The sequence below is a fragment of the Dolosigranulum pigrum ATCC 51524 genome, assembly GCF_000245815.1.
GTDB classification, from domain to species: Bacteria; Bacillota; Bacilli; order Lactobacillales; family Carnobacteriaceae_A; genus Dolosigranulum; species Dolosigranulum pigrum.
Genome location: NZ_JH601103.1, coordinates 742,313 through 799,983, shown reverse-complemented (window position 1 = coordinate 799,983; position 57,671 = coordinate 742,313). Strand labels below are relative to the sequence as shown.

Annotated in this window: 54 protein-coding genes and 1 pseudogene (1 of these 55 cut by a window edge); 15 read left to right on the top strand and 40 right to left on the bottom strand. The window is 38.5% G+C overall.

The features are described 5' to 3' along the window. From HMPREF9703_RS03635 to pdhA, 8 genes are all read right to left on the bottom strand, one after another. Window positions 1-69, bottom strand: the start of a protein-coding gene (locus HMPREF9703_RS03635; RefSeq protein WP_244325310.1) for a YlbG family protein. 255 nt of this gene lie to the left of the window's left edge; 69 of the gene's 324 nt are visible here — the first part of the coding sequence; it begins with the start codon at window positions 67-69; the stop codon falls past the left edge of the window. 115 nt (window positions 70-184) lie between these two features. Then, window positions 185-472 carry a DUF1507 family protein gene (locus HMPREF9703_RS03630; protein WP_004635720.1) on the bottom strand — a complete coding sequence of 96 codons (288 nt, stop codon included), beginning with the start codon at window positions 470-472 and terminating at the stop codon, window positions 185-187. 107 nt (window positions 473-579) lie between these two features. Continuing rightward, on the bottom strand, window positions 580-2,412 hold the full coding sequence (gene typA / locus HMPREF9703_RS03625; protein WP_004635718.1) for a translational GTPase TypA: 1,833 nt from the start codon (window positions 2,410-2,412) through the stop codon (window positions 580-582). A 217-nt stretch (window positions 2,413-2,629) separates the two neighbouring features. Beyond that, a complete protein-coding gene (locus HMPREF9703_RS03620) occupies window positions 2,630-3,406 on the bottom strand; it encodes an inositol monophosphatase family protein (RefSeq protein ID WP_004635712.1) in 777 nt (258 codons plus the stop codon). A gap of 567 nt (window positions 3,407-3,973) precedes the next feature. Continuing rightward, window positions 3,974-5,386, bottom strand: a complete 1,413-nt coding sequence (gene lpdA, locus HMPREF9703_RS03615) for a dihydrolipoyl dehydrogenase (protein ID WP_004635711.1) — start codon at window positions 5,384-5,386, stop codon at window positions 3,974-3,976. A 13-nt stretch (window positions 5,387-5,399) separates the two neighbouring features. Continuing rightward, the gene (locus tag HMPREF9703_RS03610) at window positions 5,400-6,755 is read right to left on the bottom strand and encodes a dihydrolipoamide acetyltransferase family protein (protein WP_004635710.1); all 1,356 of its coding nucleotides are present in this window, start codon (window positions 6,753-6,755) and stop codon (window positions 5,400-5,402) included. Between the two features lie 101 nt (window positions 6,756-6,856). Beyond that, window positions 6,857-7,840 carry an alpha-ketoacid dehydrogenase subunit beta gene (locus HMPREF9703_RS03605; RefSeq protein ID WP_004635707.1) on the bottom strand — a complete coding sequence of 328 codons (984 nt, stop codon included), beginning with the start codon at window positions 7,838-7,840 and terminating at the stop codon, window positions 6,857-6,859. A 2-nt stretch (window positions 7,841-7,842) separates the two neighbouring features. Continuing rightward, entirely contained in the window at window positions 7,843-8,889 is a 1,047-nt protein-coding gene (gene pdhA / locus HMPREF9703_RS03600; protein WP_236654107.1) for a pyruvate dehydrogenase (acetyl-transferring) E1 component subunit alpha, read from the bottom strand. 513 nt (window positions 8,890-9,402) lie between these two features. Here pdhA and def point away from each other — a divergent pair. Then, window positions 9,403-9,975, top strand: coding sequence for a peptide deformylase (gene def / locus HMPREF9703_RS03595; RefSeq protein ID WP_004635704.1), 573 nt, complete (start codon window positions 9,403-9,405; stop codon window positions 9,973-9,975). Window positions 9,976-10,041: 66 nt separating this feature from the next. Here the strand turns inward: def and rbsK are convergent, their stop codons facing one another. Further along, complete coding sequence (gene rbsK / locus HMPREF9703_RS03590) at window positions 10,042-10,935, bottom strand: ribokinase (RefSeq protein ID WP_004635702.1); 894 nt, start codon at window positions 10,933-10,935, stop codon at window positions 10,042-10,044. Window positions 10,936-11,274: 339 nt separating this feature from the next. On the opposite strand from rbsK, the gene HMPREF9703_RS03585 reads away from it, so the two are divergent. The 3 genes from HMPREF9703_RS03585 (at window position 11,275) to brnQ (ending at window position 15,445) form a co-directional block, all read left to right on the top strand. Continuing rightward, entirely contained in the window at window positions 11,275-12,663 is a 1,389-nt protein-coding gene (locus tag HMPREF9703_RS03585) for an L-cystine transporter (protein WP_004635699.1), read from the top strand. Between the two features lie 204 nt (window positions 12,664-12,867). Next, complete coding sequence (locus tag HMPREF9703_RS03580) at window positions 12,868-14,058, top strand: aminotransferase class I/II-fold pyridoxal phosphate-dependent enzyme (protein ID WP_004635697.1); 1,191 nt, start codon at window positions 12,868-12,870, stop codon at window positions 14,056-14,058. Between the two features lie 55 nt (window positions 14,059-14,113). After that, window positions 14,114-15,445, top strand: a complete 1,332-nt coding sequence (gene brnQ / locus HMPREF9703_RS03575) for a branched-chain amino acid transport system II carrier protein (RefSeq protein ID WP_004635695.1) — start codon at window positions 14,114-14,116, stop codon at window positions 15,443-15,445. 74 nt (window positions 15,446-15,519) lie between these two features. Here brnQ and lacD read toward each other — a convergent pair whose 3' ends face one another. The 4 genes from lacD to HMPREF9703_RS03555 all read right to left on the bottom strand — a co-directional run bounded on the left by lacD (window position 15,520) and on the right by HMPREF9703_RS03555 (window position 18,906). Then, window positions 15,520-16,521, bottom strand: coding sequence for a tagatose-bisphosphate aldolase (lacD, locus tag HMPREF9703_RS03570; RefSeq protein ID WP_004635689.1), 1,002 nt, complete (start codon window positions 16,519-16,521; stop codon window positions 15,520-15,522). Window positions 16,522-16,614: 93 nt separating this feature from the next. After that, window positions 16,615-18,069 carry a PTS galactitol transporter subunit IIC gene (locus HMPREF9703_RS03565; RefSeq protein WP_004635688.1) on the bottom strand — a complete coding sequence of 485 codons (1,455 nt, stop codon included), beginning with the start codon at window positions 18,067-18,069 and terminating at the stop codon, window positions 16,615-16,617. 21 nt (window positions 18,070-18,090) lie between these two features. Next, a complete protein-coding gene (locus tag HMPREF9703_RS03560) occupies window positions 18,091-18,390 on the bottom strand; it encodes a PTS sugar transporter subunit IIB (protein WP_004635686.1) in 300 nt (99 codons plus the stop codon). Between the two features lie 36 nt (window positions 18,391-18,426). Beyond that, window positions 18,427-18,906, bottom strand: a complete 480-nt coding sequence (locus tag HMPREF9703_RS03555) for a PTS sugar transporter subunit IIA (protein ID WP_004635685.1) — start codon at window positions 18,904-18,906, stop codon at window positions 18,427-18,429. Between the two features lie 162 nt (window positions 18,907-19,068). On the opposite strand from HMPREF9703_RS03555, the gene HMPREF9703_RS03550 reads away from it, so the two are divergent. The 3 genes from HMPREF9703_RS03550 to lacB are packed head-to-tail and all read left to right on the top strand — an operon-like array spanning window position 19,069 to window position 20,800. Beyond that, window positions 19,069-19,818, top strand: coding sequence for a DeoR/GlpR family DNA-binding transcription regulator (locus HMPREF9703_RS03550; protein ID WP_004635684.1), 750 nt, complete (start codon window positions 19,069-19,071; stop codon window positions 19,816-19,818). Between the two features lie 14 nt (window positions 19,819-19,832). Continuing rightward, window positions 19,833-20,261 (top strand): galactose-6-phosphate isomerase subunit LacA, encoded by a 429-nt coding sequence (gene lacA, locus HMPREF9703_RS03545; protein ID WP_004635680.1) that lies wholly within the window; start codon window positions 19,833-19,835, stop codon window positions 20,259-20,261. Between the two features lie 23 nt (window positions 20,262-20,284). Continuing rightward, the gene (lacB, locus tag HMPREF9703_RS03540) at window positions 20,285-20,800 is read left to right on the top strand and encodes a galactose-6-phosphate isomerase subunit LacB (protein ID WP_004635674.1); all 516 of its coding nucleotides are present in this window, start codon (window positions 20,285-20,287) and stop codon (window positions 20,798-20,800) included. A 274-nt stretch (window positions 20,801-21,074) separates the two neighbouring features. Here the strand turns inward: lacB and HMPREF9703_RS03535 are convergent, their stop codons facing one another. Next, complete coding sequence (locus tag HMPREF9703_RS03535) at window positions 21,075-23,537, bottom strand: glycosyl hydrolase family 95 catalytic domain-containing protein (protein ID WP_004635672.1); 2,463 nt, start codon at window positions 23,535-23,537, stop codon at window positions 21,075-21,077. Between the two features lie 55 nt (window positions 23,538-23,592). Then, complete coding sequence (locus tag HMPREF9703_RS03530) at window positions 23,593-23,940, bottom strand: PfkB family carbohydrate kinase (protein WP_004635670.1); 348 nt, start codon at window positions 23,938-23,940, stop codon at window positions 23,593-23,595. A 104-nt stretch (window positions 23,941-24,044) separates the two neighbouring features. Between HMPREF9703_RS03530 and HMPREF9703_RS03525 the strand changes: the two genes are divergently transcribed. The 3 genes and pseudogenes from HMPREF9703_RS03525 to HMPREF9703_RS03520 all read left to right on the top strand — a co-directional run. Next, entirely contained in the window at window positions 24,045-24,533 is a 489-nt protein-coding gene (locus HMPREF9703_RS03525) for a helix-turn-helix domain-containing protein (RefSeq protein ID WP_004635668.1), read from the top strand. Between the two features lie 104 nt (window positions 24,534-24,637). Beyond that, the gene (locus HMPREF9703_RS09285; protein ID WP_081476620.1) at window positions 24,638-24,907 is read left to right on the top strand and encodes an IS3 family transposase; all 270 of its coding nucleotides are present in this window, start codon (window positions 24,638-24,640) and stop codon (window positions 24,905-24,907) included. Beyond that, a pseudogene (locus HMPREF9703_RS03520) lies at window positions 24,844-25,443 on the top strand (IS3 family transposase); the annotation flags it as partial. The gene HMPREF9703_RS09285 and the pseudogene HMPREF9703_RS03520, both read left to right, overlap by 64 nt. Window positions 25,444-25,679: 236 nt before the next feature. Here HMPREF9703_RS03520 and rhaD read toward each other — a convergent pair. From rhaD to HMPREF9703_RS03480, 8 genes are all read right to left on the bottom strand, one after another. Next, window positions 25,680-26,498 (bottom strand): rhamnulose-1-phosphate aldolase, encoded by an 819-nt coding sequence (gene rhaD, locus HMPREF9703_RS03515; RefSeq protein WP_004635666.1) that lies wholly within the window; start codon window positions 26,496-26,498, stop codon window positions 25,680-25,682. 14 nt (window positions 26,499-26,512) lie between these two features. Further along, entirely contained in the window at window positions 26,513-27,859 is a 1,347-nt protein-coding gene (locus HMPREF9703_RS03510) for a PTS galactitol transporter subunit IIC (RefSeq protein WP_004635665.1), read from the bottom strand. A gap of 26 nt (window positions 27,860-27,885) precedes the next feature. Then, window positions 27,886-28,164, bottom strand: coding sequence for a PTS sugar transporter subunit IIB (locus HMPREF9703_RS03505; protein WP_004635663.1), 279 nt, complete (start codon window positions 28,162-28,164; stop codon window positions 27,886-27,888). A 21-nt stretch (window positions 28,165-28,185) separates the two neighbouring features. Continuing rightward, window positions 28,186-28,644, bottom strand: a complete 459-nt coding sequence (locus HMPREF9703_RS03500; RefSeq protein WP_004635661.1) for a PTS sugar transporter subunit IIA — start codon at window positions 28,642-28,644, stop codon at window positions 28,186-28,188. Between the two features lie 65 nt (window positions 28,645-28,709). Continuing rightward, the gene (locus HMPREF9703_RS03495) at window positions 28,710-29,450 is read right to left on the bottom strand and encodes a DeoR/GlpR family DNA-binding transcription regulator (RefSeq protein WP_004635659.1); all 741 of its coding nucleotides are present in this window, start codon (window positions 29,448-29,450) and stop codon (window positions 28,710-28,712) included. A 631-nt stretch (window positions 29,451-30,081) separates the two neighbouring features. Beyond that, complete coding sequence (locus HMPREF9703_RS09130) at window positions 30,082-30,489, bottom strand: Na+/H+ antiporter NhaC family protein (protein ID WP_004635658.1); 408 nt, start codon at window positions 30,487-30,489, stop codon at window positions 30,082-30,084. Beyond that, window positions 30,452-30,805 (bottom strand): hypothetical protein, encoded by a 354-nt coding sequence (locus tag HMPREF9703_RS09125; RefSeq protein WP_218914818.1) that lies wholly within the window; start codon window positions 30,803-30,805, stop codon window positions 30,452-30,454. The genes HMPREF9703_RS09130 and HMPREF9703_RS09125 overlap by 38 nt, the downstream gene beginning before the upstream one ends. Before the next feature lie 192 nt (window positions 30,806-30,997). Next, window positions 30,998-31,207: a helix-turn-helix domain-containing protein gene (locus tag HMPREF9703_RS03480; RefSeq protein WP_004635654.1), complete on the bottom strand. Its 210-nt coding sequence runs from the start codon at window positions 31,205-31,207 to the stop codon at window positions 30,998-31,000. A 252-nt stretch (window positions 31,208-31,459) separates the two neighbouring features. On the opposite strand from HMPREF9703_RS03480, the gene HMPREF9703_RS03475 reads away from it, so the two are divergent. From HMPREF9703_RS03475 to HMPREF9703_RS03465, 3 genes are all read left to right on the top strand, one after another. Continuing rightward, entirely contained in the window at window positions 31,460-32,572 is a 1,113-nt protein-coding gene (locus tag HMPREF9703_RS03475; RefSeq protein ID WP_004635652.1) for a carbohydrate kinase, read from the top strand. A 1-nt stretch (window position 32,573) separates the two neighbouring features. After that, a complete protein-coding gene (locus HMPREF9703_RS03470) occupies window positions 32,574-33,491 on the top strand; it encodes a pseudouridine-5'-phosphate glycosidase (protein ID WP_004635649.1) in 918 nt (305 codons plus the stop codon). A gap of 188 nt (window positions 33,492-33,679) precedes the next feature. Further along, the gene (locus tag HMPREF9703_RS03465) at window positions 33,680-34,963 is read left to right on the top strand and encodes an LPXTG cell wall anchor domain-containing protein (RefSeq protein WP_004635647.1); all 1,284 of its coding nucleotides are present in this window, start codon (window positions 33,680-33,682) and stop codon (window positions 34,961-34,963) included. 76 nt (window positions 34,964-35,039) lie between these two features. Here HMPREF9703_RS03465 and HMPREF9703_RS03460 read toward each other — a convergent pair whose 3' ends face one another. From HMPREF9703_RS03460 to thiD, 7 genes are all read right to left on the bottom strand, one after another. Beyond that, entirely contained in the window at window positions 35,040-36,377 is a 1,338-nt protein-coding gene (locus HMPREF9703_RS03460) for a sensor histidine kinase (protein WP_004635645.1), read from the bottom strand. Further along, window positions 36,356-37,024 carry a response regulator transcription factor gene (locus HMPREF9703_RS03455; protein ID WP_004635643.1) on the bottom strand — a complete coding sequence of 223 codons (669 nt, stop codon included), beginning with the start codon at window positions 37,022-37,024 and terminating at the stop codon, window positions 36,356-36,358. The genes HMPREF9703_RS03460 and HMPREF9703_RS03455 overlap by 22 nt, the downstream gene beginning before the upstream one ends. A gap of 2 nt (window positions 37,025-37,026) precedes the next feature. After that, entirely contained in the window at window positions 37,027-37,740 is a 714-nt protein-coding gene (locus HMPREF9703_RS03450) for an ABC-2 family transporter permease (protein ID WP_004635641.1), read from the bottom strand. Next, window positions 37,733-38,485 carry a lantibiotic immunity ABC transporter MutE/EpiE family permease subunit gene (locus HMPREF9703_RS03445; protein ID WP_004635639.1) on the bottom strand — a complete coding sequence of 251 codons (753 nt, stop codon included), beginning with the start codon at window positions 38,483-38,485 and terminating at the stop codon, window positions 37,733-37,735. The genes HMPREF9703_RS03450 and HMPREF9703_RS03445 overlap by 8 nt, the downstream gene beginning before the upstream one ends. Continuing rightward, window positions 38,482-39,186: an ATP-binding cassette domain-containing protein gene (locus HMPREF9703_RS03440; protein WP_004635637.1), complete on the bottom strand. Its 705-nt coding sequence runs from the start codon at window positions 39,184-39,186 to the stop codon at window positions 38,482-38,484. Before HMPREF9703_RS03440 ends, HMPREF9703_RS03445 begins: the two co-directional genes overlap by 4 nt. Before the next feature lie 133 nt (window positions 39,187-39,319). Continuing rightward, on the bottom strand, window positions 39,320-40,909 hold the full coding sequence (gene abc-f, locus HMPREF9703_RS03435; RefSeq protein ID WP_004635635.1) for a ribosomal protection-like ABC-F family protein: 1,590 nt from the start codon (window positions 40,907-40,909) through the stop codon (window positions 39,320-39,322). A 648-nt stretch (window positions 40,910-41,557) separates the two neighbouring features. After that, complete coding sequence (gene thiD, locus HMPREF9703_RS03430; protein ID WP_004635631.1) at window positions 41,558-42,397, bottom strand: bifunctional hydroxymethylpyrimidine kinase/phosphomethylpyrimidine kinase; 840 nt, start codon at window positions 42,395-42,397, stop codon at window positions 41,558-41,560. A 345-nt stretch (window positions 42,398-42,742) separates the two neighbouring features. Between thiD and rnjA the strand changes: the two genes are divergently transcribed. After that, window positions 42,743-44,416: a ribonuclease J1 gene (gene rnjA, locus HMPREF9703_RS03425; protein ID WP_004635629.1), complete on the top strand. Its 1,674-nt coding sequence runs from the start codon at window positions 42,743-42,745 to the stop codon at window positions 44,414-44,416. 115 nt (window positions 44,417-44,531) lie between these two features. On the opposite strand, the gene HMPREF9703_RS03420 is transcribed toward rnjA, so the two are convergent. From HMPREF9703_RS03420 to HMPREF9703_RS03380, 9 genes are all read right to left on the bottom strand, one after another. Beyond that, on the bottom strand, window positions 44,532-45,167 hold the full coding sequence (locus HMPREF9703_RS03420; protein ID WP_004635628.1) for a response regulator transcription factor: 636 nt from the start codon (window positions 45,165-45,167) through the stop codon (window positions 44,532-44,534). A 4-nt stretch (window positions 45,168-45,171) separates the two neighbouring features. Continuing rightward, entirely contained in the window at window positions 45,172-46,230 is a 1,059-nt protein-coding gene (locus HMPREF9703_RS03415; RefSeq protein ID WP_004635626.1) for a sensor histidine kinase, read from the bottom strand. After that, on the bottom strand, window positions 46,227-46,979 hold the full coding sequence (liaF, locus tag HMPREF9703_RS03410) for a cell wall-active antibiotics response protein LiaF (protein WP_004635625.1): 753 nt from the start codon (window positions 46,977-46,979) through the stop codon (window positions 46,227-46,229). The genes HMPREF9703_RS03415 and liaF overlap by 4 nt, the downstream gene beginning before the upstream one ends. Before the next feature lie 164 nt (window positions 46,980-47,143). After that, window positions 47,144-47,653 carry an energy coupling factor transporter S component ThiW gene (thiW, locus tag HMPREF9703_RS03405; RefSeq protein ID WP_004635624.1) on the bottom strand — a complete coding sequence of 170 codons (510 nt, stop codon included), beginning with the start codon at window positions 47,651-47,653 and terminating at the stop codon, window positions 47,144-47,146. A 504-nt stretch (window positions 47,654-48,157) separates the two neighbouring features. After that, the gene (locus HMPREF9703_RS03400; RefSeq protein ID WP_004635623.1) at window positions 48,158-48,808 is read right to left on the bottom strand and encodes an HAD family hydrolase; all 651 of its coding nucleotides are present in this window, start codon (window positions 48,806-48,808) and stop codon (window positions 48,158-48,160) included. Further along, the gene (locus HMPREF9703_RS03395) at window positions 48,801-51,458 is read right to left on the bottom strand and encodes a valine--tRNA ligase (protein ID WP_004635622.1); all 2,658 of its coding nucleotides are present in this window, start codon (window positions 51,456-51,458) and stop codon (window positions 48,801-48,803) included. The genes HMPREF9703_RS03400 and HMPREF9703_RS03395 overlap by 8 nt, the downstream gene beginning before the upstream one ends. 335 nt (window positions 51,459-51,793) lie before the next feature. Next, window positions 51,794-53,017 carry a tRNA uracil 4-sulfurtransferase ThiI gene (gene thiI / locus HMPREF9703_RS03390; RefSeq protein WP_004635621.1) on the bottom strand — a complete coding sequence of 408 codons (1,224 nt, stop codon included), beginning with the start codon at window positions 53,015-53,017 and terminating at the stop codon, window positions 51,794-51,796. Window positions 53,018-53,028: 11 nt separating this feature from the next. Continuing rightward, window positions 53,029-54,177, bottom strand: a complete 1,149-nt coding sequence (locus HMPREF9703_RS03385; RefSeq protein WP_004635620.1) for a cysteine desulfurase family protein — start codon at window positions 54,175-54,177, stop codon at window positions 53,029-53,031. Window positions 54,178-54,229: 52 nt separating this feature from the next. Beyond that, window positions 54,230-55,933, bottom strand: coding sequence for a septation ring formation regulator EzrA (locus tag HMPREF9703_RS03380; RefSeq protein ID WP_004635619.1), 1,704 nt, complete (start codon window positions 55,931-55,933; stop codon window positions 54,230-54,232). A 115-nt stretch (window positions 55,934-56,048) separates the two neighbouring features. On the opposite strand from HMPREF9703_RS03380, the gene msrC reads away from it, so the two are divergent. Then, window positions 56,049-56,495 (top strand): free L-methionine (R)-S-oxide reductase MsrC, encoded by a 447-nt coding sequence (gene msrC / locus HMPREF9703_RS03375; protein ID WP_004635618.1) that lies wholly within the window; start codon window positions 56,049-56,051, stop codon window positions 56,493-56,495. A gap of 566 nt (window positions 56,496-57,061) precedes the next feature. Here msrC and HMPREF9703_RS03370 read toward each other — a convergent pair. Next, window positions 57,062-57,671: GA module-containing protein (locus HMPREF9703_RS03370; protein WP_004635617.1), on the bottom strand; the 610-nt coding region annotated here is incomplete at its 5' end.

The window sequence follows — 57,671 nt, the reverse complement described above, 5'->3', positions numbered from 1 at the left end:
GTTAACATACTTCGGTGTATATAACCAAATAACTAAACCAATACGATGTTGCACTAATGTTTGCATCATCTCCACAACAATCTCTCCTTTCACTTGTTTAATTACACTATTTGATTGATAACAAAAAACTCCCTTGTATAAAGAGAGTTTTTTGACTGAATGCAATAAGGTTCAGCCGGTATTATTAATCAAGTCCATCTGTTTGTTGGACTTGATCGATAGCGTGATCATATACATCACTCAAATGCTTCTCAAGATCACTCAGCATTAGCTGTCCCTCTTCTTCATCAATCATATCCATGCGTACAGCAAATTCAATTTTTTTCGAAAATCCAAATAATTGCGTATCAATAACTTCTTCGAAAGCCGGACAAGCAACACAAAGATGACGCTGATTTTCAATTAAATTTGATATTTTCTCAACATCTTCCAATAACACGTCCTTAGCATAGGCTGTTTTTAATTTATTCATGCTATGTTCCTCCAATATCGGTCATCTTCATTATATCATACATCATCCGCTTATTATAAACATAAGACCACTTGAACGCTCTATGCCGTATACAACTCACTCAATGATTATTTGTTTTTCTTTTTCTTCGCTTTTTCACGCTCATTTTTGTTCAAGATTTTCTTACGTAGACGTATGCTTTCTGGTGTAACCTCCACATATTCATCTTCAGTAATGAATTCTAACGACTCTTCCAATGACATAATTTTAGGTTTATTAATAACAACTGTTTGGTCTTTTGTCGCAGAACGAACATTAGTTTTCTGTTTTTCCTTCGTAATATTCACTGCCAAATCGTTATCGCGGTTATTCATTCCAATGATCATACCTTCGTATACTTCCGTTCCTGGCTCAACGAAGATTGTCCCGCGCTCACCCAAGTTCATAATACTGTAACTGGTCGCTTGCCCATTTTCCATAGAGACTAGCGCGCCGTTTTTACGTTGACCTGCATTACCATCTGTCATCGGTGCATATTCATCAAAGGTATGGTTCAAAATACCATAACCACGTGTCATTGATAAGAATTCATTTGTAAAGCCGATCAAACCACGTGCTGGCACTTGGAAAATCATACGAACTTGACCACTACCGGTATTGATCATATCTTTCATTTCACCTTTACGCTGGCCAAGTGCTTCAATAATCGACCCCATATATTCTTCTGGTGTGTCAATCTGGACACGTTCATAAGGTTCACATTTAACGCCGTCGATCTCGCGCACAATAACTTCTGGACGAGATACTTGTACCTCATATCCTTCACGACGCATATTTTCAATTAAGATAGACAAGTGAAGCTCACCACGTCCTGACACTTTCCATACATCTGGTGAATCCGTCTTTTCAACATTAAGTGAGACATCTGTTTGTAATTCTTGCATCAGGCGTTCTTCAATTTTAGAACTAGTGACCCATTTCCCTTCACGCCCTGAAAATGGTGAGTTATTTGCTAAGAATGTCATTTGTAGTGTCGGTTCATCAATATGGAGAATAGGTAGTGGATCCACATGATCAACAGGTGTTACAGTCTCACCTACGAAAATATCTTCAAATCCAGATACCGCAATTAAATCACCTGCTTTAGCCGATTTAATTTCTCGTCGCTCAAGGCCTAAGAATCCGAATAATTTAGTCACACGGAAATTCTTCGTTGAGCCGTCCAATTTACTCAATGTTACTTGATCTCCAACATTAATTTCCCCACGGAAGACTCGTCCAATCCCAATTCGACCAACATAATCGTTGTAGTCGAGTAAGGAGACTTGGAATTGTAGAGGCTCATCGCTATTATCGATCGGTGCTGGAATTTTTTCTAAAATCGTCTCAAAAATAGGGGCCATTGTCTCAGCTTGCTTCACTGGATCATCGCTGAAACTACTTGTTCCATTAAGTGCTGATGCATACACAACCGGAAACTCTAACTGTTCATCATCTGCATCTAGCTCAATTAATAAATCAAGCACCTCATCTACCACTTCAGTTGGACGCGCTGTTGGTTTATCAATTTTATTCACAACAACAATTGGCTGTAAATTTTGTTCTAATGCTTTTTTCAAGACAAATCGTGTCTGTGGCATAGTTCCTTCATAAGCATCCACCACTAGAATAACACCATCAACCATTTTCATAATACGCTCAACTTCACCACCAAAATCAGCGTGACCTGGCGTATCCAGAATATTAATCGTTGTATCATTGTATTTGACCGCTGTATTTTTTGCTAGAATCGTAATACCACGTTCTTTTTCAATATCATTATTATCCATTGCTCGTTCACTAAGCGTCATGTGATCGTCTAAGGTGTTGGATTGAGCTAACAACTCATCAACCAGTGTCGTTTTTCCATGGTCAACGTGTGCAATTATCGCTATATTTCTAATATCTTCTCGTTTATTCAATGTAAAAAATCCCCCATAACTTTAAGAAAAGAACGTGCATCCCTATGATACACGTTCCATCATCTTTTGTGCTCTAACATTATATCAGTAACTACTAGTGAGACGCAACACTGAATTGCAACTCTCTTAATAACTTCCTATATTTTTTTATAAAAAATATATAAGAGATTCTAAATGCTTTATACAGAGTTGTGTTAAGCTAGAGGGATATTTCGCCCTATTTTAACCGCTCAGCAATGGTTTCTGCTGCTTGTTCAGTTGCAAAAATCGCACCTGTTGGATTTAGTAGATCAATTGGTCCACCCGAGAAGTCTAACACACGACCTCCTAACAGCTCAACCATCAATTTACCTGGAGCAATATCCCATGGGTTTAAGGTTTTCGCAATATAAGCCACGGTTCGTCCCGCAGCCACTTCGACACTTTCAATCCCAGCCGAACCATACATCCGCACGCCTAGGCTGTCTTCCAATAAACTATCGACAGCTTCCACACGTGACTTCCCTAATAAAGTAGAATTCACCGCTACTAAACCGTCTGTAATTGCTAAATTCTCCGGTGCAGATAACCTTTCTCCGTTACAGTATACACCATCATCTTGCACGCCATAATAGAGGCGATCCCGCATAACATCATAAATATAACTTTGCTGACCGATACCATCTTCATATACCGCTAACATAATCGCAAAGTTCTCTTGCTGCTTCACAAAATTTAAGGTGCCATCAATCGGATCAACAAACCAAATCGTCCCTTCCATTGACTTAACCGTATCGCCAAATCCTTCTTCACTCACAATTTGATCATTTGGATAGAATTCACGAATTTTTCCTGTTAAATAATCTTCCGTTTCCTTATCCATATTGGTCACTAAATCGCGTGGACTTGTTTTTTGTGATACATCGAGTTCTGATTGTAAGGCCCGGCGAATATTTTCAGCCGCTTCGTTCAACCAAGACATAATCACTTCATGACGCTCCCTTATTATTGACATATCTTCTACTTCCTCTCAGCTTCTTTATCTCTAGTGTAATCCAACTTAAACAGAAACTCAACCAAAGCACTTTTATCCTTATGTACAAAAACGCCTGATAAAGATACATTACCAGACGATTCGGGGACTATTTACTAAATCTATTTACATAATTATTTTATTTAAGAACATCCTGAGAATTTATATTAATTAACTCTTCAAGCGATATATCTAACTGCTTCGCAATAAAAGATAGAGTCGTAATTCTAGCTGCAACTTTTCCGCATTCAATACGTTGCAACGTCTTTATACAGATAACCTTTTTTCTACAATAAAATCAACTAAATACAGGATTGAGACATAAACATATTTTCAACAAACTAATTTCTCTCATATTTTATCAAAAGTTATTTCACATGTACAGGACATTTATGTTCTAATTTCAATTAATTATTTAATTTTATGCTCTTAATTATGTGAAAAATCCATATTTTTCCCAATTTTATGTATATAAAAACAGACAGGTTCCTAAAAAGGAATACTGTCTGTTTTTTGATAATTCTATTATATGACTAGTAAGCGACTCTATTACATATGAATTGGCATGCCCAATGCAGCTTCGGCAGCATCCATAGTAACCTCGGCTAATGTTGGGTGGGCGTGAATAGTAAGCACGATATCTTCAGCGTTCATACCACTTTCGATAGCAAGCGCAATTTCAGCGATTGCGTTCGAAGCTCCGACTCCAACAACTTGTCCACCTAAGATCACATTATCTTCTTTACGTGTAATTAAGCGAACGAATCCTTCTGTCTTACCTAGTGATAGCGCACGACCATTCCCAGCTAGTGGGAATTTTGTTGCTTTCACATCAAAGCCAGCTTCTTTTGCTTCTTTTTCCGTGTAACCAACTGAAGCCATTTCAGGATCAGTGAAGGCTACCGCTGGAATTGCATTGTAGTCAACTTCGACTTTTTTACCACTAATTGCTTCTGCTGCAATTTTTGCTTCGTAAGATGCTTTGTGCGCAAGAGCAGCTCCTGGAACGATATCACCAATAGCCCAAATACTATCTACATTTGTACGTCCTTGGTTATCCACTTCAATTAAACCGCGGTCGTTAATATTAACGCCACATCCTTCAAGACCAAGTTCTTCTGTATTTGGACGACGACCAACTGTAACTAAAACATAATCAGCATCGATAGTTTTCTCTTCGCCACCAGCTTCATAAGTCACAGTAACACCGTTGTCTGTTTCTTCAGCTTTTTTCGCCATTGCATTGGTTACAATGGTCATGCCTTTGTTTTTCTTGAAGTCTTTTTCAACTAATTTAATCATATCATCATCGAAACCGCCCAAGATTTGGTCAGTTCCTTCTAGAATAGTGACTTCTGTTCCAAAGTTAGCATAGACTCCTGCTAATTCAGAACCGATATATCCTCCACCGACAACAACTAATTTTTTAGGAATTTCTTTCAAGTTAAGGGCACCGGTTGAGTCCAAGACGCGTTCAGATTTGTAACTGAAGCCTGGAATTTCAATTGGTGTTGAACCGGTTGCTAAGATAACATTATTGAATGAATAGGTTTGTCCGCCTTCTTCAGTCATAACACGCATCTTATTCGGGTTGTTGATGTATGCTTCTCCGCGAATAATTTCAACTTTATTTTTCTTAAGCAATCCTTCAACACCTTTAGTCAAGGTACCTACAACTTTAGTGTCTTTCCATTTTTGAGTTTCTTCAAAATCAATGGAAACATTCTCAGTTGTAATCCCAAAACCTTCAGAATGTTGTGCTTCGTGGTAACGGTGACCTGCCGCAATAAGTGCCTTAGATGGAATACATCCCACGTTCAAGCACACACCACCGATGAATTCTTTTTCAACAATGGCAACTTTTTGGCCCATTTGTGCGGCGCGGATGGCAGCTACATAGCCACCAGGTCCAGCACCAACAACAACCGTATCTAATTCAACTGTAAAATCTGCTACTACCATTTAGAGATTCACCTTAACCTTCCATTAAGAGTAATTCTGGATCTTCAATAACGCGTTTCAAGTGGTTGAGGGCACGTTGACCGTCTGCTCCGTCAATAACACGGTGGTCAATAACAAGCGATAATTCTTGAACAGGTGCTACAGCTAATTCGCCATTCTCATCCACAACTGGTTTTTTCTTAATACGGCCAATACCTAAGATAGCAGTCTCAGGGTGGTTAATAATTGGCGTGAAGAATCCACCATTCACTGATCCAATATTCGTAATGGACATAGATCCACCTGACATATCATCAGCTGACAACTTACCGTTTTGTGCTTTTTCAGCTTTCTCGGCAATTTCATCAGCGATTTCGTAAATAGATTTCTTGTCAGCATCTTTAATCACTGGTACGAATAAACCATTTGGCGTATCCGCTGCAATACCAATATTGTAGTAATGCTTGTGGACAATTTCATCGGTCGTGTCATCAAGCGATGTGTTCAATACTGGGTATTTCTTCAGTGTAGAAACAAGTGCTTTAACAATGTATGGTAAGAATGTTAATTTCGTACCTTGCTCAGCTGCTGCTTCTTTGTATTTCTTACGGTGTGCCATCAATTTCGTTGCATCTGCGTTGTCAAATAGTGCAAATGATGGAATAGTAATTGAGCTGTTAACCATTGCTTTAGAGATCGCTTTACGCGTACCGTTCATCTTCTCGCGAGTTTCCAAGTCAGATAATTTAGACTTGTAAGGTTTCGCCTCAATAGAAACACCTTCACCCGTTGCTGGTGCTGATTGACTTGCTTCGCTTGCTGATGATTCTTCTGTAGATGCTTGTGCATCTGTTGAAGCAGAGCCTTCACCACCGAAGTTATCGATATCTTCACGTGTAATACGTCCACCATTACCTGTTCCTTCAACTAACGTAATGTCAACATCATTCTCACGCGCGTACTGACGAACTGATGGCATTGCTAGAACAAGTTTGTTCGGGTCAGATTTTGCTACGACACCAGAAGATTCAGATGAAGTCGAAGCAGCTTTTTCTTGTGAGTCTTCTTCAGTTGAGCTAGACTCATCAGCTTTAGCCTCTTCTTTTCCTTCATCACTTGATCCAGCATCTGCAGCTCCTGCATCATCACCTGATCCATCGTCAATTTTAACAATTGGATCCCCAACATTCTTGACATCACCAGGTTCTGCTAAGAATTCTAAGATTTTACCATCAACTGGAGCAGCAATCTCGGTCACTGATTTATCATTTTGGATTTCAGCGATTGAATCGCCTTCCTCCACTTCATCGCCAACTTCTACAAGCCAGCTTGCAATTTCACCTTCAGCCATTCCTTCTCCGACATCTGGTAATTTAAAAATGAAAGCCATTAATTATTTCTCTCCTTTATATCAAAGTTGTCTGTATCTTATCAGTTAAGAGAAGGTTTTCTAGTAATTAGCACTAGAAAACCACTCCACTGATCTGTCCATTAAAAGTTAATTGTCTTGTTAACTGCTTCTTTAATATCTTCAGAATTAGGTAACCATTCATTCTCGATTTCACCAAACGGATAAATAGTATCCGGTGCTGAGATATACTCAATTGGTGATTCGAGGTGCAAGATCGCGCGGATTGATACCTCAGCAATGACTTGACCACCGACACCTGCTTGACGTTGTGCTTCTTGTACGAAGACGAAGCGGTTTGTCTTCTGGATTGATTCAACAATTGTATCGTAATCAACTGGTGAAACTGTACGCAAGTCAATAACTTCTGCTGAAATACCATCTGCTTCAAGTTCTTCGGCTGCTTTCAATGCCTCACGTACCATGTAACCGTAAGCAGCGATGGTAACGTCAGAACCTTCTTTAGCAACATTAGCTTTACCAATTTCAAGTTCATACTGTTCTTCTGGTACTTCTTGACGGAATGAACGGTAAAGTTTCATGTGCTCCAAGAATACTACTGGATCTGGGTCGCGAATAGCAGCTGTTAGTAACCCTTTTGCATCATATGGGTTTGATGGAATAACCACTTTTAATCCAGGAGATTGCGCCATAAGTCCTTCTAATGAGTCGGCGTGCATTTCTGGTGTGTGAACACCACCTCCGAATGGTGAACGAATGGTTACTGGGAAGTTACGGTCCCCACCACTACGGAAACGTTGACGAGCAATTTGTCCGACAATTTCATCCATCACTTCGAACACAAATCCGAAGAACTGGATTTCCATAACAGGACGGAAACCTTGAACTGCTAAACCGAATGCCATACCACCGATTGCAGATTCAGAAAGGGGAGTATCGTTTGATCGAATTTCACCAAACTTATCGTATAATCCTTCAGTTGCTCGGAAGACCCCGCCGTTTTTACCGACATCTTCACCGAACACCATAACCTTCTCGTCACGCTCCATCTCTTGCTCTAAAGCTTGAGTAATCGCGTGGATCATTGTTAAATTATTACTGGCCATGATTATTTACTCTCCTTTGCTTGATACTTTTCAATTTGCTCCTGAATATTCTTCGGAGCATTTTCGTACATGTATCCTAATAATTCTGGAATAGACATGTCTGCTGCTTGATCAGCTTTCTTCGCAGCTTGTTTCACTTCTTCTTTTACTTCTTCAATTAGTTTTTCTTCTTTTTCTTCAGACCATAAGCCTTTATCTGTTAAGAACTTACGGAATCGTTTCAACGGTTCACGTTCTTCCCAGTACTCGAATGATTCTTCAGAACGGTATTTTGTTGGGTCATCTCCTGATGTTGAGTGAGCCCCCATACGAGATGTAATAGTTTCGATAAGCACTGGTCCGTTACCGGCAGCTGCCCATTCACGTGCTTGCTTAGATACAGCATACACTGCAAGTGGGTCCATACCATCAACTTGAACACCTGGAATACCAACTGCTGCTGCTTTTTGTGCTAATGTTTCGGCAGCGGTTTGTTTTTCACGTGGTGTTGAGATAGCATACCCATTGTTTTGAATGAAGAAAACAATTGGTGCTTTGTAGCGAGAAGCAAAGTTCATACCTTCGTATGTGTCACCTTGAGATGAACCACCATCACCTGTGTAAGTGAATGTTACTTCATCTTCTGCTCCACGGCGTTTTTGACCAACTGCATTACCCATTGCTTGTACGTATTGTGCACCGATAATAATTTGTGGTGGAATTGCGTGCAAGTCTTCTGGGTACTCGTTCCCCTCAACGTGTCCACGTGACCATAAGAATCCCTTGTACACAGGAAGTCCGTGTTGGATTAATTGTGGAATATCACGGTATCCAGGGTATAACCAGTCTTGTTTCTTGAACGCGAAGTGAGAAGCAATTTGTGAAGCTTCTTGTCCTTTTGTTGGTGCGTAGAATCCTAGACGTCCTTGACGAGCTAATGCAATAGAGCGCTCGTGTAAGGTACGTGACCACACCATTCTTTCCATTAATTCAACTAATTGTTCATCAGATAAGTCAGGCATAATATCTTCATTTACGATATTACCATCTTTATCTAGAATTTGAACCATCGGAAACGTTTCGCGGTAATTGCTGAAAATCTTCTCATAATCAACGGGTTGAGTTGATTCTGGGAAAGATTGTTCAACAGTACTTTGTTTTGTTTCCTTCTCAGATTTCTTCTTTGCCATAAGATAACCCATTCCTCTCATAATGTTATTGAAATTATTGTAGTACAGACAGAGCAAACTGTGTCACTCCATCCACTCATCTCTAATGTAACACGAGAGGAAAACATTTGCAAGAAAAAAGTTTTAAAATACTATTTATTTCTCTTTTTGTCGGTATTTCATAAGGATATCCAATGTTACTAATTTCACAAAAATATCATTATCTTAACTGTTTTCATCTGTTTCATCTATAAATGAATCTGTATTAATATAGCAAGTACACCTAGATGGAATTTTACATCTCCTACTAAACTAAATAGATAGTTCCTTATTTTTCTGTTTTGAATTCATTTATTCGATATCTCAAGTATTTATGTTATAATAGATCAGACTTTATGCAAGGAGTGAACAGATATGTTAACGATGAATGATATCATTAGAGAAGGGCATCCTACATTGCGAAAAGTAGCTGAAGAAGTGGTTTTCCCGCTTGACGATGACACGAAAGAAACAGCACACAAGATGCTTCAATTTCTAAAAAACAGCCAAGATCCAGAATTGGCTGAAAAATATCAATTAAGACCCGGTGTCGGTATTGCTGCTCCACAAATCAATATTTCTAAACGCTACTTAGCCGTGCATTTACCTGGAGAAGATGGTGCTGATTTTAGCGAAGTCATCTTTAATCCTAAAATTATTAGCCATTCAGTCGGGCAATCTTGCTTGGCAGACGGTGAGGGGTGCTTGTCAGTGGACCGTCAAGTACCTGGAATTGTCCCGCGTCACGATAAAATTACGATTCAATATTACGATATTGACGGCAACAAACACGAAGAACGTTTACGAGCCTATCCTTCAATTGTTGTCCAACATGAAATCGATCACTTAAATGGCGTCATGTTCTATGACCGAATCGATGAGACTAACCCACTTGCCTTACCGGACGATATTAAAGTACTTGGTGCTGATGAAGAAACCGAGCCATAGTCCTCTATAAACAAAGACAAGGAACGGACTTTCAATTGAAGGTCCGTTCTTTGTCTTTGCCTTTGATTAATGATTTTGAGCTAATTGAACGTTAACTTCCTGCTCTGTTGGTGCTCCAGTCTGGGCACCACGTTTTGTCACTGACAAAGCTGCTGCCGCCGAAGCAAAGCGAATTGCTTCCTTCAGCGCCTTGCCTTTACTCAACTGAACAGCCAAAGCACCATTGAATGTATCACCCGCTCCAGTCGAATCAACTACTTTATCAACTGTTGGTGCTGGAACATGCACGATTTCAGTTCCATCATGATACTTAACGCCTTTATCTCCCAATGTGACAATCAGTTGATTTGGATAATTGGCCAATACATCTGAAATCGTCTGTCCTGGAAAGAGCACCAAAAATTCTGTTTCATTTGGTGTTAAGTAGTCTACTTTTTCCAACAAATCTATCGAAATCTCTCGAGCCGGAGCTGGATCATATAATAAAGTAATATTTCGTTGATGACAATAATCAATCACATACTCAACTACTTCAACTGGCAACTCATTTTGTAGAAGGATGCAAGTGACATCTGCTAGTAATTCATCCGCTTCAGCAATTAATTGAGGTTCAACATCCCCATTTGCGCCCAATACAATGACAATTGCATTATCTCCATCTACTACTGTTATGTGAGCCGAACCGGATGATTGATCTGGAATCACTTTTACACCAGATGTATCAACGCCACAGTCAGTTAAATTTGCTAGGATTTCTTCACCAAACGTGTCATCTCCAACTGCCCCAATCATTGACACCTCCGCACCCAATCTCGCAGCCACAACCGCTTGATTCGCTCCCTTCCCACCAAAGAATGTCTCGAATTGCTCGCCTTCAATTGTCTCTCCCATCTGAGGAGGACGTACCGTATTCACTACAAAATCCGTCGTCATACTTCCAATCACTACCAAACAACTCATTATCTATCGCCTCCATTTTTCTTTATTATAAGTGGAATAACTTGTAAATGGAATAATGACCTTTTCCTTCATAAAAACAAAACAGTATTTTAATCAGTCTCTATTAAATTCAATTTATTTATTAGTCATTTCTAATTTATGTTATTTGTAATAAATTATCAATAAAAATAATAATAAAACTAAAAAATAATTATTTCATACTAATTACTATACCAATAGTCTTCATAATGCTTGTTGCACAAAAAAATACATATTAATCAGTAAGATTAAGTTGTGATTTTGTCCAAGTGTGTTATAATTTATTCACTTTACAAAAAGTAAGTAGACAGGGGAGATTTTATGGAAATGATCGGTATTTTAATTGTATTTGTCGGATTATTGTACGGTTTAGTTCTCATGCAACAAAAACATATAAGTTACACCAAGCGAACATTTGCTGGTTTAGGCTTAGGTATTTTATTCGGGGGCTCACTACAACTTATATTCGGCACAGAGCACGAAGCATTAAAGGGTGCGATAGAATGGATTAATGTGGTCGGAGGTGGCTACGTTCGGTTCTTGCAATTATTAGTTGTTCCTTTGATTTTTATCTCATTGGTACAAGCTTTTACAAAAATTACAGAGAATGCTAATATTGCACGTATCGCAACAAATGTTTTAGGTACGCTTATGATTACAGTAATGATAGCATCAGCTATTGGTCTAGTTGTCGCACTTTTCTATAATTTGGACGGGGCACAATTTACACGCGGCGCTGAAGAATCAGCACGTATTCTTGACTTACAGGAACGACAAACTGAAGTGGCAAATCTGGCTATGTCCGAACAAGTACTAAACTTTATTCCTAGCAATATTTTTGAGGATTTTGCTAATTTAAGACCTACTAGTACGATTGCTGTTGTGATTTTCAGTTCATTAGTTGGTGTTGCCTACTTAGGTGTGGCACGCAAAGAACCCGAACAAGCTGAAACATTCAAACAAATAATTGATGCATTTCATGCAATTGTTATGCGTATCGTTACACTTGTTTTACGGATGGCGCCATTTGGTATCTTAGCTCTAATGACTCGAATGACAGCAACGTCTAGCTTGCAAGCACTGATTAATATGGGAACATTTTTGATTGCTAATTACACAGCCATTTTACTAATGTTTGCTGTTCATATGTTAATTTTAATACTACATGGCTTGAATCCACGACAGTATCTTCAAAAAGTTTGGACTGTGCTTAGTTTTGCTTTCACCTCACGATCAAGTGCTGGTTCACTCCCAATGAATGTATCAACTCAAACAGATGCACTAGGTGTTGATTCAACAACTGCAAACTTCTCTGGTACATTTGGTTTATCAATTGGTCAAAATGGTTGTGGTGGAATTTATCCAACTATGCTAGTGGCTATTGTGGCACCCGCAGTTGGAATGGATTTATCTAGTCCTGCAACATGGGCCACTATTATACTAACCGTCGCTATTTCATCATTCGGTGTTGCTGGTGTCGGTGGTGGTGCAACGTTTGCTTCACTTATCGTATTCAGTACATTAGGTTTACCTATTGAAATTATTGGATTAATGATTTCGATTGAACCTATTATTGATATGGGACGTACCGCACTAAATGTTAACGGAAGTATGATTGCCGGAGTGACTAGCTCCAAACGTCTAAATTTACTAGACCAATCAATCTATGAAGATAGTAATCAGCAATTCGTCTCAGAACCTACTAATTAATTAAATTTAATGTTTATTATCAAACTGTTTGTGCATCTCAATTTAGAGCGCAAACAGTTTGATTTTTATCTATGGGTATAGCTCTTAAATTTATTAAGATATAGAATGATATTAGCGCTTACACAACATATTTACTTTATTAGCTTTAAATATGATATAATAGAGGTCTACTATTAGATAACATTATTCCAAGGAGGAAATAAAATGGATTTTTCAGATAAAACAACCTTATTCAATCACTACTTAGATGACATTGAAGTGCCACTAATTCGTGCCTTCGACTTGAAATGTCAGTCAATTGAAGGGATTAATCGTTTAACATTAGGACAACCCGATTTTCCTACACCAGAACATATTAAAGATGCTGCTAAGAAAGCGTTAGATGATAACTTCACAGGTTACACTCACTCTGCCGGAGATATTCGCCTACGTGAGGCAGCCGCCAGCTTTGTGAAGAAAAAGTATAATCTGGACTATGATCCTGCTACAGAAGTTATTACAACTGTTGGTGCAACTGAAGCACTTACTACCGCTCTGCATACTATTATCAATAAAGGAGACAAAATTTTAATTGCTGCTCCATACTTTTCGATTTACAAAGAAATCGTACATTTGGGAGGTGGAATCCCCGTCTTTATTGATACTGCAAAAAATAATTTTGTCCTATCACCAGAAATGATTGAAGAAGCTATGGCTGAACATGGTGATCAGGTAAAAGGGGTTTTGCTCAACTACCCTACTAATCCGACTGGGGTAACTTGGACAGCGAAAGAATGTCAAGCTATTGCTGAGACAATGAAACAATATCCAGATGTTTTCGTTATTAGTGATGAGATTTACAGTGAATTAGTCTATGAAGGTCATCATGTCTCGATGGGCGAATACTTACGTGAACAGTCAATCATCATTAACGGACTATCGAAATCACATTCCATGACTGGCTGGCGAATTGGATTCACATTTGCACCAGCAGAGATCACAACAGAACTACAAAAAGTCCACCAATATATGGTGACGTCTACTACTTCCATTGCCCAAGCAGGAGCCATTGAAGCTTTAACAAACGGATTAGATGATGCTGAACCGATGAAAGTTAAATATAAAGAACGGCGTGATTATATTTTAGCCGAGATGGAAGATATGGGCTTCACAGTAGCAAAACCAAATGGGGCTTTTTACTTGTATGCCAAGATTCCAGCTGGCTATATTCAAGACAGTTATGAATTTGTTGTTGATCTGGCAGAAAAAGCAAAAGTAGCAGTTGTGCCTGGGATTGCCTTTGGTGACGCGGGTGAAGGCTATATTCGTATCAGCTATGCAGCTAGCTTAGAGCAACTAAAAGAAGCTATGGAACGTATTCGCACATATATGGATGCCGAACGCCCAACCAAATAGAAAAAGTGGGAGCAGGCTTCGTGCCTGCTCTTTATTGGCCTAGAAAGGAGCCCTAATGAAAGAAAAATTTAGAGATAGTCTAACAGTTGGTTTCGCCCTATTTGCTATTTTCTTCGGAGCTGGCAATCTCATTTTTCCACCCTATCTCGGATTCATTGCCGGACAACATTGGCTAAGCGCCACAACGGGATTTACTCTAACTGACCCCGTACTCGCCATTGTGACCGTAATTGTCACAACAAAATTAGGTGGACGAATTGATGATATTGGACGTCGAGTCAGCCCAAATTTCGCTAAAGGATTAGGCGTGATCACAATATTGTTGATCGCCACTTTAATCGCCGTCCCTCGAACTGCTGCCACCGTCCACGAAATTGCAATCGTACCGAACTTTCCTAATATTTCACCCGTTTGGACATCGCTTATATTTTTTGCTTTAACATTATATTTTGTCTTTAATGAAGGAAAAGTAATGAATATTATCGGCAATATTTTAACGCCAATATTACTCATAACGTTGACTATGTTTATCGTAGTCGTTGTCTTCAATCCCCCCGGTCCACTCTTAACTCCGACTATTCCAGAAAATTACTTTATGCGTGGGTTTACTGAAGGTTATCAAACAATGGATGCCCTAGGAGCACCTCTCATGGCTGGAATCGTTGTAGCAGACTTTATTCGTCGAGGCTACCAAGAAACGACCGAACGCTACGAAATGGTCAAAAAAGCTGGGTTAATTGCTTTAGGATTGCTTATCTTTATTTACGGTGGACTGGCTTACATTGGCGCTACAATGGGGAGTCATTTCCCTGAGAGTATTACACGAGTAGAAATTTTACTCGGAGCTTTCTCCCACGTATTTGGCAATATTGGTGCATTAATCATCGCCATTATTGTAACCTTAGCTTGTCTAACTACTTCAGTTGGTCTAACCGCAACCTGTGGCGATTTTTTCCACTCAATCTCAAATGGCCTTGTCCGCTACAAAGTCGTTGTTGTTATCTCTGTTGGTATCAGTATGCTGATTTCTCTCTTTACCGTTGATGAAATTATTATTTATGCGGGACCAATTTTAGAAGTTATTTACCCTGTTATGATTGCACTCGTCCTACTCTTGCTAGTTGATCGGTTCATATATTACGACTTAATCTTTCTAGGAGGCGTGTTGGGAGCTTTTCTAATTACTCTACTAGAAGTATTAGCACGTATCTTTGAGTGGACATCGATTACCTATGGCATAACTCAATTCATCCCTTTAGCTGATAGAGGATTTACCTGGGTCATCCCCTCTGTCATGCTTGCAATCATCTTCGGCCTCCTTGCCAAACTTACGGGTCTCGGTAAAACTATTGATGACCATAATAAAAGTAAAACTATATTTAGATAGACGTTAAATTTCAATCATATAATGATAAAAGAGCAATCCCGAAATGAGATTGCTCTTTTTATTACTAATATCTTTTATTCCTTCACTTCAAACAAGTCTGTCCATGGAGTTGCTGTACGCTCAAGGACTTCATTCAAGGCAGTAATGTTTTGTACCCCTTTATCTTTTAACCATTCGCGAGATTGGCTGTCTCCTCCTTCAACGTAAGCGTCAACTGAATATTTCCAAGTCGCACGACCACAGAGAACACCGTTGAATTTAGCCCCTGCTTTGTGGGCAAATTCTAATGTCTCATTGAATAATTGAGCAGATACACCGGCACTCAAGTAAATGTACGGTAAGTCCGTTGATTCATCTTGTGCTCGGAAGTGTTCTTTGGCTTCTTCTTGGGTATAGACGAATTCATCGCTATCGCCAAACCCTTCTACATAGTGCATGTTTACTGGTACTTCCACTTTCAAGACATCGACATTGTAACGGTCTTTCGAAAATTCTTTCATCGCTTCGTTCACTTTGTGCGGTTTAACTTTAGCGTATTCTTTCCCTTTTGCATCATCATTATTCGCATCATAAGAAACAATTTCTAAGAAGAATGGAATGCCTTCAGCCTCACATTCAGAACCAATTCGTTCGGTGAAGCGATGTTTCCATTCGTTAACACTGCCCTCTTCATCAACGTCGTAATACAAGAGGAATTTAACAGCATCTGCACCGAGTTCTTTAATTTTTTTCACTGACATCTCATCAATTAAGTCCGGTAGACGGCCTGGTTCATCCGCATCATAACCTGTTTTTTCGTAAGCAAGCAAGAGACCTGCGCTACTATCACGGGCTTCTGCTCCAGGTAAGCCGTACTCAGGGTCTAATAAGATTGATGAAGCATATGGCGTTAATTCTTCAGAAATCCCTACTTTGAACTCTTCAACAGCTGCTTGAATGTCATCTACGCCACCTTCAGCACTGTTAATCATTCGCTTCAATGAACCGCGTTGATCGATTGCAAGTGCGGAGATATATTCTTTCTCAGTTGATAGTTGTTTAATATGATTTAATTTGTCTTGGCTAATTTTTTTCATAAATCTATTTCCTCCTAATATTTCTTTCATGTTAAATTGTAACGGATAAGAACCAGCCTTGATGGACTGGTTCCTGTTGTGCTTACCGTTTTATTATTCAGCTTCTGCTTGACGTTTGTATTCTTCATTACGTTTTTGCATTTGTTTGTAGTACCAGTAGAATAGCGCACTGTATGCTGCCATTGCAAGAATCGCGTAAAGAATAGCCGTCACTTCACCAGAACCAGCTTGTCCTACTAAAATACCGATGAATTTTTCAACGGGACCTTCGAGAGTTGAGTGAGTAATTAACGTACCTGATTCAATTCCAGAAGGCATCGCTCCAACGCTTTGGGCAACGTTTGTAACGAATGGTGCAATAGCTGTTCCTGACCATAGGAAGATTGGCACCGCAAGTGTTCCAATTAAAATCATACGTAAAATTTTACCGCGGCAAACAACAAGCAATGCTGGTGTTAAACCAATAGCAATAATACCACCGAGTGGCAAGATACCGTTACCCGGTAAGATAACCGCAATCACTAACATAATTGGTGCGATCACGTTAGCTGCTGCCCACATTTCTGGACGAGCCGCAACGAATGGCCAGTCAATTCCGATGTATACTTGACGATCATTGAATCGTTTACTCATGAAGTCAGTAACTCCTTGAGATAGTGGTTCCATCGCTGCAATAAACCATTGACCAACGATTGAGAACATTTCAAGTGCTGCTGCTCCAATAAATGCTAAACCAAAAATACTGTTAAAGGTTTGACCTATTGCTTCTGGGTTCGCAAATGCTGCTCCCCAATCTTCAATACCTAAGAAACCAATTACTGTTCCTAAGTAAATACCAATAGCAAATTTAGATCCCCAGAAACCGATCTTATCATTCAATTCAGCTGCATCGAAATCGTACTTGTCGATGAATGGGAAAATTTTATCAATAATACGATCAATTAGCATGATTGCTGGATTTAACATAAAGTTCAAGTGCGTTGTTGTTGTCGGGTTAGCTTCCGGCATATCAAGTAAGTCATTAAATGTTGGTTTCATAACATCTGAGTTGAAGAACTTCAATACACCTAAGAAAATAACTAAGATTGTTGCTAAGAACAAGTTATTGTTTGAGTAGTACATTACAAGAAGTCCGATAATAGATAAGTGCCAGAAGTTGAAAATATCAACATCTAATGTCTTTGTCCAGTTTAGACTCAACATGATAATATTAACGATAATAAGAACAAGTAAGAAGTAGAGCGTATAAGCTGACCCCCATGTAATTGTTGCAAGCGGCGCCCAACCCACATCAATAATAGGCAACTCAATCCCGGTTGATTTAACGAACGCTTGTAGTGCTGGCGCAAAGTTGTCGGTCAACATCCCAATAACCGCACCTACTCCGGTTAAGGCAATCCCTAATTTCAAACCACCCTCGAGTGACTTACTTAGGCTAACACCTAATGCAAGTGAAAATAGTGAAATAAGGATAAACATTAAGCCTGGTCCACCTAATTCAATGAATGGACTGAAAAAACTATTGGCAAATTCAATTATGCCTTGCATGATAATTCCCTCCTTTTATTTTTAACTTAATTTTTTGATTTCTTCTTCAATTTGATCAAAAACTGGTTTCGACATCGCTGGCATACGGTATAGAATTGGTCCAGCTTCAACTTCTGGAATATTAACATCGAAGCTGAATTTTGTGTGTGAAATCGGTGTGAAGATATCGTATTTGTCCATCATTTCTTTATTGATATCTTTTACTACAACTGCATCAACCTGTACTTTATGGCCGCGTTCTTTCATCTCGTTCTCAATGGCTGTCTTAATTTGGTGACTTGAGTTAATTCCGGCTCCACATGCTGCTAAAATTTTAATCATTTGTTCCATCTCCTTTGTATTATTTGATGTATATATTTATTCTTCTGTCAAAAATTGGAAAATTGCTTCAGGTGACTCTGAGCTATCCATCTTCTCGATATTTTCTTTTTTCGTTAAGAAGTCCATTAAGTTCGATAAGATATTTGTCTGATTCCCACCATCATTATTGACAATAACAAACAAATACTTCACCTCTAATTGTTCAGTAGGTTTTATCATATTGTTAAACGTTAATGGCTTCTCTAGTTGAACGAATAGTACAACTTTATCTAAGCAGTGATGAGCTTCCGTATGTGGAATAGCCACATTCGTCGTATTTCCTTCAATAACAGCTGATAAATCTAGCCCCGTAGGAAAATCCTGTTCTCGCTCTAACAAGCCTTCAGTAAATGATTCCTTCACATACCCTTTGCTATAAAGCAGCTCACCAACTTCCTTAAAAACGTCTTCTTTGGTTGATGCTGAACTTTGAAGAACTAAATCTTCTTTGAAAAATTGCTTAATTCCTTCGCTCAATGTTTATTTCGCCTCTCTTTCTGTTTATTTTTGTTTGCTAACCTAATAATAAAACGATTCCACGTAAATGTCAAGTAAAATTCATAAATTTGACAAAAAATAAACCGTTTAATATAATGTATAATATACAAGAACAAACATTTATAAACAGGAGGTGACTTTATGATCAAAGAAGAGCGATTGAATTTTATTGTTGAAGAACTAGATAAAAAAGATATTGTCCGCGTGTCTGATATCACAAAACAACTTGATGTAACAGATATGACAATTCGACGTGATCTACAAGATCTGGAAAGTCGCGGTGCCTTAATTCGAGTACACGGTGGAGCTAAAAAGGTTCCTGATACTAGCCATAATGAGTTAAGTCACAGTGATAAAGTAAACGTCAATATCGAAGCCAAAGAGCAAATTGCGCAAAAAATTGCTGCTGAAATAAAAACAAATGATACTGTGTTTTTAGGTGCTGGCACAACTATTGAGTTAACTCACAAGTACCTTAATGTCGACAAAGCCAAGATCATTACAAATTCATTTTATCTATTCAATCAGTTGAAAACAAAACCTAATATTGAATTAATTTTAATCGGTGGATCGTTTCGAGAAATTACGGGATGTTTTGTCGGCACGATAGCGAATGACTTTATCCAAGGCATTCATGTACAGAAGGCCTTCATCGGAGTCAATGGAATTACAGAACAAGGAATGTATACAGCCCATGAGAGTGAAGGGTTGACCCAACAGCTTGTCTTCAACAATGCGACTACCCGCTACATTATTGCTGATCACTCGAAATTCAATCGTAAGGATTTCTACCACTTCTTCACCTTAGAAGATGCCGATTATATTATTACAGATAATCAAATTGAAGATAGTCTAGTCAAACATTACCAATCCATAATTGATATTATTTAAACGGAGGGACTCATATGAAAGTTATTTTAGGAGCAGACAAGGACGGATTCCGTCTAAAGGAAGTTATCAAAGAATATTTAGAAACAGAAAATTATGACGTACTTGATGTGACAGAAGAACCTGCTGAAACTTTTCTAGAATCTGCAGACAAAATTGTTCAAGCCATGCGTGAGGATGAAGATGCCCAAGCAATTGCAATTGACAAAATGGGAATCGGTAGTTTTATGGCTGCCAGCAAATATAAAGGTGTCGTCGTCGCAGAAATTTCCGATGAACGTTCTGCTTACATGACGCGCGAACACAACAATGCCCGTATGATTACATTAGGTAGTGACTTAGTGGCTGATGAAATGGCCAAAAGCATTACCAATGAATTCTTAAAAGCTGACTACGATGGTGGACGTCACCAAGTTCGTGTCGATATGCTGAATGATTTGTGCTAAGAGAATTATAGGAGGATAAATATATGAAAATTGCAATTGGTTGCGACCATATTGTTACTGATATTAAAATTGAGATGGCTGATTACTTAAGAGAACAAGGACATGATGTAATTGATGTTGGAACTTATGGATTCCAGCGTACCCACTACCCAATCTTTGGTAAAAAAGTGGGAGAACTTGTTTCTTCTGGTAAAGTTGATAAAGGAATTGTCATCTGTGGTACAGGTGTTGGAATTACTAATGCCGCAAATAAAATTCCTGGCACCCGTGTGGCTCTCGTCCGTGACTTAATGACCGCACTTTACGCTCGCCGTGAACTAGATGCTAATATCATCGGATTTGGTGGTAAAATTGTAGGTGGTTTAATTATGAAAGACATGATTGATGCTTTCTTAGGCCAAGACTATGAAGAAACTACTGAAAACAAAGCTCTAATTGACGGTATTGCTAAATTGGAAGAAGGACGTTCAACTGACTTCGATCCACATCAATTTGATGAATATCTTCAAAAATGGGACGAAGGTTACTACCACGACTAAATTTCATTTTATATAACCCAAACAAGCCTTGCCATATGTTGGCAAAGCTTGTTTATATTACAATAATATCTATTTACAGTTGATTCTCTGTTATTCTTTCACATCAGCCACAAATTTTCCGTCTTCAATACGGAGGTTTAGGAGCGTGTAACCTTTCTCATTAGCGAAGTGACGAATCCGACGTTCGGCTTGTTCTAAGGTAGTGAAGTAGCCCAATGAACCGCGGTGGACTGCATCTTCAGCGTTAATAAAGGCACAAGTAGATTCTACAGTATTATTTTCGTTCAGGTAATGCTTCAGAAGAAATAAATTTCAAAACAACATTATCTCCCTTTTGAGTATTAATGGCTATGCGATTATCTTTTACCATCTGATGCTCTACTAATTTACCGTTTACAGTAGCTGTCCAGTTATGGATATTAGGATAATCAATTGTTAGTAAACCACCAGAATGAGCTGTTAATTGCAGTTCATATAGTGTTGAATTTTTCCAATTCATTGCCACTTCAACATTTCCACGTGCCTTAAGTCCTTTAACAGATCCGTCCTTCCATACATCTGGTAATGCTGGCAACGGAGCAATATAGCCATCGTGTGATTGGAGCAACATTTCTGTTATTCCACTTGTTGCCCCGAAGTTTCCATCAATTTGGAACGGTGGATGCGTATCCCATAAATTATTCAACGTTGACTGTCTTAACTGCTCTGACAAGAGATGATGTGCCCGATTGCCGTCTAACAACCTTGCCCACAAATTAATTTTATTGGCTTTTGCCCAACCTGTTCCGCCATCCCCACGATGATTAAGTGTCGCTTTTGCCGCTTCCATATAATCTGGATTATCTTTAGAGAATAATGTACCTGGGAATAATCCAACTAATTCAGAGACATGACGATGGTGTTTCTCAACTTTTTCCCCCGTAAATGCATCTGTATCTTCCTCATACCATTCCTTAATATGTCCGTCATTATTGATATGAAGCGGTTTGAGTTTAGCAAATTTCTCAGATATCTCTGCTAACAATGTATCATCCGGTCTAAACCCTTCTACATCGCGCAATACCTCTGTTGCTTCTTTAAAATCATGGAATAATTGCCATACGAGTGACTGATCGAATGTATTACCAATTGTAATTGTTCCATGTTCCGGAGAGTAAGATGGAGATGATACCCAACGATCACTCGCTTCATCGTAGTGTAAGAACTGATTCCAAAACTTAGCCGTTTCTTTCAACATTGGATAAATTTTCTCTTGTAAAAACTCTTTATCTTGCGTATAGCGGTAGTATTCATATACATTTTGCATAATCCACGCGTTGGCTGCTGGTGACCAACCCCAGTAATAATTCCAGCCCGGCGTAGTCCAGCCAAATGGAGTTACTTGCGTATGAGCTAACCAACCATTTTCTTCTCCCTCTTTGGAAGTAATATTGGCATACTCACTGGCAGCCACTCTACCATAGTATCTCAGATCATCAACAAAATTAATCAATGGAAGAGCTGTTTCAGCCATATTGGCGCTATAAGCTGGCCAATAATTCATTTGTAGATTAACATTCATATGATAATCTGAGTTCCAAGCAGGGTTATCGACGGCATTCCACACCCCTTGTAAGTTAGCTGGGAGAGCATTTTTACCTGGTCGTGATGAAGTAATCAATAAGTAGCGACCATATTGATAGAATAATTCTTCTAACGCGCGACCATCTTGTTTATCATAAGTGGCTAATAAGTCATCTGTAAATAATGCGGATGTCTTAGCTCCTAAGTCCAGCTGCACTCGGTGGAATAAGTCTTGATGATCATTGATGTGATCTACCTTCACTTGTTCATACGTCTTGTCTATAGCTTGTTGAACCGTGCTTTGTGCTACTTCCGCTACATCCATTGTAGTATCGCGATAATTTGTTTCAGGGTTTTGCGCATAATTAGTAACAGCATGCGTCATAAGTGTTGCATAAGTTGCTCCTGTCACACGCAAATAGCCATCTAGAACTTCAATTACTCCATCTGTATCAATTTCCATATACGAAGCAAATTCCAGCCCATTATCACGGACAGTTCCTTTTAATAAAGCACCTTTTTCGGTATATTCTACTGTCGCTTGTTTGTAGTCTGATTCTTTTTCAGCATAATGGTTAACATGATTTGAACCACCATCCACTAATTCTTTCGTCAGATATAACCCTGCATTAAATTCGAGCGGTTTGTCTCCTTCTTTAGATAGATGTGTAACCATTACTTTGTCCGGATGAGAAATAAACGTATCGCGTTTGAAAGTTGTTCCATCTTCTTTATAACGAACACTTGTAGTGGCTGTATCCATATCTAATACACGCTTATAGTCTGTCACAGATTCTAATTCTTTACTTTGATTAGTGAAGTCAAGATATATATCACCAAATGAAAGGTAGCGACCATATTCAGGAGAATTAGGACCAACTAAGTGTTCTTCTGCTAACTGCTTCGCTTTTTCTGTATTCCCATCTTCCAATGCTTGACGAATTTCCGGTAATACGCTATGTTTGCCTTCTAAATTACCACCATTATACGAGTCATCACCTGGTTTAGGTCCCCCAGACCATAACGTTTTCTCATTGAATTGGATACGTTCACGTCCGACCCAACCAAATACCTTACTCCCCATCGTACCATTACCAACAGGCAAAGCTTCATGCTCCCAACCTTTGTAGCTATTTTCAGCTGGCTTACCATAATGCAATTGATTGTTCATCATATCTACCTTTTCATTTTCTCCTTTTTGTGACTTAATTTAGCAAATTAAATCTACATTAAATTTCTTCAACTTCTACTTGCTTGAAGAATTCATCAAAACGTTCAGGATTAACGCTTCCTGTTGTTTCTTCTAATGCATTCAGCATACCCGTTACCATCCCAGTCTTCAAAATATCAACTGGTGAATCATCACGATCCATAGCTAACGCAAATCCAGCAATCGTTGAATCACCTGATCCAACCGGGTTAACCACATCTAAGCTCGGAATTCGAACGCGATAAAAAGTGTCATCATATTTTGCCAATGCACCGTCTGCTCCTAATGAAATTACGATCCACTTAATATCAGCTAACTCCCCACTTGACAATTGTTTTTTCAGAATTGAAATATTTGATTTATGCATATTCTATTTCTACCTTACTTTTTGTTTTACTGACTTCATTTTAAAGGAAATGTACTGACCCTCAAAAGTTAGAGTAAATTATTCTAATTTTCGGGGGTTCATTTATGTCCAAAACATATTCATACCCGTTTAAATTAAATATTGTCCAAGCATATCTTGATGGTCCATTAGGCTATCGTCTGCTGGCTAAAAAATATGATGTATCTAGCGTTCAACTTATTAAAAATTGGGTCAATCAGTATCAACTTTATAGGGAAGCTGGGCTAAAACGAAAGAAGACAAAAAAGAAATATACTTTACGTTTCAAGCTTAATGTATTAAAATTTAAGCTAGAGACTGGCGCTTCCTATAAAGAGACGGCTAACGCCTTTGGCATAGGCGAACCCTCTATTATAGCGAATTGGAAACGGCTATTTATGGAAGGAGGCGCACAACGTCTAAATAAGCCGATAGGGAGTCCACCCAAAATGCCTAAATCATCACGTTCGTCTAACCAGAAAACAACACAGCCAAAGCAAAAAACAGATCAAGTAGCTCGTGAGAATGCACAATTACGAGAAGAAAATAATTTATTAAAGATTGAGTTAGCCTAATTAAAAAAGTTGAGAGAGCGGGGATTGAGCGACCCTCGCAAAGACAACAATCAAGAATAGCCTTTGAGCTAACTGAAGATCACTTTCGCTTAAAAGATGTCTTAATGGTTATTGATTTACCGGCATCAACGTATCACTATTATATGGCCCAAAAAGCAAATGACCCAAAAGATCATCCGCTTGAACAGCTTATTCAAAAAAATTTTAACGATTCAAACGAGACATACGGCTATCGACGAATAACGCTCGCCTTAAGAAACCTGAGGTACTGTGTAAATCATAAACGAGTCCAACGTCTTATGCAGAAGCTGGGTATCAAATGTATGAAATTTTCCATAAAAGTCGTCGTTATAATTCCTATAAAGGGAAAGTAAGGAAGGTAGCCAGCAATCGGGTGAATCGACGATTCATGACATCCGTTCCACTACAAAAATTGGTCACCGATTTCACAGAATTTAAGTGTCTCAAGGATGAAAAACTATACCTAAGTCCGATAATGGATTTATATAATAGCGAAATTATTGCCTTTAAGATCGCGAAACGTCCAACATTAGATATTGCCCTAGAGCCGCTAACAGAAGCGATTTCTCGTATTGAACGCCATGCCCCTTATCGTACAACGATCCACAGTGATCAGGGGTGGCATTATCAACATCATGCATGGATCAATTGTTTAAAGGAGCATGGTATTTATCAAAGCATGTTTCGGAAGGGGAACTGCCTTGATAATTCACCGATGGAGAATTTCTTTGGGCTCTTAAAGCAAGAAATGTATTATGGTCAAGATAAAATGTCTTTTAGTGATCTCAAGTGCAGAATTGAAAATTACATTCATTTCTACAATAACGATCGGATAAAAGTAAAATTGAGCGGCTTATCTCCGGTCAATTACCGGAAACAAGCCACTTAATCATCACTATTCAAAGCTCCAACTTTTGGGGGTCACATCAGAAATCTTACATGTTTTTAGTTTAACGTATAAAGATGTGCTAACGAAGAAACTTTCTCACCAACACCAAAAGTTGTAGAATGAAATTTATCTTTCAACCTCATGCAACAGCTAAATTCAAACATTTCCTCCAGTTATCAATGAGTTGATTTTATCATTATCAACATTTAAGTGTTGAAGAAATATTTACACTTATTTTATAAAAAGATTTCTTCTCTAGGATTTACCCCTAAAGTATCACAGACTTCCTTAATATTATCAACTGTTAACCCCTCAAATTTGCGAATATTATTAGTCAACATGTATAATTCAGCTGCCTTATCTACTGTTTCAATCAATCCAAAACAATCTTGGAAATTTTTACCAGTAGCAAGAATACCATGAAACGTCCAGACAACAATTCTACATCGTTTTAATTTTTCAGCAGTTTTCAAACCAATATTTAATGTGCCTGGTAATTCCCATGGGAGAACTCCTACACCATCTGGAAAAACAACAATGCTTTCCGTTAATATTTTCCAAAGTGGTAATGTGTAGGCAGAATCATTGGGTTCTACGGTATGTGAAAACGCAGTTGCATTGTTAGCATGATTGTGAACTACTACTCTATGATTATTATCTTGTGCAAGACGAGTACTATGGGAAAGAAGATGCATATATAACTCACTTGTAGGTTTATGGTTATTTTCAAATCCCCATACGACATCATACCCCTCTCTTTTTATTCGTATTACTCCAATATCTTCTACAATTCCTGTCGAAATTCTTGATTTTATTGTTCTAAATTGACTTCCAGAAGCTGTAATTAAAATATATTTACCAATGAGATTTTCAGGAATATCATTAAATTCATTAAAATTACTGTTTTTATCAGATGGTAACATGTCAATATTATCTTCATTTAATATGATGCTAATATTTCCGCCATTACTCTCATCCCAACCTTTTTTCCACATATCGTAGGTTGTATTAATAAGATCAACGACAATTTTAGATTGCTCAAAGGATACTGTCATAATTTACCTCCATTTTAATTTTCTTCAGATAACCTTTCATTTCGTTTTTGTCTATTTTTCAATAAAAGATAAAACAATACTAACCAACCAACAAAGAGTATGATAGCTACAATGTCACCATTAAATGAATTAGCAATCAAATATCTTAAGTCTGGACCTTCAAATGTACTCCATGAAATCATTTCATTTGATTCTACACCAATAGTTCCTGTTTCTTGACCTAATCTAGTAATATATGGAGCGAAGTACGTGGCTGCATACAAGAATAATGGAGCAGTGATAATTCCATGAATAATCATTCTAACTAAATTACCATTAGTGAGTAGTAATGCTCCAACGACAAATGATAAGTTAATAATTCCTGCAAATGGAAGTACAATATTTCCGGGTAAGATTACTGAAAAGAACAGTAAAAATGGGATAGTAATAATAACTGCTACCCATAACTCATTACGTCCACCAAGTATAGGCCAATCTAAGCCGATAAATATTTCACTATTTCCGTATTTTTGTCGCATAAATTCAGAAACAGCATCAGAAATTGGTGATAACGCTTTAGAGAATAATTTAGATACCATCGGGAATAATACTAACGCAGTAGCAGCTTGAACCCCTAAAGTAAGAGCCTCCGAGACACTATAACCTCCAGCAAATCCAAGTAATACCCCAATAATCCCCCCCATTACTGAGTTTTCCCCAAAAATACCTATTTTATTACGCAATGCTTCAGCATCAAATTCTTTTCTAAAAAATGGAATTTTCTTCAACAATTCATCAATAGGGTAAAGAATTACAGCTATTAGAGCTATAAAGTGAGGAACCGTAACTCCAGGAATTCCTGTTAAACGTTCAACTTCAGGAGCAAATACATCCCCTAATTTCAACTCTAAAAATACAATTATAGCTCCGGCTAAAAATCCTAACCAAATTGAACCTGTAAAGTATGCAATTAAAACAGCAGTGAATATTTTATTCCATACATTCCACATATCTACATTCAAAGTTTTTGTTTGCTTAGTAACTAACATTAAAATATTAACAATAATTTGTATTGGGAAAAGTACGAATGCATATGGCCATGCCCAACTTATAGAAGCCATACCTGGCCATCCAATGTCAACAGCAGGAAGGCTAATTCCTGTATTAGCTGCCATTGACTCAGCTGCACCTCCCATTGATGTCATCATAAACTCAATAAGGATTCCCATTCCAGTAAAAGCAACTCCTAGTGTTAGCGCTGCTGTAAAAGCATCTTTAAATTTCATTCTCATTGATAAACCAATAATTAACATTATCAATGGTACGAATACAGGAGCTCCTAAATCTAATACATATTGTACGATAGTTTCTAAAAATTCCATAGGTTTTTCTCCTTTATATATTTAGTCTATCCTTCTAAAAAATCGATTATTTTTTTGAGTTCCTGTTCCTGCCCCATACCAGTTAAGAATGGGATCCCACTGAATACAGGAATTCCATAATCCTTCTTATCATTTACAATAGATACATAAGCGTCTGCACCCTTCACATACTGTTCAATGGACTTCATATCAACCGCTTCAACATCTGCTTTAACATTATTTTCTTTCAATAATTTTTCTAATTTAGACGCCACTGTTTGAGAAGTTGCTACACCAGAACCACAAGCTACAATAATTTGTTTCATTTGAAAAACTCCTTTTTTAATTTAATTATTTTTAAACAATTTAATAAGATCATCATTATTATTACAATTCTGTAATTCATCCAAAAAATTTGAATTATTAAATAACTCAATTAAGGTTGAAAGTAATGTTACTTGTTTCTTAGGCTCTTTTATACCCAAAATTATTACATATTCAGGTATAACCTTTTTATCATCTGATCCCATTTGTGTAAATTCTATATCATCTTCCATTTTATTAATATAGATAAATGGTTTTTTTATGTGATCTACATCAGTATGTGGGATAGCAATATTTATATTTTCAAGTACTAAACCAGTTGGATAAATTTGTTCTCTACTTAGTATTGCTTCAAAAAAAGATTCTTCAACAAAATTCTCTTCTACTAGCTCTCTGCTAGCGCTTTCGAAAAAGTCTATTAAAGAAGTAGATTTATTTTCAATATTCACTAAATTAGAATATACTAATGTGTTTAATTCCATTATATTTTCACCTCCTTTTTTTACTGGATAAAAGTGTATATCACCCCTTTCAATTAAAAAGATAGTTAAATTAAAACAAGATTTAATTTCTTATCAAGGTATTTTTTTACTTCATCATTAATATTTTGTTCAGTAATAAATACATCAATATCAGATGTGTCAAAAGATTTCTTAAAAGCTATTTTATTTTGTTTATCACTAGTAGCAACCATAATTTTCTTCAGAGACTGACTACATACTTTTCTTTTAATATTTAATGTATGTATATTATCTTCAGTGAACGCAAAATCTTTAGAAAATCCACTAACACCTAAAAATATGATGTCAAAATATATATCCTTAATCAAGCTATTATCAATTGTAGTGGTTGTCTCTAATGTAGTGCCATCAACTTTCCCACCTAGAAGATAAACAGAGTGACTACTAGTCTCCATAACTCTTAATGCAATAGGTAAACTTGGCGTTATAATGCTTATATTATAATCATCGGGAATAAAGTCAATTAAATGATAATAACTTGTTCCACCATCAATATATATTGTGTTACGATAGTGCACATATGAAGCTGCACGTTCACATAATTTTTTTTTAACATCTATATTTATATTCAATCTTTCATTAAAGGTTGATTTACTTACAGCTCCACCGTGAACTCGTCTAATATAATTTTTTTCCTCCAGAATATTAAAATCTTTACGAACAGTTTGTTCTGAAATATTAAATTTACTTGCTATTTCTAGTGTCCGTACCTTTTTATTAGTAAATATATATTTTTTTATAGCATTAAGTCGTTCTATCTGATCCATATCATCTTACTTTCATTCTAATATTTTTAACTTTCATTTTGCTTTCGTTTATTATCTAATCACATAATACTCTATCCCTTGCAAAATGTCAAGAACTTATTTAAAAAGAGTTTTTTCGATGTACCCATTTGGGAAATAAACCAAAAAATAAACTGCTAATCACAATGATTTAAGCAGTCAATCGTTAATAAATACATAAAAATTTACCCCTTGTTATCTCAAGAATTGATTTCAGCTAAAATTATCCATACGAATTGCGCTGGCTGATTGCACAGTTAAAAAAACATAGGTTGGACCTAGTCTGTCGACTAGTAAGCACCCATGACCTAAGGAGATACAGTCATGTACAATAAGGAACCATCTACGTGTTTTTACACTTATAATTTGAGTGGGATTAAATATTTGGCTGTGTTACTTTGATAATTTCTAGTTTTGACATACAAATAATCCTCTAAATCATGGGCCATTTGCTAACAATCAAATAAAAATAAAATTGAGCGACTTATCTCCGATCAATTATCGAAAAAAAGCCACTCAATCACGTGCTTCATCGTTACTATTCAAAACTCCAGCTTTTTTGGAGGACACAATATGACTACTATATGACTACTAAATGTTAAAGAGCTATTATTTACTGATTAGTACTTTTATTGAGAGTTGTAATACCAATGCCAGTTGCAGCCCAAATTAATGATAAAAATATACCTGAGTAATTTAATATAGCAAAAGGAAGATAAGTAAGAGTAAGAACTCCCAATGTCGCAGCCATATAAGCACCTGCTGCTGTCCATGGAATTAGACATTCAACACATGATACGGAATCCTCCAAAGTTCTTGACAATACCTTTGGATGAAGCCCTTTCTTTTTATAAACATTTTTTAACACCTCACCAGGCATTAAAATTGATACCTGCCCATTGCTTGTGACATCAGTCGTGACTAAGTAAATTAATATAGTAGATGCTACTAATTGGAAAGTATTAGATATTTTTTCAACTAATTTAGATATTAATACATCTAAAGCCCCAGTGACCAACATTGTTCCCGCTGTGTAATAAACTTACTATCTCTGGTAGTACTAACGTTTCATCATATCTCAACATACCCACATTAAATCCATTCAAAGTTGATTCAACTATAAATCGTCTATATAAAGTTTTGGAAGACATGTTGAGTTGACGTTCTCCTCGTCCAATAATAACGTCTGGTGTCCATCCTTGACTGACTTTGTCCGTCACATAGGATAAATCGTCATCGAATAAGTCTTTTCGCTTGGCACCGCGACGCTTCATATTCTCTTGCGTTTGTTCATAGTAGTCCTTGACAGACTTACCTGACTTTATGGCGTTGAGCACATCATACACTTTCTGAGGAGATCGTTTGATCTTTTGGGCTATTTTGTAGCCTTTCATGCCATTTTCGGCATAAGCATCTATGCAAACCAGTTCATTTATGGTAAGATTGGTGTGGGTCATGGTGGTGCATCTCCTATTCTTCTTAGAGGGTTGATATAGGATGATTGTACCACAGATGACCCTTTTAAATTTCTATTTTAATTTTACAATGAAGGACCCTAATCCTTGCTTAGCTTCTATGTCAGCTCCATGTACTTTTATCTCATTCATTAATGTTTTAATATATTTTCGAGCGGTACGATCACTTATCCCTACAATGCCGGCTAATTCTTTACTTGTTAGATAGGTGTTTGGGTGTTCGATAAATACCTCAAGTAAGCTCCGCTCTCGCTTATTCAGCATATACTCACCTCACAATCTTATTAATTTCTTAATTAACTATTTATAGTATAGCAAATATTTTCCGTATCTAGGACCAGACTTTTTCCGTATCACTTAGGAAGGAGTTGACATCATTCAAACTGTCGGTTACAACTAGGGAACCGGATACCGTTCAGATCCCTTGCAAACGATTCAATTATTCCATATAATAAACTTAGTCAAAAGTTGATTATATAAACAATTGTCTAATCTACTTAAAAGGAGGTGGATATCATGTTGAACAAAAATGAACAAGAGGTCTTAGCACTCATTCAAAAAGATCCATTTATTTCACAGAAAGAGATCGCACAAGCTCTTCACATTCCTCGGTCCACGGTCGCTTCCGTTATCTCATCATTGATAGCGAAGCATCAACTGCAAGGGAGAGCCTATGTCATTAATGCACCTACACCAACTTATGTGATCGGTGGAATGAATATTGATCGGAAATTTAACTTAGAAGGAAAACTTATCCCTAAAACAAGCAATCCAGTGACTTCAACCACTAGTATCGGCGGCGTTGGACGCAACATTGCCGAAAACTTGGGTCGATTAGATCAAGCAGTCACACTACTTTCGGTGGCTGGTTACGATAATGCATATGATATAATTAAGGAATATACAGCTCCTTATGTTAATCTATCACAGGTTACACAACTCTTGCATGAAACAACTAGTTCTTACAGCGCGGTATTAGACCATCACGGTGAGATGCTTCTCGCTCTTGCAGATATGGATATTTGCCGTCATATGACAAAAGAATGGATTAATCAACATCATTCACAGTTAGTCCAAGCAGAATCATTAGTGGTTGATTTAAATATTAACCTTGAAGCTATGCAGGCAATTATTGATATGGCACGTCATCACGATATAAATTTGGTCATTGTTCCCGTATCTGCACCCAAAATGACCCACTTACCCGATCAACTTGATGGGGTGAATTGGATCATTGTTAATCGCGATGAATCAGAAGCTTACTTTGGCTATGAATCATCCACTCATATCAAGCCCACCACTTTAGTTCAAAACTGGCTAAAAACTGGCGTGAAGCATGTTGTACTAACTTGTGGAAAAGATGCCTTATATCTAGGGAGCCACGATACGGCGGAAATCACCAAATTCACGCCCCCTACTGCCTCTCATATTAAAGATGTGACTGGGGCCGGTGATGCTTTCACGGCGGGTCTCATTTATGGTATTTTACAGAACTGTAGTACTGACCAAAGTATTCATTATGCTCTAGCCAATGCTTACCTCACTATTCAATCAACTGATACGGTTCGCAATGATTTATCGTCTACTCTATTAGACAACACAACAACTACATTATTTGGAGGAGATTAATATGACACACCCACTATTATCGATTAGCTCAGAAGTGAAAGACGCCTTAGAGAAGCAAAAGCCCGTGGTTGCCTTGGAGTCAACCATTATTTCTCACGGAATGCCTTATCCACAAAATGTCGAAACAGCACAAAAAGTGGAGCAAATTGTCCGTGAGCACGGAGCTACTCCGGCAACTATTGCCATTATGGATGGCAAGTTCAAAATTGGCTTAGAACCTGAAGATCTTGAACGTTTAGGCAAGGAAAAACCTGTTGCTAAAGTATCTCGACGCGATCTGCCGATTATTTTAGCTAATAAACAATTAGGAGCAACCACTGTAGCGACAACCATGATTGGGGCACATTTAGCCGGTATTAAAGTATTCGTTACTGGTGGAATTGGTGGAGTTCACAGAGGCGTCGAATCAACAATGGATATTTCAGCTGACCTTGAAGAATTAGGTCAAACACCCGTAACTGTTGTCTGTGCTGGCGCAAAAGCTATTTTAGATCTACCTCGCACATTAGAGTATTTAGAAACAAAAGGTGTCCCTGTCGTGGGCTATCAGACGAATTATTTGCCTGCTTTCTACACGCGCACATCAGACTACGCATTGAATACGCGTCTGGACTCAGCGGAGCAAATTGCTGATGCGATGCACGCTTCGGAATTATTAGGACTACAGGGCGGGATGTTAGTCACAAATCCTATTCCAACAGAGCACGAAATCCCCCACGAAGTAATCGATGCAGTGATTGACCAAGCTGTACAGGAAGCTACAGAACAAGGCATCACCGGGAAGGACAGCACACCTTTCCTACTAAAACGAATTGTAGAGTTAACGGATGGCGCTAGTCTAGATACCAATATTCAACTTGTCTTTAATAATGCAAAATTAGGGGCTCAAATCGCTGCTCAGTACTATCATAAAAAATAATCACTAAATACTTTTAATCTCCTCGACTATCCGAATTATTCTTTCGCATAGTTGAGGATTTTTTATTTACTTTCTGTTTAAGTGTATTTTTTGAATAAAATATGAATATTAATTGTAGTGAGCGCATCTTTCTTGTAAAATGAAGGTGATTAGAATTGTTGCTATACCGTTTAAGAAAGGACGAGGATATGAAAAAACAATTAAGTAAGTTAGCTATAGGTGTTCTGTTAAGTGGCGGAATACTTGCTTATGATGACGTTGAATTAAATACGTCTTCTGAGCAGGTCATTTATGCGCAAGATATTGAAGTCCCTGAAGGGAAATTTATGGTTCAGGTGAAGAGTACGAGTAATCCAAATATTGAAGTCACCAAATTTTATGACATTTCAATGATTAAAGCCGGTGAAAGGTTTGATGCGGAAAAATTAGCTTATGAAACGATTGAGGCTGAGCCCGGTACGTATACATTAAAATCAATCCATACGGCCTCAGCATTTGATGAGCAGCTTCAACAACGGGCGGTCTATCCAAAATACGGTCAAGGAGACGAACAGCATTGGGAATCTGAATGGAAAATTACTGAATTTGAAGAAGAATACCCTTTCGAAATTCTAGATGTAGTCTTTGAAGAAGAATTCCCAGTTCCAAATAAGGAGTCTGCGTCGGAATCAGATGCCTCTCAGAATCAATCCACTGAGTCGGGTACTTCTAATGACCAAATTGAGCGCTTGAAGCCGGCTATTGAGCCAAGTGGAGAATTCTATACGAGTGAAGATTTTCCAGACTATTCAGATGAGGAAGTTCTTGGTGCGCAAGTTTGGTACTTGCAGACCGGAGATACGGATCGTCCATACATGTACAAAAAATCACCAAAAGAGACAGCCGTTAACCGATATGATGATAACTCCCCAACCTATGATTTTGAACTTTATACGCTATCTGATACAGAGCGTCCCACAGCTGATAGCCAATTTGTAGGTTACCGAGATAATCGCGATGGTACAGTGACACTCTATACACAACCCGCTCACTATCCAAACCAGGAAGAAATTGAGGGGAACCCCGAATTCTACGGCGATTTCTATGATGAATTGCTAAATAATACGTATACGATGGACATCAAGGTGCCCGATAAGGAAGCGATCGCGCAAGTCCTTAAACAAATGACTGTCAACCCAGACAGTGCTCCAAACCGTGATCCTGACGATCAGCCAGATAAAGCAACAGAAGAAACATCTACTGATAAAAAAGAGCAAGAAACAAAATCGGATGAATCTAATGAAAAAAATAAAGCATCAGAACAGACCAAAGATGAACAACCTGCTCAGAAACCGGAAGAAATTAAAGAACGCAAAAGCTTAGGCGAACGCCTACCCAATACGGCAACTACCACGTGGGTTTTACTCGTTGTGGCTGGGATTGCCTTAGTAGCAGGATTGGGCTTAAAATACTACAACAATAAGAAAAAATAATTTCGACATCAATAATTGATCGCTCAAAAACCTCCTCTCAGCTACAAAAATTGAGAGGAGGTTTTGTGATGACTTATTATTTATTAAATTCACAGATGACTATGGCACCACTTTTACCCGCTGTAGTGGTGTAATTATTTAAATGAAGCTGTCCATTATATTTCTGTACAAGTTGCTGTACGATATATAAACCTAACCCATGAGCTCCTATCGTATCTGACTTACTAGACTTATATTTTTCTTGGGCTTGAGCAATAATAGCAGAATCAAACCCTGTCCCTTCATCTTGGATGACAATTTTATAAGTTGTGTTTGTGTTAACCAATTGCAATGTAATACCCGTGCTAGGTTCAGAATGCTCCACCGCATTTACAATTAGATTTTGAAGGATTGTTGTTATATCATCTGAATTAACCATCCAATCTATTGCCCGATCACTTCTTGTGACAATGCATTGCCGCTGGTGACTTCGACAAAGTTTCCTTACCATCTTTAACCATTCTGTTACAACTATTTCATCCACAACTGACAGTATTTCCTCATCGGGGTGATCGAACCGACTCAACCGATAAATATACATCTCCAATCGCTCAACCGCATCTTCAATATCTTCGACTCGTTCGTGTCGTTCTATCGCTAGTGACTCCTTCAATAATTCCAAATTCCCTTTAATTAATGTGATGGGTGTCCGAACATCATGGGTGACTGACTCAATTAAGTCTTGTTGCTGGCGCTCCACTGTCCACTGCTGGATTAAAGCTTGCTCCAAATGTTGACTCATACTATCTAAAGCCTCTAATAATTCATTTATTTCACGGTAGTTGCTAGATTCAGGTGAATAATGCAAATTCATCTCTTTCAAATGGGCATTAACTCGGGCAATTTTTTGAATTTCTAATTTCAAAATACGAATAGACCGTTTCACTATCAAAACAAAACCAATCACCCATATACTAAATGATACGATAATATAAAACCATTCAAAATTAGGTAACCAATTATGTAGCTGTTCTGAGGCGACAATAGGACGTAATTTATATAATAAGATTAATTCTCGTTGATTATCCTTTAATGTTGTCACAATATCTTGATGTGCTCTTGCCATCCCCGTCTGTTCTGCTTCCTGCACTAAATCATTATACGACGGATCTATCGTTCGCATGTGTTCCTGACCGTCTACTTTATATATATAATCATAATAGAAGGGCAACTGTTCAGGGGTCCAGCTGTCATTTTGTAACTGTTCTTGAATATGAGCAAGTCCCTGCTCCCCATAATTTGCTGGATAAATTAAGTGGGCATTTATTAAAATTTGGAATACGAAATAGCATAACCCTAAGACCACTAAGGTGTATATGATTTCAATAATAGCATAGACAGTCAATAACCGACCTAAACTTTTTCGATTTGCCACTTATACCCCACTCCCCACACTGTATAAATTGGATTAATACCAAAAGGGAAACATTTCTGTCTAATATGTTTTACCCGCTCAGTAATGGAGGTCTGGGCGTCACCTAAGGCCTCATATCCATAAATAGCAGTATAAATTGCCTCCTTCTCAAATACTTGCCCTCTACGCTGAAGTAATAGTTCACAAATTTTATATTCTGAAGCAGTCAATGGAATACGTTCCCCACGACAGTACAATGCTTGTTCGATTAAATCACAAGTAATCGGTAAATCAATCAACCGTCGATGTTTTTGCCGCTTCTCTCGACGAAGATGTGCCGCAACTCGTGCTCTAAGTTCACTAATTGAGAATGGCTTCGTTATGTAATCATCCGCTCCTAAGGCAAATCCCGTCACCTTATCCATTTCAAAATCTTTTGCTGTCAGTAACAAGATCGGACAATCAATCACTTGGCGATATTGTTTTAAAAAGTCAAATCCAGTTAGTTCTGGCATCATAACATCCAAGATAATTAAATCAAATTGTGAAAATTGTTGACTATCTAATTGCTTCACTTGTGAACACGTTGTCACTATATATTGTTCCTGCAGTGCATTTTTTATTAATTTTAATAAGGATACGTCATCATCAATCACTAATAGCTTCATCGTTATCCTCCCTCATGTGTTCTGTTCTCCCATTTATTATACCAAATCATACTTATCAACAGTAATCCTATAATCATCACAAGGGAATAAATGGCAAACAATCCGCTATGGACATCTGAGACTGTATACATTAAGCGTACATGCCAAATAGTCGGTAAAAAATCACTCATAGCACCGCCTAATTCAGTCGTCCCAAAAAGGAGGCTGAGCAATGTGTTGAAGCTACCGAATAATACTGACGTAGCTAGTCCAAATTTTAAGCTGAGCATTTGAAAGATTGGAATCAACAAGAATAACGTGACTAACAGCAGCCCACCATATCTAAGGTAACTTACCAAAGCTATCGCTCTATCTCCTACTATAAAGAGCAAAAATACACCTGATGCAACTAAAACAATGACGACCACCATGCCCATCAGTAACAAAAATTGACTTAAAAATATCCACTTACGACTAATTCCGCTACACAAATCATATACAAAGTAACCCGCTTGACGATCTGGCTCATACAACAAGGGAATAAATAAGCTAAGCGAAAAACCCGCTATAACACCTAAAATCGTATAAAAAAATAATAATTCTTGCCCCATCAAGATATCACTCATCCGAAGATATGCCCCAAACAAACTCCCAAATATAATGGGGCTTCCCAACCACATCACACGAAAGGGAGTTCGTTTCGTCCGCAACCAACGCGAATAAATTAATCTAACCATTTTCTTTCCTCCTTTCCTGCCAAACTACAATAACACAACTCACTCCATAAATAATAATACTTAAGAAACCCCCTATGAATAAATTTTGGGGTGCGAGCAACAACGAGTCCGGTGGCAAAAATGTCCCATTCGGATGAATCCCCACTGCAGCAGCCATTAATCGTAAATTATAAGTCCATGGAAATAAAAACCAATAGGAACTTGTAGCGAGTAAGAGCGTAGCGACAAGCGACAAAATAAAATTCACAATGATAACACCCATACCGGACAGCAGTTGATATAACAGTACTGATAAGCTTAACAAGGATAAGCTACCGATCCATAAAAACATACTCCCTCGTATAATTTCTCGAGCTGATATGGGATCATTCCCAGCAAAATTCCCCATTAAATACAGAAATAAACCAGATACAGTGAGTGTAATCATTACTTCAATTCCCATAACGATATTTTTAGCGAGTAATATTTTTGCCCAACTAATCCCGATACTTCGCTGCTTAATGATGCATGGCCCTGTTTCTTTCTGATAAAGATTGATGGTAAAGAGACTAAGCACAACTGGCAAAATAATAACAGGGTACCAATTAAAAGCAACCGCTAATAAATTACTTCGCCCCTCTGGTGGTGGCGCCATAATACTACTCATTAGTGTTGTGAAGACAATAAATCCAACAGGCACCCCAAACATTAAGTGACGATTACTGCTACGCTTTTCTTTTAACCATTCAGCTTTAATATATTTCATGATACATCAACCTCCTGTCTTAAAACTTCCATAAATAATGTCTCTAAACTACGCTGTCCCCGATCATTGGCTCCTTCATAACATAGCTGGCCTTGATTTAAAATCCCAATTGTATCTGCTACATGTCCCACTTCACTCAGTATATGGCTAGAGAAAATAACAGTCACCCTCTGTTCAGTCAGATCTCGAATTAAGGTGCGTAATTCTTGAGTACCAACCGGATCTAGGCCATTTGTTGGCTCATCTAAAATTAACAAGTCTGGCTCATTTACTAATGCCATCGCAATTCCTAAGCGTTGTTTCATCCCTAAGGAAAAATGCTTAGCTAACTTCTGCCCTGTATAGGTTAGATTGACTTGTTCTAGTACCTGTTCGATACGCTCAGGATCCACCTCCAATAACGTGGTCAACACTTCCAGATTTTCCCGCGCTGTTAAATTAGGATAAATGGCTGGTCCTTCAATAATAGAACCCATTTGTTGTAAATGATGCTGCTGAAGAAGCTCTTCTCTAAATAAAATTTTCCCTGAACTTGGCATTAATACACGCGTTATTAACTTCAGCAGGGTCGATTTTCCCGCGCCATTGGGTCCCAACAATCCATACACCTGCCCCTTCTCTACCTGAATAGATATATTATCCAAGACAACTTGTGATTTGAATTGTTTCGATAATTGTTGTGTTTGTAAAAAAATTGTCATATCGATCGCCTCCTAATACATTCAGTATACCTCCCAAATCTAACGGAACTATAACGAAAATTTTTTTAAAACACAGCATAAAAAAAACATCCACCCTTGTAATAATATAAATTACAAGGATGAACGCTTTTACTTATTTAACCGATTTATCAATCAAATTTAACTGACCATTTGTGAGTTCATATAGTTTATCACAACATGTATCAGTGAAGTACCGGTCATGACTGACAATAATCATACTCCCGGTATAATCAGCGAGAACCTCTTCGATGAGTTCTTTCGAATCAATATCCAAATGATTGGTTGGTTCATCTAATAACAATAAATCATACTGACCTTGAATTAACTGTGCCCATTTCAATCGCATCCGTTCTCCACCACTTAATTTATCCAGAGATTTAAATACATCTTCGCCAAAAAATAAAAATTGGGCTAACGCGTGGCGTGCCTGTTCTTGCGTCAAACTAAATGGCTGGCGAAAAACATCGATCACTCTGCGCTCACCAGATAGGTTACTGAATGGGTGTTGTGACATAGTTCCTATTGTTAATTGATCTGGTCTAACAATTTGGCCTGAATCAGGTTTGGTAGTGCCAGCAACTAATTTCAGAAGAGTTGATTTTCCAACACCGTTACGCCCAACAATCCCAATGTGTTCCCCACGACGGACCAACCAATTGATATCGGATAAAATCTCAGCATTGAACGACTTAGATACTCCTCTAAATTCAACTAAACGCTTTGGTCCTTTCTTACCTGCATCCTCTACGGTTATATTCATTTGTCGGTGATTTGTAGGATCAGATACTGGTTCAATTTTAGCTAATATTTTTTCTAAACTTTTAGCTTTCTTAAAATGTTTGGGATTATGACCTTCATTCCCCCACTGACGATATTGTTTAATTTGTGATTTCAATCGATCAATTTTATCTTGCTGATTCTTGAAATCACGATAAGCCACTAATAGGCGCTCGTCTTTTAATTGCTTAAACTGTGTATAGTTGCCCGAATACTGATAGATGCGCTGATCATTAATTTCAAAAATTCTTGTTGCTACTTGATCAAGCAAATAACGGTCATGACTGACAATTAAAATAGCCCCTTCATACTGATGAATAAATTGAATAAGCCATTCTATTGTATCTCGATCCAAATGATTCGTCGGCTCATCCAAAAGTAAGATATCTGCTTGTTCTAACAAACACTTGGCTAAAGCAACTTTTGAGCGTTGACCACCGCTAAGCGTAGCAAGTGGATAGTCTAAATACTGGCCTAATCCTAACCCATTAGCTACTTCTTGCAAGCGACTTTCGCAAGTATAACCACCTAGCTCATAAAATTTTTCTTGCAGTTGTCCGTATTGCGCTAGTAACTCTTCCAAGTCTGCATTTAACTGACTCATCTTCGTTTCCAAGGCTGTCATCTTTGCTTGAATTTCGCTTATATCTGCAAAATATGCCTCTAAAAATTCCCTAACCGTTTCGTGTGCGTCAAAATTAACTGTTTGTTTATGCAAATGAATCGTTGCATCATGAGCTTTGTATCGTTCCCCCGAATCAGGAATTTCTTCTCCGGCAATTAATTTTAAAAACGTGGACTTTCCAACCCCATTTTGTCCAACAATTCCAATTCTATCAGTTGCTTCAATGGTTAAATTGACTGATTCGAATAAAGGTTGTTCATATACTGCATAACTCACTTGATTAAATTGTATAATACTCATTCATAGCCTCCTAAACTAGTTCCTTATCAATAACTAATTTAGGAGAGCAGTTCCAAATTTGGAACGGACAACTAATAAAAAATCTGTACGTTCCTTACGTATCATCATCACATCATCACCCCTTTGAACTATATCGTCTTTCGTCGGGAAGCTTTTACTTTTTATAAATTATTTTTATCTAATATTTTTTCACCAAACCATATCCATAACAACACTAATATTAAGAATATAATCTTTAACCAAAAATATTCTTCAGAAATAATATTTACCAAATAAAAGTATCCAATAAATAATATTGTACTAAAAAGTTTAAACTTCATATATAAGACACCTCATTTTTATTGAAAAGAGCATCCCCAAAAATTAAGTCCACTACCTAAATTACCTGGAACTAACTGAGCTAAATGTGGAGATAAATTAAATACAACCCCACCTGGAGATATGCCAATAACAGCACCTACTGTCGCTAATACTTTCGCTAAGCGCAGCAAGTGGATAGTCTAAATACTGGCCTAATCCTAACCTATTAGCTACTTCCTGTAAGCGACTTTCGCAAGTATAACCGCCTAATCACCCCTTTAAACTATATCGTCACGATAACATAGAGATTAATGAGCAATAAATCCGGTCAAAAAGAAGTAGTTATTCTTATAACTCAAACTCCATATCGTCATGATACTCAACATCTTCACTTAACGTTGCCCAATGGTTGGTTGGGCCGTGACCGTTACCGACTTGGATCCCTTGAGCAATCGCTCCTTGAATGAAAGCTTTAGCTGTTTTAATCGCGGTAGTCATCTCAGCGCCTTTAGCTAACTCAGCAGTGATACAGGCCGAGAAAGTGTCCCCAGTGCCATGTGTGCGCTCGGTATCAACTCGCGGTGAGCTCATCCAAAAGTGCGTCCCATCTGCTAAAAGCACATAATCAATCGACTGATTTCCCTTACCATGGCCCCCTTTAATAATAACATTCTTGCAACCATAATCTTGGAGTGCTTGCGCTGCCTCGATCATGTCCGTACTCGTTTTAATATTTCGGTCTAGAATGGCTTCTGCTTCAGGAATATTAGGAGTGATAACATCCGCAAGTGGAATCAAATGCTCAATCAATGCTTTACTTGCACTCGGATCAAGTAACTTATAGCCACCCTTCGCTACCATCACCGGATCCACAACGAAATAACCAAAATCCACCCGCTTAATATTAGCAGCCACGTTCTTAATATGCTCCTCATCGCCTAACATACCGGTCTTGGCCGCTCGAATCTTCATATCATCGGCAAGTGAGTTGAATTGTTCGGTCACAAAGTCAGTTGAGACCGGGAATACATCTTGCACGCCTTTTGTATTCTGAGCCGTTAGCGCCACAATAATACTCATCCCAAAAGTGTCGCGAGCTTGAAATGTCTTCAAATCCGCCTGCAATCCAGCTCCACCACCCGAATCGCTTCCTGCAATTGTCACAACCTGTACTGTTTCATTTACCATAACTATTACCTCCTGATTACTTCTCAGTCATTTATAAAATAAAGAGCCCTAGACACACAGGCTTACTGACTCTCTTAATACAGCTCCCGCCGGCAGTCTTAACTGCATCCGGTATGATGGGGCTATTCTCAGCCGAAGCAGCCCAGTGTCCTCAATGTATCCTCAGTCTAGCATACTCCTCCATTCAGCGCTAATGAAACGCTTACCAATAGATATCACATCCACAACAACCACTTGACCTATACTTACTGTCACACTTGTGTTACAATAGTGTTAACTGTTGATTAATCGTCAACCGATTGAACTGTAGATAAGCTATAAATAGATAATAAGGAGATAAATTGCATGAAACTTGATATTAAAAATAATGAAGTTGCCGTTTTTGGCATTGGAGGTTTAGGTGAGATTGGAAAAAATACGTACGGCATTCAATTTCAAGATGAAATTATTCTAATTGATGCTGGGATTAAATTCCCCGAAGATGACTTATTGGGGATTGATTATGTTATTCCAGATTATTCTTACTTAATCGAAAATAAAGACAAAGTAAAAGCACTCTTCGTCACACATGGTCACGAAGATCACGTCGGGGGAATTCCTTATTTACTAAAAGAAATTAATGTCCCGATTTATGCGGGGAAATTGACCTTGGCTCTTATCCGCAAAAAGCTGAGCGAACATAAATTACTCCGTTCAACAAAGCTGCACGAAATCAATGAAGATTCGGTTATTAAACTGCACAAAACATCCGTCGAATTTTTCCGGACAAACCACAGTATTCCGGATCCTTACGGTATTGTCGTCAATACACCGAATGGAAATATTGTTCAAACGGGTGACTTTAAGTTTGACTTCACCCCTGTGGATGAACAAGCTAACTTGCATAAGATGGCACGTATTGGCCAAGAAGGAGTCCTAGCACTCTTATCTGACAGTACCAATGCCGAGATTCCTGGATTCACAAACTCAGAGCAAGTAGTCGGCGAATCCATCCACAAGTTACTGAAAAATATTGATGGACGAATTATTTTTGCCTCTTTTGCTTCCAATGTGTCGCGTATTCAACAATGTGTGGAGGCTGCTGAAAGTACCGGGCGAAAAATTGCTGTCTTCGGTCGCAGTATGAAAAATGCACTTGAAGTCGGACAAGAATTAGGCTACATTAAAGCAGAAAAATCAACCTTCATCCATCCGAATGAAATCAATCAGTATCAACCCAATGAAGTATTAATTATCTGTACAGGATCGCAAGGTGAACCGATGGCGGCGCTTAGTCGAATCGCAAATGGTACCCACCGCCAAATCTCAATTCAACCCGGCGATACAGTTATTTTCTCTAGTTCTCCAATTCCAGGAAATACAGTCTCTGTCAACCGTGTGATTAACCAATTATTGGAAGCTGGCGCTGAAGTCATTCACGGAAAAGTCAATAATATTCATGCTTCAGGACACGGTGGCCAACAAGAGCAAAAATTAATGTTAAACTTAATGAAACCAAAGTTCTTCGTTCCTATTCACGGGGAATATCGTATGCAGAAGATTCATACTGATCTAGCTGTCCAAACAGGTGTTGAACGCGATAATTGCTTTATCTTAGACAATGGTGATGTTCTTGCCCTAACAGCGAATTCTGCTCGACGTGCCGGATCATTCGAGGCGGGTGACGTCTATGTAGATGGAAGTGGTATTGGTGATATTGGCAATATCGTCTTGCGTGACCGGAAGAACTTATCTGACAATGGATTAGTTGTGGTTGTTGCAACCATTGACACCGATAAGCGTGAAGTCATTGCTGGGCCTGACATCATCTCGCGCGGATTTATCTACATGCGTGAGTCAACAGAACTGATTAAAGAAGCCCAACGTGTCGCTTACCAAAGTATTCAGAACTCATTTGACTACAAGCATATCAATGAATACAAACTACGTGGCGCTCTAACCGAAGATATGAAAGAATTCTTATTCGCTGAAACCGAACGCCGACCAATTATCTTACCAGTTGTCTTAACAAATAACTAAATTTAAATATAAATAAAAGCAAGGACCATCATTATTCTGGTCTTTGCTTTTTTATATTGATATTTTTTGGGCGTTGATTTGATCACTCGTCTCATTCATACCAAGTAATATAACATTAATCATCTACTAAGTTATGCTTGAATGCATAGATGGTCGCTTGCGTACGGTCGGAGACATCTAACTTGGATAAGATGTTGGAGACATGAGTTTTGACGGTTTTAAGGGTGATGAAGCATTCATCCGCGATTTCTTGATTACTTAACCCTTGTGCAATTAATTGTAAGATTTCCGTCTCACGGTTGGTCAGATCATCATGTAATAAATATTCTTGCGGCATATGGTCGCGTTCAATAATTTTTTGGGTTACTTCTTCTTCAAAGACCGTATCTCCCTCGTAAGCTGAGCGAATGGCGTCCGCAATTTCTGAAGCTGAAGATGTCTTAAGCATATACCCTGAGGCGCCTGCTTCCATAGCTGGAAAAACTTTCTCATCATCAATAAAACTCGTCACAATTATAATTTTAGCTTCTGGCCACTGCGCAAGAATTTCTTTCGTCGCTTCGATCCCATCCATGCCATCCATGACTAAATCCATTAAGATCACATCAGGTCTCAAAGAAAGCGCTTTTTCTACACCTTCCTGGCCATCTTCTGCTTCGCCAATAACTTCCATATCATCTTGAATCGAGAAATAAGACGATAAGCCCAAACGTACCATCTGATGATCATCCACTAATAATAATTTTATCATATCGTTAACCTCCAATACTGATTGGTATAATAATTTCGACACTGGTTCCTTGCTGCTTGAACGAAATCAACTTCACATGCCCACCTAATCCATTAATTCGTTCTCGAATATTTTGGAGCCCATAATTACCTGATTTTTGATTCCTCATATCAAATCCTACTCCATCATCAATAATGCGCAGTTGAATTTGTTGGCCCGTCTTTTTTAAATAGACTTCTACTTCTGAAGCTTTCGAATGTCGCAAAACATTGGATAACAATTCCTGAATCACCCGAAAAAGGTTGTCCTCCACGCTAACAGGTAAAGAAACATCTTCTATTTCATAGACAATCGCCATATTCACCTTAGTCGATAGTTCCTTAAGTAATTGTTCAATCCCTTGTTTTAAGGTTTTTTCGTTTAATTTTACCGGTCTTAAGTGAAGTAATAAGGCCCGCATTTCGAGTTGTGATTCATTCGTAATGGATTCAATGGTCTGCAGTTGTTTCTGGATCGCGTCCGGTATATTCTCAGTCTGTTGGTTCAACGCTGACAACATCATAGAGGACGCAAATAATTGTTGGCTAACCGAATCATGCAATTCGCGAGCAATTCGATGACGTTCCTTCTCCAATATCTCTTCCTTCGTCTCTTCTTCCAGCATCAATTTCTCTTCGTTGGAACTTAAGACTTGACGCGACATTAAGGTTAATTTTTCGCGCAGTTGCAAGATTAAACTATCCAGTTGCTTCGTTATATAGACGGGCTTAGCTTGAGCAACAATCTTTTCTAATACTTTATCATTATATCGCCCTTGATTCAAGGCACGCAAACTCTGTTCAATCTTACGCATCCGAATGCGCTCAATGATAATAAACCCGATCGTAAATAACATGGCTAACACAAGTGTAAACCCAAGTAAATACACAGCTAACGGTAGTGATAAGTAACTCATATCTCTGTATGATAAAACTTCCCAACCATCCATATCAAAAAATGTCTCAAAGGTAAAAATAATTATTGACACAGCTAACACAGCAAAAATGAGCCACAATTGTAAGAAGCGGTTAATATATCGTCTCATATAAACAACACCTCAACTTGTCCAACCAAGACATTCGTCACCACTTTTAGGCGACGTGAGGCATGGTCATAGCGATCAGCTCGGTACTTGATCACTTCATTATTCAGTGTTAATTCGTCTTCCCCGATACAAACTCTCCCTAAAAACACACTAATATCTAGCGAAACCGCTACTTCTTCTGGTACTAAAATCTTTACATTCCCAAAGCCTTTGCGAATTAGAACCGTATTATCCCCTTTAGGAACAATCGTGTTTCCTAAATCAATCACACTCGTTCCAGCAACTTTTGTATAATTGATATCTTCCCATTCATAAATATCATCATCATTCTTCTCTTCCCCAAACCAATTCTTCCGAATCCGCTTAATTGGCCGTTCACGTTGCTGATCTAACTTCACAGAAATAAACTGACTATCCGCCGTTGTTTGGTCACGTTTAAAGAGAGACTCCCGCACGACATTAAAGAGGGACGGATTCTTACCCGCGATAATAATAATCATCAAGACAAGTACAATCCAAGCTGAAATCGTTTGAAGTAATGCTAGGGCGATCATCACCCCACCAATAATGTAGCACTCTTTTTGAGCTTGCTTCAGTAATTTTCGTCCGAGAACTAGCAAAATCAACCCACTTAAAAATAATAACGACGAACCAATACTTTGAATAAATTCATACAAGACAAACATTGAAAATATAAATATAAACATCCCTAACAAAAAATTTATCTTATTTCGTTTCTTGATCTTCATATCCACACCTCTTCCTATCATAATCATCTATTCCTAGTATAACCTGTCTGCACCAAAAATCCTACCACTAATCGACAATATCAGGCTAAAGACCGATATAAGTAAGCAGCTAAAACGAGCTACACTAGGAAGACACTTCTAGGTAGCTCGTTTGTTTTAATTATTTATTTTTGGCCGAATAATCTTTGAGTCTCTTTAAAGAAGGACAGATGTTTTGTTCGGTTGTATACTAAGAGAGCGATACCTGTTCCGATCAATGTCGCTCCAAAAAATTTCGGTGTATAAACAAACCAATGTAAGTTCGTCTTCACACCGGTAAACCAGACCATTACTGGATAAGACACGACTGATGCAATGAGTCCCGTACCGATAATTTCACCAAGGGCACTCGCATAGATCGTCGGCCGCCATTTATACAATATCCCTGCTAATGCAGCGCCAATTACAGCGCCCGTCATGGCAAGCGGTGGAATCCCAAACAATACCATGCGCAATACAGCTGTTGTAAAAGCCATCACAACAGTATAAAATGGACCAATTAAAAGAACCGCATAAATATTTAAGACACTGCTCATCGGTGCCATTCCTTCAATACGCAGGAATAAATTAACCACCACATTCATAGCGATCAAAGTTCCTAGAATAACTAATTTTCTTGTTGACTGATTTCTCATCTTTCATTCCCCTTCTACACTAAAGAAAAACCCATTGAACTATTTCATTACGAATAGACAATGGGTCCTTCCAGAGGATTCTTCAACAATCTACACAGTTATCCTGTGTTTCTCCCTACGCTAGTCCTAACTAAACAGGTTCAATGGGTATAATCTCAGCACTGCCACAAGTGACAGGCACCCCTAATGTTTTATTTAATTTAATTCTATTATACTAAATATTTGTGCTAACGACAACTTAAATATCCCTGTTTTTTAAAATTTCACTTCATCGTCAAGTGATTGTAGAAAACTTTTTTGATTACTGATGTGTCAACTTTATGATAACCAACACTAAATATTGAAGAGCCGTTTTTAGTTTAACGCACAAAAAGGTACTAGCAAGGAAAATCTTCACCTCCACCTAGAGTTGTAGAATGTAAGTTTTTAACCATACCGAGCATACATAAAAACAGCCCGCCAAACAAATATGCTTGACTGACTGTTTTCACTGATAATGACTAATTAGCGGTTTTGTTTCAGATAATTGGCTACTTCTGACAGATTATTAACTACTGCAAGAGCTTTATCTCGCACTTCATCAGTCGGTTCAACTGTGTCAGGTACCATAATAACAGGAATTCCTGCCGCATGTGCTGCTAGTACACCGTTGATCGAATCTTCTAACACTAACGTTTCTTCTTTAGACACACCGAGATTCGACCATGCCAGCTCAAATATATCGGGGGCTGGCTTTGTCTGCTCGACTTGATCTCCACCATGAATCGCACTGAAACGGTCACGAATGCCTGCATTTTTTGTCATGACGTCAATCATATGCACTTCAGAACTAGAAGCAATGACTTTTTCGATTCCGGCGTCATCCAAGTAATCCAGTAATTCATGTAGACCAGGCTGAGTCGGCACTTCACCATGAAGCAATAATTCATGTGCATCCTCTTCTCCGAGGCGGAAAAACTCATCAACAAGTTCATCATCGAATGCTTCCTTCATTCGTTCTGCCATATCTTGAGCGCCAATACCGACAAATTGATAAAAGTAGGCTTCATCTTTATCCAGACCCAACGTCTTAGCTGTCTTGACATTCGCCTTAGCGTAGAGTCGCTCCGAATCAAAAATCAAGCCATCCATATCAAAGATAACTGCCTTAATCACTTGTGTCACCTGCTAGCTCACGCATACGATCCAATTGCTCTTCAGCTTTATCGTACATTTGTTGGTAATGTTCACCTTTATCTCGCTCTTCTTGGACGATAGCTTCCGGTGCATTAGCTACAAATTTTTCATTTGATAATTTTTTGCTGACTCGATCTAATTCTGATTGCCATTTTTGCAGTTCTTTTTCTAGACGGTCAATTTCTTCCTCGAAGTTCAACAACCCTTCTAATGGCAAGAACAGTTCCGCATCCGTAACAACCGCTGATTTAGCTTCATCCGGTGCTTTAACGGCAACATCAATCACTAATTCACCTGGGTGGCAGAATCGATGAATAAATGAGGCATTCTCCGTTAAGAATGTTTCTGCAGCTTCTGTTGCCGGGCGAATCAGCATATCAATTGCTTCAGACATTGGACGGTTTACGTCCGCACGAATTTGACGAACAACTTGAATTAATTCAATTAACGTACTCATCCCCGCACTTGCTTGTTCATCTACAAATTCATCCTGAACAGTTGGGTAGTCAGCTATTGCAATTGATCCTTCAACACCAGGAATATGCTCATAAATTTCTTCTGTCACAAATGGCATGAATGGGTGAAGTAATTTTAGAATTTGGTCTAACGCATAAACCAACGTGCTTTTCGCTGATAATATTTGCTCGGGACTTCCATCGTTCAAGACTTCTTTGGTCATCTCAATGTACCAATTACAGTAATCATCCCAGATGAACGCATAGAGCTCTTTGCCCGCTAATGAAAATTCAAATTTTTCCGTATGGTCCGTTACAACTTTAATCGTCTCATTCAAGCGGTGTAAAATCCACTTATCGGCAACTGTTTTCTCAGCACTAAGATCAATATCCTGGTAGCTAAAGTCACCAAGATTCATTAAGACGTAACGGCTTGCATTCCAAATTTTATTAATAAAGTTCCATGCCGCATCCATCTTTTCATAACTAAAGCGAATATCTTGTCCCGGTGTCGAACCATTTGTCAAGAACCAGCGCAAGGCATCTGCTCCATACTCTTCGACGACATCCATTGGGTCAATTCCATTCCCAAGTGATTTACTCATCTTCTGACCATCTTCAGCCCGAATCAATCCATGAATTAAGACATGTTCAAATGGACGCTCATCGGTAAATTCTAAAGATTGGAAGATCATTCTTGATACCCAGAAGAAAATAATATCATAACCGGTCACTAATGTGTTCGTTGGGAAATATCGCTTAAAGTCAGGTGCCTCTGTATTCGGCCAGCCCATTGTTGAAAATGGCCATAATGCGGAGCTAAACCATGTATCTAAAACATCCGGATCTTGTGTCCAATTCTCTTCATCTTCCGGTGCTTCCATGCCAACATATACTTCACCAGTTTCATTGTGATACCACGCTGGAATTTGGTGCCCCCACCATAATTGTCGCGAAATAACCCAATCATGGACTTGTTCCATCCAATTCACAAATGTCTTCTCGAAGCGATCGGGTACAAAGTTCACACGATCATCTGTCTTCTGATTAGCTAGTGCACGGTTCGATAACTCTTCCATCTTCACAAACCATTGCGTCGATAAGCGAGGCTCGACCATAACACCTGTTCGTTCTGAATGCCCAACACTATGCGTGTGCTCATCAACTTTTACTAAGAAGCCTTGCTCTTTCAAATCAGCAACAATTTTTTTACGCGCTTGGAAACGATCTAAGCCTGCATACTCACCTGCCAATTTGTTCATATTCGCATCGTCATCCATCACATTGATACGGGCAAGATCATGACGGTTTCCGATTTCGAAGTCATTCGGGTCGTGCGCTGGTGTAATTTTTACAAGTCCGGTTCCGAATTCAGGATCTACATAATCATCAGCAACAATCGGAATTTCACGATCCATTAGTGGCAGGATGGCTGTTTTGCCGATAAGATGCTGGTAACGTTCATCAGCTGGATTAACCGCAATCCCAGTATCACCAAGCATCGTTTCTGGACGCGTAGTAGCAATTTCAACTGAGCCGCTTCCATCTGCTAATGGATAATTAATATGATAGAACGCACCTTGGACATCTTTATGAATCACTTCAATATCACTTAAAGCTGTTTGAGCTTTAGGATCCCAGTTAATAATATATTCACCGCGGTAAATTAAGCCTTTTTCATATAGATTGATGAAGACGGTTTTAACCGCTTCATTCAAGCCTTCATCTAAGGTAAATCGCTCGCGTGAATAATCAACCGAGAGACCAATTTTGCCCCATTGATCTTTAATGTTAGCAGCGTATTCATCTTTCCATTCCCATACTTTTTGAGTAAACTTATCACGACCTAAATCATGGCGGCTAATACCTTGTTCAGCTAATTTTTCTTCTACTTTTGCCTGTGTTGCGATACCAGCATGATCCATACCTGGTAACCATAACGTATCGAATCCTTGCATGCGCTTCTGGCGAATAATAATATCTTGCAAGGTGGTATCCCAAGCGTGGCCTAAGTGGAGCTTACCCGTAACGTTCGGAGGTGGAATAACAATTGAATACGGCTCCGCTTGCGGATCTTCACTTGGTGCGAATACACCACTATCTACCCACTTCTCGTAACGTCCTTCCTCTACTGCTTGTGGATTATACTTCGTCGACATCTTCACATCAGTCATCTACATTCCTTCTTTCTATTCATCTTATATGTTATTAAAAACAAAAAAAGCCCTCCTATGACTAGGACGAGCTACTCGCGGTACCACCTAAATTATGCTTTCAGCTGAAAACATCGCTTCTTCTCAACGATAAGGGGTTGATACCCATTTTATAGTCAAGCAACCTTCCTTATTTGGCTTCTAAGCATCTCAGCAGTTCCTTGCTTATTCTCTGTGGACAGCCGTTAATAAGTACTCCTCTTGATTAGTTCAACTTTTTAATATAAGTGACGATCCCTTACATACAATTAGAGAAATCGTCACTTACATTATATCACACTTATTCCGGGATGCAATTATAAAATGCTATTAAATGTTTCTTCTAAGGCATCATCTTGTGAGCTACCTGGTTTAATTGTTTCTCGTTTAACACCCGCTAAGGCGCGTTCGATTAATCCTTCAATATCGAGTGCTTTTTCGTAGCGAATAGCATTTTCAATCGTTGGCTTCGTCTTAGGACTAGATGGTGCAAAAATCGTACAACAATCTTCGAACGGTTGAATAGACAACTCATACGTATCAATTGTTTTCGTAATATCGATTATTTCATTCTTATCCATTGAAATGAGTGGACGCAATACTGGAGTCGTTGTTACATGATTAATGGCTTGCATACTCTCTAATGTTTGTGAAGCCACTTGACCCATAGATTCACCTGTAACAATCGCCAAGCCGCCTTGTTGCTCACGAATTTTATCAGTTAAACGCAACATCATGCGGCGGGTAATGGTCATCCCATAACCATCAGGCACATGTTTTTTAATTTCTTCTTGGATTTCAGCGAATGGTACTTCGATAAACGTCATTGGTCCACTGAACTGAGCTATCTTAGCTGCTAGATCTTTGGCCTTTTGTAAAGCTTGTGGACTAGTGTACGGCGGACTGTGGAAATGAACCGCTTCGACTTCCATCCCACGCTTCATTGATAAATACCCGGCCACTGGAGAATCAATTCCACCTGATAACATCAACATACCCGTACCGGCTGTTCCCACTGGCATACCACCCGCACCAGGAATAGTTCGTGCTGAAATATAAATATGCTTATTTCTTACTTCAACTCGAATCTTAATATCTGGATTATCCATCTGAGCTTGGATTTCAGGAATGGCATCGATAACCGCTGCTCCTAATTTTCGATTAAGCGCCATCGTATCATACTCAAACTCGTGATCCGCTCGATGCGTATCAATTTTAAATGTCATATTGGGTTCATATAGTTCTCGAGCTAAGTCTTGGACGGCAACTTCAGCAGCTTTCAGCGTTTTTTCAACTTTCATCGCTGGGGAGAGACTAGAAATTCCAAAGACATGTGTCAAACGATTAATAATATCCGCTGAATGTTCTTCTTGATCATTCAAAATCACATGCATTCGGTCCCGGTTCCAATTCACTTCTATGCCACTATAATCTTCCAAAACACCCGCAACATTCTTGCCTAAGCGGTTAATGAAATCTTTCATATTTTTTCCTTTAGTTGATAATTCGCCGTAACGAATCATAATTTCACTTGCTAACATACTGATCTCCTTTACTTGCTATGAATAACATCAAAATTCTGGTATAGTTCATCTAACACATCTAAAAATTGTTCAACTTCCGCCATCGTATTGGATCCTGTCAGACTAATACGTACCGCTGTTTCGGCAACTTGAGGGGCGAATCCCATTGCACTGAGTGTTCCCGAAGTTCCTCCACTTTTACTTGAACACGCACTCGTTGTCGACACATAAATATCGCGCTCCTCTAAGGCATGTACGACCACTTCTCCCCGAATACCTTTTATACCGAAACAAACAATATGAACAGCTGAAGCTTCTCCTGGTGTAAATACTGTAATTTGCTTGTATTGGTGTAAGCCTTGCTTCAAGCGATCAGTCAACTGTTTCAACTGATGTTGTGTTGCTTGCTCTGACTCTTTCACCAACCGGAAAGCTTTTGCCATTGCAACAATCGCGGGTAAATTCTCAGTCCCGCTACGCTGATTCATCTCTTGGCCTCCACCATGAATAAGCGGCGTAACATCTTTTCCACGCTTCACATATACAAATCCACATCCACGTGGCCCATGAAACTTATGACTAGAGAAAACAGCCATATCAATCCGGCTCTCCGGGCCTAGTTTTAGATCCATTTTTCCGACTGTTTGGACTGCATCAATATGGAAGTGAACAGTCGGGTACTCGCGTAATATTTCACCGATTGCTTCCAAATTCTGAATAACCCCAACTTCATTGTTCAGTGCAATTATACTCACTAAAATCGTATCTGAACGCAATGCTTCGCGCAACTCAACTAGATCAACCTGACCTGCTTTATTCACAGGCAAGTAAGTAATCTCGAAGCCCAAATCTTCCAAGAAATCCATCGCATGATTGACCGCAGAATGTTCAATCCGTGTCGTAATAATATGCTTGCCATAATATTGCTTTTTAAAAGCTGTTCCTTTAATCATCCAGTTATCGCCTTCTGTTCCACCGCTTGTGAAGAAAATTTCTTCGGGCTGAACACCTAATTGTTGCGCAATACTTACTCTGGCTTGTTTTAATAATTTTGACGACACATCACCCAGTTCATGCAAGCTGGATGGATTGCCAAAATATTGCTCGCTGACAGTTTGGTAAGATTGAACAGCTTCAGGAAACATCTTTGTCGTTGCACTATTGTCAAAATAAATCATAACTAACCCCTCTTCAATGAAAGAATGACTATTTCGCAATAGTCACTACTTTTTACTTATTGGCATAGTATCGGTCTTCTACTGTTTTGGTCACATCGGCATCAATATGATTCAACTTATTGCGAATGACGCGAAGTGATGACTCATAATCATAATCTTCGTTGAATAACTTCATTCCTTGAGCAATCACTTGATTGACTTCTGGATGATTATCGCGGTATTGATACAACTTCTGAGCCAATGCTTCCGTTAAATTCGCCTGATCGATAACTTCTTCTGTTTTTTCTTCCAAATTTTTCAGCTCTTCATCGCAAATCGCTTTAATATCATAAATTTTTTCCATCTTCAGCTTAGGTCGTGATAATTCTTCCCCCAATGTTTGGACTAAATTTGAGACATAGTGATAAAATTCATCATATTCTGTCGGTACACCCGGTAAGTTCTCACGGATCAACTGCCGTTTGCAATTGTGTACCGCTTGTTCCATCTGAATAAGCTCTTCTTTTAAGTCCATTTCCTTATTGCGATATGCATACAGCTGATCTGAAACATCATTCTTATCTTGATTTAGCTCAGTCAACCGGTCCTTCACGTTTTCCAATATAGCTGCTGCTTCACTATAAGGTGTGAAACTGTTCTCTAAATTATCAACTATTCGCTCATAACGAGCTTCCTGTTCCTCTACTGAAGCTCTTAGTTGCTTAATCAATTGTTGCTCGTTGTGGATTAAAACATAACTCTGGGAAATTCGATCAATTTCAAAGAACAATACCCGAATTTCTTCCTTCAAGTAATAGATAGCTTTCTGAATCGCAGGGAGTAATTCTTCTACTTGCTTGCTTGCGGTCATTTCACGCTCTAAGCGGTCATAGATGGTTTCAATCTCACTCTCAATGAAGTCAGTCAACTTACGGGCCTCATCCATGTCTAATTCACTAATAGCTTGGTCCAAGCTGTCAATTTCAGTTTCAATTTTTGCGACTTCTTTTGGAATTGGCTTACCACTTATGACAAATCCTTCGCGCATCAAGTATTCATATGATTCAGAAATTTCTGCTAATTGTAGATAATAATCATCATTAATACGCTCCAGCATAGCAGGAACATCTCGCATGAAGTCCTTCATCTGTTCAGTCATATCCTCCAAGTTCAATACAACCTCACGAGCTTCTTCATGATCGCCCCAGTCCGTGACCTCTTCGAAGCGGTCAAACTCCCTTTCAATACTAGCTAATCCTTCTTCTAAGCGTTCCACTGCATGCCCGAATGAGCCACTATCATCCAAAAGCTCTGTTCGAATCAATTCATATTCTTTATGAATGACCTCTATTCGCTTCTCATTCGCTTCTTGACGATTAATTAAATCTTCTAGCGATGTTGATAGACGCATCAGATCACTCTCAATCGCCTCAAGTGCTTCATGCGCTTGCTGTTGGAAATTATTAGCTTCTTTAAAGCGATAACGTTGTGCTGACTGTTCAGCTTGGAAAACAAAATTCTCCACTTCAATATTACGTCCCGAGAGAATATCTTGCCACATCGCTTCCAATTTATCCGCATATGCTTGTGACTTCCCATTGATATTCATCTCACGCACAACATCTAATCGTTGCGTCGGTACTCCTTCTAGCAGAAACTTTTTACGGTCTTTTAGTTCCGCCACATTTGTTAAATACTGCTTCTTGTATATATACAGACCACACCCGATGACAAATATAATTATGATGATCAGTATAACTATGTATTCAGCTGGCATCTAATCCCTCCATACACTTTTTCTATTTCATCTATAAGTATATCAAAAAAAACCGCTCTATGTTATACTATTACCAGATTTTTTCGAAATAAATCAATTTAGAGAGGATTTTTTGATGAATACGCTATTAGTTAAACAACTTCGGGCATTAATTCAAGATGAAAGTAACTTAATTGCTAATTTAAGTAATGTGAGTGCCCTCTTGAATGCGCACTTCAACCAGATTAATTGGGTCGGCTTCTACTTGTGGGATGATCAGGATCAGGAGCTTGTCCTTGCCCCCTTCCAAGGTAAAGTAGCCTGCAATCGAATTCCAATGGGGCGCGGTGTATGCGGAAGTGCCCTCCAACAACAACAAACACTCATTGTTCCCGATGTCCATGCTTTCGCCGGTCACATTGCGTGTGACAGTGCCAGTCGTTCTGAAATTGTCGTTCCTATTATTATCGATGGCCATCCCTTTGGCGTCCTTGATATTGATGCACCCGTGACTGACCGCTTCACCCCCGAAGATCAAGCACTCTTAGAAGCTTGTATTGATGAATTAAAAAACGTTATTTAAATCCAATCGCACCAACGAATCGAGTAGGAGACTAGCCATTAATTGACTAGTCAATCTCTCACACCACCGTACGTACAATTCCGTACACAGCAGTTTAACAATATGAATACCTACGCTGATAAAGTAGATTGTTATCTTTCAATCATCACTTTATCAGCGTTTTTCTTCTTAACGCTAAGTGTATCCCCATCTAAATGTAAGCGCTTGTTTTAATATCGGTTAAAAAAGCTTCCGAATATACTACTCAGAAGCTTTGGTCGAGGAAATAATCACTTATATTAAAGTAAGTTAAAAATTTCTGGAAAATTTTTTTATTTTTTTATGGTAGGAAAAAACAATTAATTTGTTAGCGATACTTATATACAGCCAATTAATTCCTCTAAACCCGTATCAATAACATTCCACAATAATAACGAAATGTTAGTATATTAAATACTAGAATAGGTTACTCTAATTTCACCATTGGATTATTCATTGTTTAAATTCCTTTCTTCATTTATATTATGTACCGGCATGCTTTGGCATGCCGACAGATGTTATCATCTGTGTTCAAAGAGATGAACTACTTATTTATCATCATCTTCGCGTTTTTTCTTCAATCCAAGTCCTGCAAGTAAAGTTGAAATACCTGTCACACCAAGTAACCAAGAAATTGTTGCTGTATCTGGTAAACGTTCGCCAGATTTTTCTTGCTTCGTTGATTCTTGAATACTCTGCTGACCGTTGACTTGTGTTTTCACCTTTTGCAAATGATCAGTTACTGCAGGTTTATCAACCGGATGTTCGCTTTTTGGAGCGTTCTGACCTGGCTGAGTTGGAGCTTTTGGTTCGGTTGATTGTTCTTGCTCATCACCAACCTTTCCTTGTTCTAACTCTTCCGTTGGGAATGTTGGTTTTTCGTTAATTAAGCCTAAACCATGCGTACCACCGTCGAATTCTGGCATCTCTGGTTGAACGGTTCCTTCATCATTACCTGACTCAGGTGCAGATGATGCTAATTTCGCATTTAATGCCTCCGCTGTTTGACTAATGGCTTCAATTGCTGGCACGGTTTGAGCTTGCTGGATCGCTTTTCGGAACTCAGTTACTTTTGAAGCATCTAAGTTCGATAAGGTTCCGACGTAGGCTGATGCTTTATCACGTTCTACTTGAAGTAATCGGCCTAACTCTTCCGCT

Coding starts and splice junctions, on each gene's coding strand:
- HMPREF9703_RS03385 (WP_004635620.1), bottom strand. CDS start 54,177: ATGATTTATTTTGACAATAGTGCAACGACAAAGATGTTTCCTGAAGCT.
- thiW (WP_004635624.1), bottom strand. CDS start 47,653: ATGAGAAATCAGTCAACAAGAAAATTAGTTATTCTAGGAACTTTGATC.
- HMPREF9703_RS03465 (WP_004635647.1), top strand. CDS start 33,680: ATGAAAAAACAATTAAGTAAGTTAGCTATAGGTGTTCTGTTAAGTGGC.
- HMPREF9703_RS09130 (WP_004635658.1), bottom strand. CDS start 30,489: ATGTTGGTCACTGGGGCTTTAGATGTATTAATATCTAAATTAGTTGAA.
- abc-f (WP_004635635.1), bottom strand. CDS start 40,909: ATGAGTATTATACAATTTAATCAAGTGAGTTATGCAGTATATGAACAA.
- HMPREF9703_RS03480 (WP_004635654.1), bottom strand. CDS start 31,207: ATGCTGAATAAGCGAGAGCGGAGCTTACTTGAGGTATTTATCGAACAC.
- HMPREF9703_RS03380 (WP_004635619.1), bottom strand. CDS start 55,933: ATGCCAGCTGAATACATAGTTATACTGATCATCATAATTATATTTGTC.
- HMPREF9703_RS03630 (WP_004635720.1), bottom strand. CDS start 472: ATGAATAAATTAAAAACAGCCTATGCTAAGGACGTGTTATTGGAAGAT.
- HMPREF9703_RS03605 (WP_004635707.1), bottom strand. CDS start 7,840: ATGGCCAGTAATAATTTAACAATGATCCACGCGATTACTCAAGCTTTA.
- thiD (WP_004635631.1), bottom strand. CDS start 42,397: ATGGTAAATGAAACAGTACAGGTTGTGACAATTGCAGGAAGCGATTCG.
- HMPREF9703_RS03440 (WP_004635637.1), bottom strand. CDS start 39,186: ATGACAATTTTTTTACAAACACAACAATTATCGAAACAATTCAAATCA.
- brnQ (WP_004635695.1), top strand. CDS start 14,114: ATGAAAGAAAAATTTAGAGATAGTCTAACAGTTGGTTTCGCCCTATTT.
- HMPREF9703_RS03580 (WP_004635697.1), top strand. CDS start 12,868: ATGGATTTTTCAGATAAAACAACCTTATTCAATCACTACTTAGATGAC.
- HMPREF9703_RS03415 (WP_004635626.1), bottom strand. CDS start 46,230: ATGAGACGATATATTAACCGCTTCTTACAATTGTGGCTCATTTTTGCT.
- msrC (WP_004635618.1), top strand. CDS start 56,049: ATGAATACGCTATTAGTTAAACAACTTCGGGCATTAATTCAAGATGAA.
- HMPREF9703_RS03455 (WP_004635643.1), bottom strand. CDS start 37,024: ATGAAGCTATTAGTGATTGATGATGACGTATCCTTATTAAAATTAATA.
- HMPREF9703_RS03500 (WP_004635661.1), bottom strand. CDS start 28,644: ATGGAATTAAACACATTAGTATATTCTAATTTAGTGAATATTGAAAAT.
- pdhA (WP_236654107.1), bottom strand. CDS start 8,889: ATGGTTCAAATTCTAGATAAAGATGGTAATATCGTAAATGAAGATATT.
- HMPREF9703_RS03450 (WP_004635641.1), bottom strand. CDS start 37,740: ATGGTTAGATTAATTTATTCGCGTTGGTTGCGGACGAAACGAACTCCC.
- HMPREF9703_RS03420 (WP_004635628.1), bottom strand. CDS start 45,167: ATGATAAAATTATTATTAGTGGATGATCATCAGATGGTACGTTTGGGC.
- liaF (WP_004635625.1), bottom strand. CDS start 46,979: ATGAAGATCAAGAAACGAAATAAGATAAATTTTTTGTTAGGGATGTTT.
- lacB (WP_004635674.1), top strand. CDS start 20,285: ATGAAAATTGCAATTGGTTGCGACCATATTGTTACTGATATTAAAATT.
- HMPREF9703_RS03445 (WP_004635639.1), bottom strand. CDS start 38,485: ATGAAATATATTAAAGCTGAATGGTTAAAAGAAAAGCGTAGCAGTAAT.
- HMPREF9703_RS03565 (WP_004635688.1), bottom strand. CDS start 18,069: ATGCAAGGCATAATTGAATTTGCCAATAGTTTTTTCAGTCCATTCATT.
- HMPREF9703_RS03610 (WP_004635710.1), bottom strand. CDS start 6,755: ATGGCTTTCATTTTTAAATTACCAGATGTCGGAGAAGGAATGGCTGAA.
- lacD (WP_004635689.1), bottom strand. CDS start 16,521: ATGAAAAAAATTAGCCAAGACAAATTAAATCATATTAAACAACTATCA.
- HMPREF9703_RS03620 (WP_004635712.1), bottom strand. CDS start 3,406: ATGTCAATAATAAGGGAGCGTCATGAAGTGATTATGTCTTGGTTGAAC.
- HMPREF9703_RS03560 (WP_004635686.1), bottom strand. CDS start 18,390: ATGATTAAAATTTTAGCAGCATGTGGAGCCGGAATTAACTCAAGTCAC.
- HMPREF9703_RS03550 (WP_004635684.1), top strand. CDS start 19,069: ATGATCAAAGAAGAGCGATTGAATTTTATTGTTGAAGAACTAGATAAA.
- def (WP_004635704.1), top strand. CDS start 9,403: ATGTTAACGATGAATGATATCATTAGAGAAGGGCATCCTACATTGCGA.
- HMPREF9703_RS03505 (WP_004635663.1), bottom strand. CDS start 28,164: ATGAAACAAATTATTGTAGCTTGTGGTTCTGGTGTAGCAACTTCTCAA.
- HMPREF9703_RS03475 (WP_004635652.1), top strand. CDS start 31,460: ATGTTGAACAAAAATGAACAAGAGGTCTTAGCACTCATTCAAAAAGAT.
- HMPREF9703_RS03470 (WP_004635649.1), top strand. CDS start 32,574: ATGACACACCCACTATTATCGATTAGCTCAGAAGTGAAAGACGCCTTA.
- HMPREF9703_RS03535 (WP_004635672.1), bottom strand. CDS start 23,537: ATGATGAACAATCAATTGCATTATGGTAAGCCAGCTGAAAATAGCTAC.
- HMPREF9703_RS09285 (WP_081476620.1), top strand. CDS start 24,638: ATGGTTATTGATTTACCGGCATCAACGTATCACTATTATATGGCCCAA.
- thiI (WP_004635621.1), bottom strand. CDS start 53,017: ATGTTAGCAAGTGAAATTATGATTCGTTACGGCGAATTATCAACTAAA.
- lpdA (WP_004635711.1), bottom strand. CDS start 5,386: ATGGTAGTAGCAGATTTTACAGTTGAATTAGATACGGTTGTTGTTGGT.
- rnjA (WP_004635629.1), top strand. CDS start 42,743: ATGAAACTTGATATTAAAAATAATGAAGTTGCCGTTTTTGGCATTGGA.
- lacA (WP_004635680.1), top strand. CDS start 19,833: ATGAAAGTTATTTTAGGAGCAGACAAGGACGGATTCCGTCTAAAGGAA.
- HMPREF9703_RS03530 (WP_004635670.1), bottom strand. CDS start 23,940: ATGCATAAATCAAATATTTCAATTCTGAAAAAACAATTGTCAAGTGGG.
- HMPREF9703_RS03395 (WP_004635622.1), bottom strand. CDS start 51,458: ATGACTGATGTGAAGATGTCGACGAAGTATAATCCACAAGCAGTAGAG.
- rbsK (WP_004635702.1), bottom strand. CDS start 10,935: ATGAGTTGTTTGGTAGTGATTGGAAGTATGACGACGGATTTTGTAGTG.
- HMPREF9703_RS03525 (WP_004635668.1), top strand. CDS start 24,045: ATGTCCAAAACATATTCATACCCGTTTAAATTAAATATTGTCCAAGCA.
- HMPREF9703_RS03585 (WP_004635699.1), top strand. CDS start 11,275: ATGGAAATGATCGGTATTTTAATTGTATTTGTCGGATTATTGTACGGT.
- HMPREF9703_RS03495 (WP_004635659.1), bottom strand. CDS start 29,450: ATGGATCAGATAGAACGACTTAATGCTATAAAAAAATATATATTTACT.
- rhaD (WP_004635666.1), bottom strand. CDS start 26,498: ATGACAGTATCCTTTGAGCAATCTAAAATTGTCGTTGATCTTATTAAT.
- HMPREF9703_RS03510 (WP_004635665.1), bottom strand. CDS start 27,859: ATGGAATTTTTAGAAACTATCGTACAATATGTATTAGATTTAGGAGCT.